Consider the following 57671-nt stretch of genomic DNA (forward strand, 5'->3'; position numbering starts at 1 on the left):
CGCCGAGTACGACGAGGGCGCCAAGGAGTGGAAGGCCTCCCTGTCCTCGCCCGAGGCGCAGAAGGGCATCCAGCACTTCATCGACCTGGTCAAGAAGTACAACAAGGCCGACCAGACCAAGGACGAGCAGGATCACGCCAATGTGATGGCCAACGAGAAGGCGGCCCTTCTCTACGGCAACGGCTGGGAGTCCGGCTCCGTCATCGACGGCAAGAACAACGGCAACCCGAAGCTCGAGGGCAAGATCCTCACGGCCGGCATGCCCGGCCCGAACGGCAAGGCGCTGCCGTCCTTCATCGGTGGTTCCGACCTGGCCGTGGTCAGCAAGTCGAAGGTCACGGACCTCGGCGAAGAGTGGATCTCGATGTTCACCAGCGAGAAGTCGCAGACGGTCCTCGCCTCCAAGAACATCCTCCCGAACAACACCAAGCAGCTGGAGCCGCTGAAGGCCAAGCCGGAGACCGCGCCGATCGCCAACGCGGTGCCGGACGCGTGGTTCACCCCGATCGCCCCGGGCTGGACCTCGATCGAGAAGGAGGAGGTCCTGGAGAACATGCTCCTGGCCATCCTCAAGGGTGACTCCGTGGAGAAGGCCGCCAAGGCGGCCGACGAGAAGATCAACGAGCTGATCAACAAGGAGTCCTGAGCCCTTGGGCCTCCCAGCGCCCCGCCGGAGGCTCGCCAGGCTTGCCAGGCGGTGGCGGGGGCCCGCATCACGCGGCCCCCGCCCCGCCCTTTTCGGTGCAGAAGAACAAACGGAAGGTCAGCCACGTGACTGCCGCCGACACCAAGGCCGCCGGTCCGCCGGTACCCGTACCACGTGCCCCGGAAGGCACGGGCGACCGGCCCGTGCCTCGCAAGGGGGGCCCCGATTCCCGTCACCAGCAGCGGAAGAAGGGTGCGTTCCTTCCCTATCTGCTGGTCCTCCCCGCGATCGTCGCGATCGCCGCGGTCTACGCCTTCCCGTTGACGAAGACAGTGATCATGTCCTTCCAGGACATGGGCCGCAGAGAGCTCTGGACGGGCGAGTCGCCGCCGTGGGTCGGCTTCGACCAGTTCACCGGCATCCTCGGTGACAGCGAATTCTGGTCCGTCACCGGCCGCACCGTGGTGTTCATGGTCGTCTGCGTGGGCCTGACGATGGCTCTGGGCCTGCTGACAGCGCTGCTGATGGCGCGGCTGACGACCTGGGTGCGACTGGTCCTCACCGCGGCACTCGTCGCCGCGTGGTCGATGCCGCTTATGGTCGCCGCGTCCATCTTCCGCTGGCTTTCCGACTCCGACTACGGCCTCATCAACACCCTGATAGCCGAGGTCGTGGGCGAGGACTTCCTCGGGCACAACTGGTTCCTCGACCCGAAGCAGGGCTTCGCCATCATCGCCCTGCTCGTCATCTGGGGCGCCATCCCGTTCGTCGTGATCACGCTGTACGCCGCTCTCACGCAGGTGCCCAAGGAGCTTGAGGAGGCCGCGGCCCTCGACGGTGCGAGCGCGCCCGGCGTGTTCCGCTTCGTCACCTGGCCGGTCATCCGCCCCGTGTTCACCATGGTGGCCACGCTCTCGGTGATCTGGGACTTCAACGTCTTCGGCCAGATCTGGCTGCTGCGCGGCAACAAGCCGGAGCCGGACTACGAAACCCTCGGTCTCTACTCCTTCTCCAAGGCGTTCGAGTCCACGTCGTTCAGCCAGGGCACCGCCATTGCCCTGATCACCGTCGTCCTGCTGTCCGGTGTGGCCGTGTACTACCTGCGTCAGCTGATGAAGACAGGAGAGGTCGAATGAGCACCTCCACCGCTCCCTCGCCCGCCGGCTCGCGGCAGGTCCTGCGGCGGGACCGCAGAAGGACGCGCTGGCACTACGACGTTCTCGGCCTCGTGGTCGCCGTCGTCATGGCGTTCCCCGTCTACTGGCTCGTCGTCAGCGCCGTGCGGCCCAACCACGAGATCCGCTCGTACGACCAGACGCTGTGGCCCTCGTCGTTCACGTTCGACAACTTCGCGCGCGCCGTGAAGCAGGAGAACTTCGCCACGGCGATCCAGTCGAGTCTCATCGTCTCGATCACCGCCGTCCTCGGCGGCATGATCATCGCGACGCTGGCCGCCCTCGCCATCGGCCGGTTCCGCTTCTTCGGCCGCAAGGCGCTGCTGATGGTGCTGATCCTGGTCCAGATGCTGCCCCCGACGGCGATGCTCATCCCGATCTACGCGCAGCTCAACGCCATCGGCGGCCTCGACGAGTACTGGGGCCTGATCGTCGTCTACCTGGTGTCCACCCTGCCCTTCGCGGTCGTCATGATCCGCGGCTTCGTCGTGAACATCCCGGTGGAGCTGGAGGAGTCGGCGATGGTGGACGGCTGCACGCGGATGGCCGCCTTCCGCCGCGTCGTCTTCCCGCTGCTCGCGCCCGGTCTCGCGGCCGCCTCGATCTTTGCTCTGGTCAACGCCTGGAACGAATACCTCTTCGCGTACATCCTGATCAACGACAACTCCAAGTACACGCTCAACGTCTGGCTGATGACCTTCACCACCGAGCGCGGGACGGACTATGGCGCGCTGATGGCGGCCTCGACGCTCATCGCACTTCCCGTCGTCGTCTTCTTCATGATCATCCAGAAGAAGATGGCCGCGGGCCTCACCTCGGGCGCAGTGAAGGGATAACGCCGCCTCATGACGACTCTCGTACGGGGATCATCCGACACCCTCACCCGCGACGCCCTCACCGTCCTCCAGCCGGGCTTCATCGGCACCACCGCGCCGGACTGGCTGCTGCGGCAGATCGGCGAAGGGCTCTCCGCCGTAGGCCTCTTCGGCCGCAACATCGCCACGCCCGGCCAGCTCGCGGCGCTCACCGCACAGTTGCGAGCCGAGCGGGACGACGTCCTCGTCGCCATCGACGAGGAGGGCGGCGACGTCACCCGGCTCGAGGTGCGCGCCGGCTCCTCGTTCCCGGGCAACTACGCGCTCGGCTCGATCGACGACGTGGACCTCACCCGTGCGGTGGCCCATGAACTCGGTCGGCGGCTGGCCGCGTGCGGCGTGGACCTCAACTGGGCGCCGTCCGCGGACATCAACTCGAATCCGGACAACCCGGTCATCGGGGTGCGGTCCTTCGGTCCCGGCACACAGCTCGCCGCCCGGCACACGGTCGCCTACGTCGAGGGCATGCAGTCGGCCGGTGTCGCTGCCTGCACCAAGCACTTCCCCGGACACGGCGACACCAACGTCGACTCGCATCATGCGCTGCCCCGCATCGATGTGGATCTCGACACGTTGCACGCCCGTGAGCTGGTTCCTTTCCGCGCGGCCATCGCGGCGGGTTCCAAGGCGGTGATGAGTGCGCATATCCTGCTGCCCGCGCTCGACCCGAACCGTCCCGCGACCCTGAGCCCGCAGATCCTCACCGGCCTGCTGCGCGAAGAGCTGGGCTACCAGGGCCTGATCGTCACGGACGGCATGGAGATGCAGGCCATCTCGTCGACGTACGGCATCGAGCGCGGCTCGGTCCTCGCGATCGCCGCTGGAGCCGACGCGATCTGCGTCGGCGGCGGCCTCGCCGACGAGGAGACCGTACTGCGACTGCGCGACGCGCTCGTGAACGCGGTACGGGACGGCGACCTGCCCGAGGAGCGGCTGGCCGACGCAGCGGCGCGAGTGCGCGCCCTCGCCGACTGGACGCGACGGGCCAGGGGGGCTGCAGCAGAGCCGGGCGCGGCGTCGCAGGAGGGGACCGCGCCCGGCTCCGACATCGGCCTGGTCGCCGCCCGGCGCGCGGTCAGCGTCACGTCGGGGGAGCAGGTCCACGAACCGCTCACCGAGGCCGCTTACGTAGCCGCCCTCACTCCGGTCGCCAACATCGCCGTCGGGGACGAGACCCCGTGGGGCGTGGCCGCCGAACTGGCCGTGCTGCTGCCCGGCACCACCACCGGCACCTACACCGGCGAGAAGGCTCCGACGGCCGTGGCGGCAGACGTGCTGGCGGCTGCCGGGGACCGTAGGATCGTCGCTGTGGTGCGTGACGTCCACCGCCATCCCTGGATGGCGGCGGCCCTGGACGCCCTGCTCGTGACCCGTCCCGACGCGGTCGTGGTCGAGATGGGTGTCAACCGGGCCGAGCCGAGGGGCGCTCTGCACATCGCGACCCACGGCGCCGCCCGTGTCTGCGGACGCGCCGCCGCCGAGGTCATCGCCGGCAAAGGTGCCGGAGCCTGACCGACCGAAGCAGACCGTGCAGTGCCGGGTGAGCACCGGGAAGCCCCGTGCGCCCGGCACCTGGACCGCCCTCTGGGAGGCACCCGGCATGTCCGCCACGATTTCGGCCGAGCACGACGAGCACCCGGGCCGGATCATGTCCGGCGAGATGGCACAGCAGCCCGCTGTCCTGCGACGCATCCTCGAAGAGGGTGCGCCGCGGATCCGCGAGGTGGCCGCCGCGATCTCGGCCCGCGCACCGCGCTTCGTCCTGCTGACCGCGCGCGGCACCTCCGACAACGCGGCGCTGTACGCGAAGTACCTGCTGGAGATCCGGCTCGGCCTGCCGTGCGGGCTGACCTCGATGTCCACCACGACCGCGTACGGTGCCCGGCCCGACCTCACCGACGTGCTGGTCGTCACCGTCAGCCAGTCCGGGGGCTCACCGGACCTGGTGGCGTCGACCAAGGCGGCACGGGAGGCGGGCGCGATCACCCTCGCGGTGACCAACAACCCGGACTCGCCGCTGGCGGCGGTCTCCGAGTTCCACATCGACATCATGGCCGGCCCCGAGAAGGCGCTGCCCGCCACCAAGACGTACACCGCCTCCCTGCTGGCCCTCTACTTGCTGGTGGAGGGCCTGGGCGGGGGTGACGGCGCGGCGGCAAAGGCCCTGCCGGAGCTCGCCGCGCACATCCTGGGCCGTCAGGACGAGGTCCGCGCCCTGGCCTCCCGCTACCGCTTCGCCGAGCGGATGGTCATCACCTCGCGCGGCTACGGCTACCCCACGGCGAAGGAGGCGGCCCTGAAGCTCATGGAGACGAGCTACATCCCGGCCCTCGCGTACTCCGGCGCCGACCTGCTGCACGGTCCGCTCGCCATGGTGGACAACATCTCCCCGGTCATCGCGGTCGTCACCAGCGGCAAGGGCGGTGAGGCCCTGCAACCGGTGCTCGACCGGCTGCGCGGCAGGGGCGCCGATCTGTTCGTGGTGGGCCCGGCACCGCAGGTCGAGGCGGCGTCGGCGGGCTTCGTGCTGCCCACCGAGGGCGTCCCGGAGGAACTGCAGCCGATCCTGGAGATCCTGCCGCTCCAGCTGATGGCCTACGAGGTGACCATCGCGCGCGGGCAGGACCCGGACGCGCCGCGAGCGCTGGCAAAGGTGACCGAGACGCGCTGACCGTACGGCAGGGGCCGTGATCGCGACGGGCGGGTGATGATGAGGGGCCCGCCCGTCGTCACGCCCGCGCGCGTTCCTGTGCCGGACGGGACATCCGCGCGGCGGAAAACGGCCCCGGAACCACCCGCGGGCCGCGGCGCCGCGACGGGACCCTCAACCCGTCCGGCACCGCAGCCCGGAGTTCTCGGCCGAAGGGTGTGCGGTCCCGGTCGGCCGTGGGAGGCCTCGGCGCAGTCAGGGCAGAGAGCGCCGGGGGCCTCGTTCCACCCTCCTGTGCGGGGAGGGCGGAGGTTCTTCGGTTCGTGGCTTCATTGTGGACTAGACCATTCGTGGCTGTCCATGTATCTGCAGAGTTTAGTTCCCGCGCCATACTTAAGCACGGGTGATCGGACGACCGGGTTCAGCCCGCAGGTACCCTCGCACACGTGCCCTCCATGAACGAACTCGTCCGCCAGCACACCGCTCTGAGTGAATCCGACCTCGAGTGGCTCCATCTGCTGGTCTCGGAGTGGCAGCTGCTCTCCGACCTCTCCTTCGCCGACCTCGTCCTGTGGGTCCCGACCCGCGACGGCACACGCTACGTCTCCGTCGCCCAGATGCGCCCCAACACCGGCCCCACCTCCTACCAGGACGACATGGTGGGCCATCTCGTTCCCCGCGGCCGCCGCCCGCTTCTCGACGCGGCGCTCGACGAGGGCCGGATCGTGCGCGAGGGTGACCCGGAATGGCGCGAGGAGGTGCCCGTACGGGTCGAGTCCATCCCCGTACGCCGTGAGGGCCGGGTCCTCGGCGTCATCGCCCGCAACACCAATCTGCTCACCGTGCGCACGCCCTCCCGCCTGGAGCTCACCTACCTCCAGTCCGCCTCCGACCTCGCCCAGATGATCGCGGCCGGCTCCTTCCCCTACCCGGGCGAGCAGGTGGAGATGGACGCGTCCCCACGCGTCGGTGACGGCCTCATCCGGCTCGACGCGGACGGCATCGTCCAGTACGCGAGCCCCAACGGACTCTCCGCCTATCACCGCCTCGGCCTCGCCTCCGATCTCGTGGGTCACCACCTCGGCCAGACCACCGACGAACTCGCCCCCTCCCGCGGCCCGGTCGACGAGGCCCTGGTCAAACTGGCCAGCGGCTATGCGCCCCGGGAGTTCGAGGTCGAGGGCAACGGCGGTGTGATCCAGCTGCGCGCCATCCCGCTCAAGCCCAAGGGCGTGCGGATCGGATCCCTGGTCCTGCTGCGCGACGTCACGGAACTGCGGCGCCGCGAGCGGGAGTTGATCACCAAGGACGCGACCATCCGGGAGATCCACCACCGGGTGAAGAACAACCTCCAGACCGTGGCGGCCCTGTTGCGCCTCCAGGCCCGCCGGATGGACTCGACGCGGGGCCGTGAGGCGCTCAACGAGGCCGTCCGGCGCGTCGGTTCGATTGCGATCGTGCACGAGACGCTGTCCCAGAATCTGGACGAGCGCGTCGAGTTCGACGAGATCGCGGACCGGGTGATCGCGATGGTCGCCGAGATCTCACCGGGAAAGGTCGAATGCCGACGCACCGGCCGCTTCGGCATCCTCGACGCCGAGATCGCCACGCCGCTGTCCATGGTGCTCACCGAGGTGCTGCAGAACGCTCTGGAGCACGCCTTCGGGCCGGCCGAGCACGGCTCGGTCGAGGTGTCCGCAGTCCGGGGCGACTCCCGTGCGGAGAAGACCCCCCGGCTGCTCATCACCGTCCAGGACAACGGCCGCGGGCTGCCCGCGGGCTTCGACGCGCAGCGCGCGGGGAACCTGGGCCTGCAGATCGTGCGGACCCTGGTGGAGGGGGAACTGGGCGGAAGCTTCGACATGCTTCCCGCATCCGAACCGGACCGCGGCACCCGAGTCGTCCTCGACATCCCCGTCCCGGACAAGCGATAGGGTCTGTCCCCGACAAGCGAAAGGGCGCGGCCGGCGGATCGGGCCCAGCGGCCGTCCCGGCGCCGCGCACAGCGAAGAGCCCCGGACCGTATGAATCGGTCCAGGGCTCGAAGCTCGTTGCTCGCGTGTGCGATGCGCATCGGGGGTACTGCGCGCTGCGGCTCGAAGGCGGTGAGTGCGTGCTCGCTGCACGCGCCGCCGGCTGAGGCTCGTAGCAGGGGGCGTCAGGCGCTGGCGTTACGCGCCCGGTTGCGAGCGGCACGGCGCTTCATCGCGCGGCGCTCGTCCTCGCTGAGGCCACCCCAGACGCCGGAGTCCTGGCCGGACTCGAGCGCCCACTGCAGGCACTGCTCCATGACGGGGCAGCGACGGCAGACGGCCTTGGCTTCCTCGATCTGCAGCAGCGCAGGACCAGTGTTGCCGATGGGGAAGAAGAGCTCGGGGTCTTCCTCGCGGCAAACGGCGTTGTGACGCCAGTCCATGGCTGCTACCTCTCCTTGGTATTACATGCAGGTTGCTTGTGAATGTGAACGCTTTCACGAATCCCCCCGCAAGGGAAGGGCCGACTGCCAGTTGCCCGGCGTTGGGTCCTGGGATTCATTGAAGGGGTTCCGGCGGTCTGTGGGGCCGATGTTGCGGGCCGTCCCGATCGCCATGTAGAGATTCGCAAACCTCGGCGGCGGATACAACCCCTTCCGGAAAGTTTTTTTTGATTCCTCGGTGTCGACTAGGTCACAGCCGTACTTCTATGGGGTGGAGGCTGGCCCATACGTTCGAGATAAAGGACTTTCGGTCCTTCCGCTCACACAATCACACGCAGTGCACGGCGTACGCCTGTGAACGTCACGCTGGTGCGCAGCCCGAGGTGGTCACCGTCCATCTGGAAGGGCAGCGGGACCTTTGAATGCAAGGTGAAGTCGGTCTGGTCGTGCAGCGTGAGGGCGTGCTTGCCGTGCGGGCCGCGCTCGGGGCTGGAGGTGAGCAGCTGGGTCGCGTAGCGGGCCACCGCGGGGGTCGACAGCTTCGACAGTCCGAGCACGTCGAGCGCCGTGTCGAAGGACGCCTTCGGGGACGCGTACACCGGGCGATTGCCCAGGTAGGTCCAGGGGGAGGTGTTGCAGACTATGGACAGCACGAGGTCCTGCACAGGCTCCGCGCCGGGGTGCTCCAGGGTGATCGTGCCGTGCCGGCGGTGCGGCTCGTCCAGGAACTGGCGCATGACCTGGCGGATGTAGAGGGCGTGGGTGGAGCGCCTGCCCCGTTCGCGTTGCTGTTCGACACGGCCGACGACTCCGGCGTCGAATCCGAACCCCGCGCAGAACGTGAACCAGCGCTGCGGGACGCCCTCGTCCTCGGTGCCCGGCGTGCCCGCCGCGAGCCCCAGGCCGACCGTGCGCTCGGTTCGGTCGCGCAAGGCGTCCAGGATGGCGCCGGTCGCTTCGACGGCGTCGTTCGGGAGTCCGAGCGCCCGGGCGAACACGTTCGTGGAGCCGCCCGGGACGACCGCGAGGCGGGGGAGGCGCTCCGGATCGGGGCCGTTGTGGAGCAGTCCGTTGACGACCTCGTTGACGGTGCCGTCGCCGCCGAGGGCGACGATCAGGTCGATGTCGTCCGAGTCCGCGGCCCGGCGGCCGAGGTCGCGGGCGTGCCCGCGGTACTCGGTCGAGATCGCTTCCAGCTTCATCTCGCTGGCGAGTGCGTGAATCAATACGTCACGTGTACGGGCACTGGTGGTGGTTGCTGCCGGATTGACCACGAGAAGTGCGCGCATGCCATGCAGCGTACCTACCGGGGGGTACCTGGCCCAGCCCCGGGTTTCCCGTGACGGCTACCCTGCAGGGGTGAGCAGCGACGACCCCACCCCCCGCCCCACCCGCCTGACGGCCGCGGCCGCGGTCTGTGCCGCCGAGGGGCTGGCGCTTGTCGCGGGCGGTGTCTACATGTTCGTGATGGGCCTGCTGGGCAGGCCCGACAGCCCGTCGCAGTCGGTGACGGGCGGCGTGACCCTGCTGGCGCTCGGCGCGATCCCGCTGCTGGCCGCGCGCGGGCTGCTGCGCCGGCGTGCCTGGAGCCGCGGCCCGGCGATCATCACCCAGCTGATCGCGCTGATTCCGGCGTGGACGCTGTTGCGCGCGTCCGGAGCGCTGATTCCGGCCGGCATCGCGCTGGCGGCGGTGGCGGTCGCGGGCCTGGTGCTGCTGGTGAACGCGGCGACGGCACAAGCGCTGGGGATCGGCGCGGGCCGGGACACGTAGGTCCCGGCCGAGCCTCTTTGCACCCCGCCCTCCCTGCAGGCGCCGGGCCGAGCGGGAGAACGCGGTGCGGGTTACTCCTCGACCAGGAGCTTCTCGCGCAGCTGCGCGAGCGTGCGCGCCAGCAGCCGGGAGACGTGCATCTGCGAGATGCCGACCTCCTGCGCGATCTGCGACTGGGTCATGTTGCCGAAGAAGCGCAGCAGCAGGATCCGCTTCTCCCGCGGCGGGAGATCCTCCAGCAGCGGCTTCAGCGACTCGCGGTACTCGACGCCCTCCAGCGCCTCGTCCTCCGCGCCCAGGGTGTCCGCGACCGCCGGGGACTCGTCGTCCGTGTCGGGGACGTCCAGGGACAGCGTGGAGTACGCGTTCGCGGACTCCAGGCCCTCCAGGACCTCCTCCTCCGAGATGCTCAGGCGCTCGGCCAGCTCGTGCACCGTCGGTGAGCGGCCGTGCTGCTGGGAGAGCTCCGCGGTCGCCGTGGTCAGGGCGAGCCGCAGCTCCTGCAGCCGGCGCGGCACCCGGACCGCCCAGCCCTTGTCGCGGAAGTGGCGCTTGATCTCGCCCACCACGGTCGGCGTCGCGTACGTCGAGAACTCGACACCGCGCTCCGGGTCGAACCGGTCCACCGACTTGATCAGACCGATCGTCGCGACCTGGGTGAGGTCGTCCAGCGGCTCCCCGCGGTTGCGGAAGCGCCGCGCCAGATGCTCCACGAGCGGCAGATGCATACGGACGAGCTGATTACGCAGCTCTGCACGCTCGGGCGACTGCTCGGGCAGCTTGCGCAGCTCGATGAACATCGCCCGCGCCCCGCTGCGGTCATGAGGGTCGTGCTGATGCTGCTGCTCGCTCATACGGTCCGCCTGCTCTGCCCGCGCCTGCTCCGCCGTGGCCCTCCGGCCCTCGGGCTCGTCCACCACCGGGTGCGGCCGCGCCTGCTGCTCCGGGATGCCGGCCGACGCGCTCAGCACCCTGGGGCCACGCTCCTCGTCCTCCCGCATCGGACCATCCCCGTTTCCGTTGATCACGCCGGCCCGGGTCCCGCGCCGCGCTGTTTGTACAGGCTGATGGAGACAGTACGGTCGTCGGCGACCGAGGAGTCGACCTTTCCGGCCAGTGCGGAGAGCACCGTCCAGGCGAAGGTGTCGCGCTCCGGTGCGCGCCCGTCGGTCGTGGGCGCCGAGACCGTCACCTCGAGGGAGTCGTCCACGAGCCGGAACACGCAGCTCAGCACCGACCCGGGAACGGCCTGTTGGAGCAGGATCGCGCACGCCTCGTCGACCGCGATCCGCAGATCCTCGATCTCGTCGAGGGTGAAGTCCAAGCGCGCTGCGAGGCCGGCCGTGGCCGTACGCAACACGGACAGGTAGGCACCCGCAGCCGGCAGCCGGACTTCCACGAAGTCCTGAGTCCCGGGCTCGCCTGCGATCTGGGACACCCTCACCTCCAAGGTGGCACAAGCTCTTTCTGGGCCACGGGCGAACGACCCGCGGCCATACGGCACGTAGTCGATTACGTAGCCGGTACTGGCCTGGCGACGCTATCGCGATCCATGGTTCCGTGTCGCCGTGACCCCCGAGCCGATAACTGTCACTCATGGTAAGCCTACGAGTACTCACAGTGGCTAGAGGTCTGCGCCGACCAATTGCGCGGAACCGGGGGATGGTTGACGTACCCAGGGCTCAGACGATCGAACCGTCCACAAAGCACCACCGCCACACCTGACCCGGCTCGAAGCTGCGCATCACCGCATGGGCGGTGTCCTGGAAGTGGGTGCTGGCATGCTTCAGTGGCGACGAGTCGCAGCAGCCCACATGCCCGCACACCAGGCAGATGCGCAGCTGGACGGGGTGGCCGCCGACCGCCAGGCACTCCGTGCAGGTCTGGCTCAGCGGCACCGGCTCGGGGCGCGGCAGTTCTCCTACATGCGGGCACTCGCTCATGATTGCCAGGTTACGACGCAGGTGACGGACGCGAGGTCGGTGTGATGGAAGCATTGTCACTGGTGGGGCTCATTGCCGTGAGTGCGGCGGTCGCGGGCGCCGCCCGCCGGACGCCGGTCCCGGCGCCTCTGATGCTCGTCGCGGCCGGGCTGATCGCCTCCTATCTGCCGGGCGTGCCCGACTACCACCTGGATCCGCACATCGTGCTGCCGCTGATCCTGCCGCCGCTGCTGCACACCGCGGCCCTGGACGCTTCGTACCTCGATCTGCGCGCAAACATCCGCCCGGTCGCGCTGCTGTCCGTCGGTTACGTCCTGTTCGCCACCCTGGTCGTCGGCTATCTCGCCTTTCTCTTCGTGCCCGATCTGCCGCTCACCGCGGCGCTCGTGCTCGGCGCCGTCGTCGCGCCGCCGGACGCCGTCGCCGCGACGGCCATCGCGCGCAGGCTGGGTCTGCCGACTCGTATCACCACGATCCTCCAGGGTGAATCCCTGGTGAACGACGCGACGGCGATCACCGCGTACAAGGTGGCGCTGGCCGCCGCGATCGGCGAGGGCGCGAGCTGGAGCGGCGGCCTGTGGGAGTTCGCGCTGGCCTCGCTCGGCGGGATCGGGGTCGGGCTGGTCCTGATGATCCCCATCCACTGGCTGCGCACGCATCTGAAGGAAGCGCTCCTGCAGAACACGCTGTCGCTGCTGATCCCGTTCATCGCGTACGCGGCCGCCGAGGAGGTGCACGCTTCCGGCGTGCTCGCCGTGGTCGTCGTCGCGCTCTATCTGGGCCACCACTCCTCGCAGGTCGACTTCGCGACGCGGCTGCAGGAGGAGGCGGTCTGGAGAGTGGTCGCGTTCGTCCTGGAGTCCGCGGTGTTCGCCCTGATCGGACTCCAGCTGGCGATCGTGGTGGAGGGCCTCGGCGCGTACGGGGTCGGCGAGGCGCTCTGGTACGCGGTGGGAGTCTTCGTGACCGTCGTCGCCGTCCGGTTCCTGTGGGTCTATCCGGCGACCTTCCTGCCGCGCTTCCTGTCGAAGAGGATCAGGAAGCGGGAGCCGGACACCACCTGGAAGGCACCGCTGATCGTCGGCTGGGCCGGCATGCGGGGTGTGGTCTCGCTGGCGATCGCGTTCTCCATCCCGCTGACCATGTCCGACGGCGAGCCGTTCCCTGCCCGCAATCTGGTCCTCTTCCTCACGTTCACCACCGTCATCGGCACCCTGGTGGTCCAGGGGCTGTCGCTGCCCGCACTGATCCGTGTGCTGAAACTGCCCGGACGCGACGTGTACGCCGAGACGCTGGCGGAGGCGCAGGCGCAGAGCGAGGCGTCCACCGCGGCCGAACAGCGCCTGGAGGAGTTGCTCTCGGACGAGCGCAACGCCCTGCCGCAGCCGCTGGCGGACCGGCTCCGTACGGTGCTGGAGCGGCGGCGCAACGCGGTGTGGGAGCGGCTCGGCGCGGTGAACGAGATCACCGGGGAGTCCGCGGACGACACCTACCGGCGGCTGGCCAGGGAGATGATCTCCGCGGAGCGGGACGTCTTCGTCGAGCTGCGCAACCGCCGGCTGATCGACGACGAGATGATGCGCACGCTGCTGCGCCGCCTGGACCTCGAGGAGGCGGCCGCCTATCGCGAGGAGGCCTGAGCCGAGCCGCCCCTGCTGCCCGTGATCACGGCGACGACCGTGCTGCCACGGGGGAAGGCGCCCTCGGCGGTCAGCGTGGTCAGTCCGTGAAGCGCTTTGGCGACATAGAGACGTTCGACGGCGAGTCCGTGCCGGTCCTCGAAGTCCTCGGCGAACGCATCGAGTTCGGGGGTCGTACGGGCGTATCCGCCACAGTGGAAGCGGTCGTCCAGCGACCAGTTCCCGGCCGGGCCGCCGAATGCGGCCTCCTGCAGGGCGCGCACCGTCCCGCCCAGGAAACCACCGCGCAGGACCGGGAAGCCGAGGGCGCGCTGCCCCTCGGTGAGTCCGGCGGCCAGACCGGCCAGAGTGCCGCCGGTGCCGCAGGCGACCGCGACGACACCCGCCCGCCCGCGCAGCTCGCGGCCCAGCTCCGTGCAGCCGTGTACGGCCGATGCGTTGCTGCCGCCCTCGGGGACTGTGTACACCTCGCGGGTCCCGGCGTCCCGCAGGATCCGCGCGAGGACGTCGGGGTCGTCCTTGGCTCGGTAGGTCGTGCGGTCCACGAAGAGCAGCCGCATCCCGTCCGCGGCGCACCGGCTCAGCGACGGGTTCAGCGGGCGGGTGGCCAGTTCGTCGCCCCGTACGACACCGATCGTGGGGAAGCCCAGCAGCCGGCCGGCCGCGGCCGTGGCGCGCAGATGGTTGGAGTACGCGCCGCCGAAGGTCAGCACCGTCCGGCCGTCGGCGGCGCGCAGGTTCGGGACCAGCTTGCGCCATTTGTTGCCCGGCAGATCGGGGTGGATCAGGTCGTCCCGCTTGAGCAGCAGCCGTACGCCGTGCCGGGCGAAACGCTCGTCGTCGACCGGCTGCAGCGGCGACGGCAGCCGGGGCCGCAGCGCGCTGGTCAGGTCGAGCGTTTCCCGGGTCACCCCCTCATTGTCGCCGGGTGTGCGAACCGATCCGGCCGCTGCCCAATGACGCATGATCCAGTCACACTCATTTGTGTAATGGCGCGATGACGCACTGTACTGAAAGGCTTTCCCCTGCAGGTCAGATCCGTGATCGAGAGGGAGTCACATGACGGTCGGTTCGGTTGGTTCCGTCGGCGAGGACGTCCGGGAGCAGTCGCCCCAGCAGAGTCTCGGCACCGCCGCCGCGCGGAATCTCGCGACCACCACCAAGTCCGCCCCGCAGATGCAGGAGATCACCTCGCGGTGGCTGCTGCGGATGCTGCCGTGGGTGCAGGTGCAGGGCGGTACGTACCGCGTGAACCGCCGGCTGAGCTACTCGGTCGGCGACGGGCGGGTGACCTTCGTCCAGACCGGCAACCAGGTGGCGGTCATCCCCGCCGAGCTCGGTGAGCTGCCGGCGCTGCGCGACTTCGGCGACGAGTCGGCGCTCACGGAGCTGGCGCAGCGGTGCGAGCAGCGGGAGTTCGCGCCGGGGGAGGTTCTGGCGGTCGGCGGTGACGCGGCGGACCGCGTCTACCTGCTGGCGCACGGCAGGGTCGAGCAGATCGGCGAGGGCCCCTACGGGGACGAGGCGGTGGTCGAAGTCCTCGCCGACGGCGCCTACTTCGGGGACCAGTCGCTCACCGACCGGGAGGCCGTCTGGCAGTACACCGCGCGGGCGGCCACTGCCTGCACCGTGCTGGTGCTCACCCGGGACGACGTGGTCAACCTCGCCGACCGCGCGGAGTCGCTGCGCATCCACCTGGCGGGTCTTGCGGCCCTGCCCGAGCAGCGTACGAACAAGTACGGCGAAGCGGCGATCGACCTGTCGGCGGGTCATGTCGGCGAAGCCCTCGTCCCGCACACCTACGTCGACTACGACGGCGCGCCCCGCGAGTACGAACTGAGCGTCGCGCAGACCGTGCTGAAGGTGCACAGTCGGGTCGCCGACCTCTACAACCAGCCGATGAACCAGACCGAGCAGCAGTTGCGGCTGACCGTCGAGGCCCTGCGCGAGCGCCAGGAGCACGAGCTGGTCAACAACCGCGAGTTCGGTCTGCTCAACAACTGCGACTACGGCCAGCGGCTGCAGCCCCACGACGGGGTGCCGAGCCCCGACGACATGGACGAACTGCTCTCGCGGCGCCGCGGGTCGAAGCTGTTCCTCGCCCATCCGCGGGCAATCTCCGCCTTCGGGCGCGAGTGCAACAAACGCGGTCTGGTGCCCGACAGCGTGGAGATCGGCAGCCATCACGTGCCGGCCTGGCGCGGTGTGCCGATCCTCCCGTGCAACAAGATCCCGATCTCGGACGCCCGGACGACATCCATCATCTGTATGCGTACGGGCGAGGCCGACCAGGGGGTGATCGGACTGCATCAGACCGGCATCCCGGACGAGATCGAGCCGAGTCTCTCGGTGCGCTTCATGGGCATCGACGAGCAGGCGATCATCTCGTACCTGGTCACCGCGTACTACTCCGCCGCCGTGCTGGTCCCCGACGCCCTCGGCGTCCTAGAGAACGTGGAGGTGAGCCGCTGGCGCTGATGGGAGGTGCGGGGGTGTGTCCTTCCTACGTCCCCGCACCGCGCTGCCCACCGTCCCCCGGGAAAGGACCGCCAGTTGACCATGCCGGAAACGGTCGAGGGCCGAGAGGCCGTCGTCCTGCTGGAGCGCTCCCGCGGCGCGGTCCAGCCGCATCTCCGTGCCGCGATCGACACTCTGCCCGGGGCGATGCGCCGGGTGGCGAGATACCACTTCGGCTGGGAGCAGGCCGACGGCAGCCGGCTGCCGGGGCGGGCGGAAAGGCCATCCGGCCCGCGCTCGTCCTGGCGGCGTGCGCGGCGCTTGGCGGCGACCCCCGCCGGGCGGTGCACGCCGCGACAGCCGTGGAGCTGGCGCACAACTTCACGCTGCTGCACGACGACGTCATCGACGAGGCCGCCACCCGCAGGCACCGGCCCACCGCATGGACGGTGTTCGGCACGGCGGACGCCATCGTCGTGGGTGACGCCATGTTCGCCCTGGCGCTGCGCCTGCTCGCCGAGGATCAGGATCCGTCCTCGGTCGCCGCCTCGGCACGGCTCACCGCCTGTGTCATCGAACTGTGCGCGGGGCAGCAGACGGACTGCGCCTTCGAGGAGCGCGCACCGGACGAGGTCACGCTGGAGGAGTGCCTCGGGATGGCGACGGCCAAGACGGGTGCGCTGCTGGGCTGCGCCTGTGCGCTGGGCGCGCTGTACGCCGGTGCCGACGACGAGGCGGTGGGTGCGATGGACGCGTTCGGGCGGGAGGCGGGCCTGGCGTTCCAGCTCATCGACGATCTGATCGGCATCTGGGGGGACCCGGAGCGTACGGGCAAGCCGGCCGGGGCCGATCTGGCCGCGCACAAGAAGTCCCTCCCGGTGGTGGCCGCGCTGGCGTCCGGCACTCCGGCCGGTGAGGAGCTGGCCGGGCTCTACCGGCGGCCGATGAGCCCCGCGGCGGTGGCGCGGGCAGCGTCGGCGGTCGACCGCGCCGGCGGGCGCGACTGGGCGCAGTTGCAGGCGGCGGACCGGATGTCGCGGGCGGTGGGGGAACTGTCCCGGGCGGTTCCGGATCTGGCGGCGGCCGGCGATCTGCTGGCACTGGCGGAGTTCGTCACACGACGGACGCGCTGACGTCCGGCGCCCGAGAGGCAGGCGGCAGCCAGAGCGCGGAATCTCTGCTTCCGTATCCCGGAGCAGAGAAGCCTTGCGTAACCACTACAGGTGAAGCACTATAGGCGGAGTGGTCGAGGGTCGGGTGAGGATGTGCCCGGCCGTCACTGCCGCCCTACTCCCCTGCAGAAGGATCAGGTTTGCGCAAGCTCGGCTACTTCATCGCCGCCTCCATCGACGGGTTCATCGGAGCCCCTGGCGGCGAGGCGGACTTCTTCACCCGGTTCGTGACCGGCGACTACCTCGCGTACATGCGCGACGAGGCGGCGGACACCCTGCCGACGGCTGCCCGCCGGGCCTTCGGTGTCGACGAAGCCCCCAACACCGAGTTCGACACGATCATCCAGGGCCGCGCCAGCTACGACCTGGCGCTGAAGTTCGGCATCACCAGTCCGTATGCGCACCTGCGCGAGTACGTGGCGTCGCGCAGCATCGCCACGTCGCCCGACCCGAATGTGCGGATCGTCTCCGGCGACGTCGCGGCCACCGTCCGCGACCTGAAACAGGAGGACGGTCTCGGTATCTACCTGTGCGGCGGCGCACAGCTCGCCGGCCAGCTGCTGGACGAGGTCGACGAGCTCGTCATCAAGACCTACCCGGTGGTGCTCGGCTCGGGCATGCCGATGTTCGCCGCCCCCTTCCGGATCTCCGAGTTCACGCTGCAGTCCATGCGGTCCTTCGACAACGGAGTGGTCGTGCGGACGTACGCCCGGACGAGCTGACCGCGTCGGCTCGCCTGTCCGGGCCGCCCATAGCGGCATATTCTGGCCACATGGGCAGCAAAGGAAATGAACGGCACGGCGCCGCCCGCCGTCCGCAGGAGGGTGCGTGTCCCGCTTGCGGTCGGCCCGTCGGCACGGTCATCAAGCGCCACAAGACATTGGGGGCGTTCGTCCCCACCTGGCACCCGGGGCCGTGCGACAACCCCGACTGCTCGCGGAGCGCCGGCACCGCAGGCGTCGAGGACAGCGCCACCGCGACGGCGAAGAGCGGTGCCGCGACTGCGAGGAGCGATGCCGACGAAGCCGCCAGGTCCGTCGCCGAGGGAGGCGACGCATCGGGCGAAGGGGTCAGCAGGGCATGAGACGCCCACAGCGCACTCCCGACAGCCCGTTGCAACGGCACCTGTTGCACGGCGGAGGCAGGGGTACCGCTACAGTCCGCGCATGTCATCGGAGTCGACTGAGGTCTGGGCGGGCTGGTTCCGCGACCGGACGGGCGCGGAAGCGGTCACCATAGCCGCGGCCGGCGGCCAATTGCGCACGCGCATCAGAGGTGTTGAGTACGGGGGTGCGACGTTCGCCGCCCTGCGGGCCGAGGCCGCCGGGGACGTGCTCTCCTCCTGCGTACTGGAATGGGACATGCCGCTGCCCGTCCGGGTGGACGGTGCAGTGCAGCGGGCGACGCTCAGCTGTCTTCTGACGCTGGGGGAGTCCGCGCAGAACGGTGCGGGCGTCGATCGCGCGGACCTCAATCTGACGCTGCACTGCGGTGGCACCGCGTACGAGGCGGGCGTCGGGGACGGCGATTTCGACGCGGCACTCGGCAGAATCCGCGGTCAGCTGCCCGACGGAGCCGAACTCGGGTACCGGGAACCGGCGGGGACCTGAGTCACCTCCGCAGTCCCGAGGTCAGCGCAGTCCGTCCCAGCCCCAGCGGGGGGTGGGACCCGGATCCCCGAGATCCGTACCGGCCGGATCGGCCGAGACGGCACGGGCGATCTTCGTCCCCCAGTCGAAGTACTCCACCACCCGGCGGCGCAGCAGTTCGTCGTCGGGCAGCTCCTTCGCCACCGCTTCCGTCATCAGCTCCATCCAGCGCAACCGCTGCTCCTCGGTGATACGCAGTCCGAGGTGGGCGCGGAGCAGGGACTGATGTCCGCCCAGTTCGTCGGTGAACCGGGCGGGTCCGTCGAAGATCTCGGCCAGCCATACGGCCACGTGCTCGATGTGCGTCGGGGTGAAATCGGCGAAGACCGGGGCGAGCAGCGGATCGGCCAGTACGCCCTCGTAGAAGGTGTTGCTCAGTCGTCGCAGCGCGTCGAGGCCGCCCACGGCCTCGTACAGAGTGCCGGAAGGCAAGTCCGGCCGGTTGCCCGTGTCGTTGCTCATGACCGCCAGCATGGCGCGGGCGGCTGCGGCGGGCCGGGATTTCCGCTCCTGGCGCAGGTAGCGGAGGGCGAAGGTCCGCCCCCTGGATGCGCGGGGGCGCCCCGCCGTGCACGGCGGGGCGCCCGATTCACCGCGGACCATGGGGGCGACCGCGGATCGTGCGGTCACTCGTGAGCTCAGGAGATGCGCGCCAGGGCGGCCGCGAGCCCGTTGGCCCACAGCTGGTTCACCCGGGAACGCTCCTGTGCGTCCGGGTACGCGTTCTGGCACGACGTGCCGGGGCCGCCGCCCGACATCAGCTCGCTGCACGGCCCGGAGTAGTGGTCCGGCAGACCGAGCACATGACCGGTCTCGTGGGCCGTGACGCGGGTCGAGTTGTACTGCTGGTTCTGCCGGTAGTCGAGGAAGATGTAGCCGCGTCCGTGGCCGTCGGTGCTCGCGTACGAGCCGCGCGGATCGTTGCCCTCGTGGTACGTGAAGTCGGCGCCCGAGCCCTCCACCAGTTGCACGTTGGAGACCGAGCCGTTCCAGATCTGGGTGCTGCTGGCTATCTGGCTGCGGAAGGACGGGGCGTTGCTCGCGTTGTAGACGACGGTCACGGCCTGGGCGCCGGGGTTGGCGGCACGCTTCTCCGTGACCGACTTCACCACCGCGTCGAAGAAGGCCTTGGTCGCCTTCGCGTCCTCGGCGGAGCCTTCGTAGGCGGCGTACGACGACGTGGCTGCTGCGGCCGCAGGGGAGTTGGCCGGGGAGGTGGCAGCTGCGGTCGCGGGAACGGCCAGCGCGGCGGCGAGGCCGAGGCCGATTGCGGCGGAGAGTAACGTTCTGGGATGACGCATGGGGGGCTCCTGCTCGTCCGGTTGACGAAATGCGGTAGGCCGAGTGTCGAGGAGCCCGCGCCCCGCCGGGATGATGTCAGGCGGCGATAGCGCGAGTGCATCACCCGGCCCGCGCGGACTGTCCCGATCCGCCCGGCGTGCACCGACTCGGGTGCCTGGTGTGACAGTTGGGGCGGCTCTACGCTCGAAGCCATGGAGCTCGAGGTGAGGCACCTGCGTGCGCTGTGCGCCATCGCCGACACCGGCAGCCTGCACAAAGCCGCCCGGCAGCTCGGCGTGAGCCAGCCCTCCCTGACCACGCAGCTGCGCCGTATCGAGAACTTCCTCGGCGCGCAGCTGTTCTCGCGCGAGCGCACCGGCTGTCGGCCCACCCCGCTTGGCCGTTCCGTGCTCAGCCGTGCCCGGCCGCTCGTCAACGGACTCGCCGTGCTCGTCGCCGAGACGAAGGCGGCCGCGGCCCGGGAGGGCGGCCCGCAGCTGCGCATCGGGTCGACGGCGAGCCGGGCCCTCCCCGGATGGCTGCGCAGGCTGCGGCAGCGGCTGCCGGGCACCGACCTCTCGCTCCATATGGATGTCTCGGCCAACGCGCTGCTGCGGATGGTCGCTTCCGGGCTGCTCGACGTCGCGTTCGTGCACGAGGTGGAGGGGTGTCCGTTACAGGTGCCCGAGGGCCTCGACAGGCGCGTACTCGTCGAGCGGGAGCCGCAGTTCGTCTCGATGGCACGCGACCATCCGGCGGCTGCCGCGCCCGTCGTCGAGCTGGCCGATCTCGCCGGTGACCGCTGGATGGTCGATCCGACGGTCGACGGTGAATGGGACGCGCTGCGCCGGGTGCTGGACGCGGCGGGCCTCAACCCGCCGGTGTTGCACGGTGATTACCACACGGCCGCGTCCCTGATAGCGGTCGGCGAGGCCGTGGCGCCCTGCCAGCCCACCTCCGGCCCTCGTGACGACATGGCGATCCGGCCCTTGCGCGGCGACCCCCTCGCCGTGCGACTGCTGCTGTTCTCTGGACACGGCCCGCGCGAGTTCCACGACGCGGTGTACGCGGACCTGGCGGCGGCCTACCGTGAGGCGGCGCTGCGGGCGGCGGCATACCGGCAGTGGCTGCTGCGCCACAAGAGCCCGCTGCTGCACGCGACCGGCCCGGCACCCGTCCCGGCGGCGTAGTCGACCACCACGGCACCGGCCGCCGCAGTGCGCGTCGCGGCGCAGTGCCGGGCATCCGGCGCATGAACGATCATGCGCCCATGGCGTGTTGAGAGTGCGCGGCGGGGTGGGGGCGCACAAGGGGCGCAGAGAGAGCCTGTTCCTGACGGCGTACAAGGAGGGCAGCTTCCACTACCTGCTCGGCGTGTCCGACCGCGTCTGACGCGTGGGGACCGCGCCCGGTGCGGGCCGGGCCGCGGTCCGGCCCCGTCAGGAGCCGTCCGTCAGACGGCCGGCCAGCCAGTCGGCGGTGGCGGGCAGCCAGTCCGCGCGGGCGTTGCCGAGCAGATGGTCGCCGTGCGGGACGACCACGTATTCACCGCGGGGCGCGTCCACGGCCAACTGCTCGCCGGCCGTCACTCCGGGCGTGATGTCGTCACCGCCGTCGACGACGCGCAGGGGACAGGCGATACGCCCGGCCACCCCGCGCAGATCGATCCCGCGGACGAACTCCCGCGCCGCCGCCGCATCGCCGCACCGCTGGGTGAGCGTCTCCACGACGAAGAGCGGCAGCTCCTCCCATTCCAGCCGGTACGGGCAGCTGACTGCCGCGGCGGCCCGGACGCGCGGCTCGTGCGCGGCACCGACCGCGGCGTAGTAGCCGCCGAGACTGAGGCCGAGTACGCCGAGCCTTCCGCCGTCGACGTCGTCCCTGGCCGCCAGCGCGTCGGCCGCCTCGGTGACCACGTGCTGAAAGTCCGCCCGGGGAGCCTGCTTCGCCGCCAGGACGCCCTGGCCGGGCCCGTCCACCGCGAGGACCGCCACCCCGCGTCGTAGCAGAGCCTCGGCCACCTCGTGGAACTCCTCCTTCCCGGAGTTCAGTCCGGGTACCAGCAGGACGACCGGCGGCCGGCCGCCTCCCTCGTCGCGCGGCCGGCCGTCGTCCCCGTCGCGCGGCCGGCGCAGCCAGCCCGCGAAGCCCGATCCCTCCATCCGCACGGCCCGCGGATCGAGATGGGCGAGCGCGCGCCGCATCATGTCGTCGCAGGCGGCCGCGATCCGCGCGGCCGACTCCCGGTCGGGGTGCGGCAGCAGCACCGCGAAGTGGAACCAGCGGGCCGCCAGCCGGTACGCCTCACCGGCCGAGACCGTGTGTCCCCCGGCCTCGTACGCCTCGGCAGCGACCCGATGCGCCAGCCCCGTCGCGTGGAACGCGGCGGGCCACTCGTGGAGAGAGACGAGGGTCGCAGTGACCCGGTCGTACTCGTACGGATCGAGACCTGCGGCCACGGCGCGCGAACGGTTGCCCGCGGTGAACTGGGCCGGTACATCGGGCAGATCGAGGAACGACGTCATGCACCCAGCAGACCGCCCCGCGGCCCGCCGGTCCAACAACCTCCGGCCCAAGGTGACAACCAATGGTTGTCACCTATGGTGAGACGCATGGATCTGGACCTGGCGCAGGTTCGCGCCTTCACCGCGGTCGCGGACCGGCTCCACTTCGGCAGCGCAGCCGCCTCGCTCGGGATCAGCCAGCAGGCACTGTCCAAACGCGTAGCGGGTCTCGAGTCCGCCCTCGGGGCACGGCTGCTGGACCGCGGCAAGGGCGTGCGGGGCGTGCGGCTCACCGGGGCGGGTGAACGGTTCCTCGCCCCCGCCCGCCGTGCACTCGCCGCGGGTGACGACGCCGTCAATGCCGTCCGCGGCGGTCGGCGACGCCTGCGGATCGATGTCTGGGGCCATCTGTTCGGGCCGCTGCGTACGCTGGCCGACGTACTTGCCGACCATCCGTGGATCGACGTCGAACCCGGCACCGGCCGGGACTTCTCCGCCGTGGCCGAGGCGGTGCGGCGCGGTGAGGTGAGCGCGGGCCTCGGCAGGCTGCCCACCTTCCGGCAGGGCACGGCACCGGTCGGCCGCCCGGTCAGACTCGAACCCGTCGACGCGGTCGTCAGCGCACGCCACCCGCTGGCCGATGCCCGGCAGCTACGCCCGGCGGATCTGCGCGACAGCGTGCTGCGTTGCCCGGCGGAGCCCGAACGTCTGGACTTCCTGTCCCATTTCGCCGCGCACTTCGGGATCATCCGCCGTGTCGGGGGGCCCAATCTGGGCCTGGACGCGTTTCTGACGGCGATCGGCGCGGACGCCGGTTCGTTCTCGCTATTCCCCGCGGACGCGGTGACGACCGCCGACGCCGGCCGCCGGGACATCCGCTTCGTCCCCCTGACGGCGCCGACCCCGCTGTACGCCTGGTCCCTGATCACCGCCGGCCCGCCCGAGACGTCCGAACTCGCCGAACTCGTCGCGGCGTTCGCGCGCACCGCAGCGCAGCGCAGGTGGCTGGACCACGATCCGGCAAGGGACTGGCTGCCGGGCGCGGACGGCCACGCCGTGGGCTGATCCGCCACACGGGCAGGGTGATCCAGTGCAGAAGGCCCGGCCGGATCCCGGCCGGGCCTCCTGTCGACACCTGGGTGTCAGGCCTTCTTGGTCTCCCAGAAGATCTTGTCGATCTGGGCGATGTAGTCCAGAGCCTTCTGGCCCGTCGCCGGGTCCGTCGAACCCTTGGCGGCCGACAGCGCCTTCAGCGTGTCGTTCACCAGCTGGTGCAGCTCCGGGTACTTCTCGAAGTGCGGCGGCTTGAAGTAGTCGCTCCAGAGCACCGAGATGTGGTGCTTGGCGAGCTCAGCGCGCTCCTCCTTGATGGTGGTGGCGCGGGCCCGGAAGTGCGGGTCCTCGTTGGCCTGGTACTTCTCCTGGACGGCCTTGACCGACTCCGCCTCGATGCGGGCCTGGGCCGGGTCGTAGACACCGCAAGGCAGGTCGCAGTGGGCGCTGACCTTCACCTTGGGGGCAAACAGGCGGGAGAGCATGGAGCTGTCCTTCCTCGTGATCGTCTTCTCAGGTGGGACATTACTCCGTGACAGTCGGGTTTTCGCGGGTGCCCCCGGGGGCTTAGGACAAAAGTCCGGGGTCACCATGGGACCGGTGGCGGAACATACGGTGGGAGCCGGAGGTGGCCGATGAGTGAGCAGGGGCGTCGGGCGGGAGCGCCGTTCGGGCTCGCCGAGGTGACCGGGCGTTCGATGTATCCGACGCTTCGGCACGGTGACCAACTGCTCGTGCACAACGGCGCCGACATGCGGCCGGGTGACGTGGCCGTGCTGCGCCATCCGCTGCAGCAGGATCTGCTCATCGTGAAGCGGCTGGTGGAACGGCGGGACGGCGGCTGGTGGGTGCTGGGGGACAACCCGGACGACGAGGTCGTGGACAGTCGGGCGTTCGGCCCGGTCCCCGACGACCTGGTGCTCGCGCGTGTGCGCGCCCGCTACCGGCCGATGCTGCCGGGGCGCAGGCGCACACCGTTCTACGTGGCGTCCTGGGTGCTCTCCGCGCTTCGGCCCGTGCTGGCCGACCGGTCGGTCTCCAGGCGCTTGCGGGCGCGGTAGGCGGCGACGTTGGCCCGGGTGGCGCAGCGGTCGGAGCAGTAGCGGCGGGACCGGTTGGTCGAGGTGTCGAGATAGGCGTTGCGGCAGGGGGCGGCCTGGCACAGGCCGAGCCGGTCGACGCCGTACTCCGTCAGATGGAAGGCGAGGCCCATCGCGGCGATGGCCGCGTATCCCGCTGTCGCGTTCGAGGGGTGGTCGGCGAGGTGCATGTGCCACTTGGGGCGGCCGTCCTCGTCGCGGAAGTCGTGCCCGGAGATCTGGGGGCTGACGGGGAACTCCAGCAGCAGTGAGTTGAGCAGGTCGACCGCCTGGGTCTCGTCGCCGGCGTCCGCGGCGGTGAAGACCGCGCGCAGGCGCCCGCGTACGGAGCGGAAGCGGGTGACGTCCGAGTCGTTGGCACGGCGCGCGGCCTGGGACGACGCGCCGAAGAGCTCACGGACGGCCTCGACGGAGGTGAGCGCGTCCTTGTTGCGGGCCGGCTCCTCGGTGTTGACCAGGCGCACGGCGTAGTCCGAGTAATAGGCCAGTTCCACTTGTAGTCCTTACCGCGACGGTCTAATGTCGGCGTAACAGCTGCTATTGCTTCGAGGGTATTACGGACGGGAGGGTTCCGGTGGTGGAGACGAGGACGGGGACGGACACGGGTACCGCAGCCGACTGGCAGGCCTGGCAGGAGAGCTGGGACCGTCAGCAGGAGTGGTACATGCCCGACCGCGAGGAGCGTTTCCGGGTGATGCTGGACATGGTCGAGGCCACGGTGGGTCCCGAACCGAGGGTGCTGGATCTCGCCTGCGGTACGGGAAGTATCACGGACCGGCTGCTCAAGCGGTTCCCGAAGGCCACGAGTACGGGGGTCGATCTCGATCCCGCGCTGTTGACCATCGCCCGCGGGTACTTCGCCGACGACGACCGGGTCACCTTCGTCACGGCCGACCTGAAGGACCCGGAGTGGACGGCGGCCCTGCCGCACCCCGCGTACGACGCGGTCCTGACGGCGACCGCGCTGCACTGGCTGCACAGTGAGCCGCTCGCGACCCTCTACGGGCAGCTCGGCGGGCTCGTCCGTGACGGCGGCGTGTTCATGAACGCCGACCACATGATCGACCGCACCACCCCCCGCATCAACGCCGCCGAGCGCGCCCACCGGCACGCCGGCATGGACCGCGCCCGCGCGGCGGGGGTGCTCGACTGGGCCGAGTGGTGGGACCTGGCCGCGAAGGACCCGGTTCTGGCCGAGCCGACCGCCGAACGGTTCCGCATCTACGGCGAGCACGCGGACGGCGACACCCCGTCCGCCGACTGGCACGCGCGCACGCTGCGCGAGGCGGGCTTCGGCGAGGCGCGGGCGGTGTGGGCCTCGCCGTCCGACGCGCTGGTGCTCGCGCTGAAGTAGCGGCGGCCGACAGCGGAAGGGGCGGTACGGATCCGAGATCCGTACCGCCCCTTCACGTACCTGCTGCTACAGCACCTTGGACAGGAACGCCTTCGTCCGCTCGTGCTGCGGGTTCCCCAGGACGTCGCGCGGGTGGCCCGACTCGACCACCACGCCGTCGTCCATGAACACCAGCGCGTCGCCTACCTCGCGGGCGAAGCCCATCTCGTGCGTGACGACGATCATCGTCATGCCGTCCTCGGCCAGGCCGCGCATGACGTCCAGGACGTCACCCACCAGCTCCGGGTCGAGGGCCGACGTCGGCTCGTCGAAGAGCATCAGCTTCGGCTCCATCGCCAGCGCACGGGCGATGGCGACACGCTGCTGCTGGCCTCCGGAGAGCTGGGACGGGTAGTTCTTGGCCTTGTCGGCCAGGCCCACCCGGTCCAGCAGCCGCTCGGCGCGCTCCCGCGCGACGGCCTTCGACTCGCCCTTGACCTGGATCGGCGCCTCCATGACGTTGGCCAGGGCCGTCATGTGCGGGAACAGGTTGAAGCGCTGGAAGACCATGCCGATGTCCCGGCGCTGGGACGCGACCTCGCTGTCCTTCAGCTCGTAGAGCTTGTCGCCCTTCTGCCGGTAGCCGACCAGGTGACCGTCGACGGACAGCCGTCCGGCATTGATCTGCTCCAGGTGGTTGATGCACCGCAGGAACGTCGACTTGCCCGACCCGGACGGGCCGACCAGGCAGAACACCTCACGCGGGGCGACCTCGAGGTCGATGCCCTTGAGAATGTGCGCCGCACCGTAGGACTTGTGGACGCCCTCGGCCTTCACCATGGCGGTCATGCCGAAACACCTCCCCGGGGGCTCGAGAGAGCCGTCATCTTCGTCTTGACCTTCTGCCAGGGCGTGGGCGGCAGCTGCCGCAGCGAACCGCGGGCGTAGTAGCGCTCGATGTAGTACTGGCCGACCGTGAACACGCTGGTCATGGCCAGGTACCAGATCGAGGCCACCAGCAGCGTCTCCATGATGGCGAAGGACGTGGAGCCGATGTTCTGCGCGGAACGCAGCAGCTCGGTGTACTGCACCACGGAGACCAGGGAGGAGGTCTTGAGCAGGTTGATGAACTCGTTCCCGGACGGCGGCACGATCACGCGCATCGCCTGCGGGAGAACGACGCGCCGCATGGTCTTGCCGTTGGACATGCCCAGCGCGTGCGACGCCTCGGTCTGGCCTTCGTCGACCGACTGGATGCCGCCCCGGACGATCTCGGCCATGTAGGCGCCCTCGTTCAGGCCGAGACCCAGCAGGGCGACCACGAACGGGGTCATCACGTCGACCATCTCGTCCTTGTAGAACCCGAGGTTCAGGACCGGGAAGATCAGCGCGAGGTTGAACCACAGCAGCAGCTGGACGTAGACCGGGGTGCCGCGGAAGAACCAGATGTACAGCCAGGCCACGGCGCCCGTCACCGGGTTCTTCGACAGTCGCATGACCGCGAAGACGATGCCGAGGACCAGGCCGATCAGCATCGACAGGACGCTGATCACCACGGTGTTGAGCGTGCCGCGGAGGATCCGGTCGTCGAAGACCAGGTTGCCGACGACCTGCCAGTTGACGTCGCCCTGGGAGAACGAGTAGATCAGCGTGGCCAGCAGGACCACGACCACGACACCGCTGACCCAGCGGCCGTAGTGGCGGACCGGGATGGCCTTGATCTGCTCGGGGTGAGCGACCGTCTTGACGACCGCCGGATCGGGTGTTCCGTCGGCGGGTGGCTTGTCGAACTTGTCAGTCACAGTGACTGCCCTTCACTGAACGCTTGAGGCGGGAACGCCGCTTACTTGCCGGCGTTGATGGTCGCCTCGGTCACCGCGCTGTCCGTGACGTCCCACTTCTCCAGGACCTTCTCGTACTCGCCGTTCTCGATGATCGCGTCCAGCGCGCCCTTGAGAGCGTCGCGCAGCTCGGTGTTGTCCTTGTCGACGGCGATGCCGAACGGGCCCGCGTCGGTCTGGTCGCCGACGACCTCGAAGTCGTTGCCGCCGCCCGCGGTCTTCGCGATGTGCGCGGCGACCGGGTAGTCGTTGAGGTCGGCCACGGCGCCGCCGGACTTCACTCGGGTCTGGGCCTCGGCGTCGGTGTCGAACGCCTCGATCGTCAGCGTGCCCTTGCCGTCCTTCTGACACTTGGCGGCCTGGGCCTTGAAGGTGTCGTGGTACGTCGTGCCGCGCTGGACGGCCACCTTCTTGCCGCAGAGGTCGTCGAGCGACTTGATGCCCTCGGGGTTGCCCTTCTTCACGAGGAGCGAGACGCCGGAGTTGAAGTAGTCGACGAAGTCGACGCCGTCACCGGTCTTCTTGCCCTTGTCGTCCAGACCCTCCTGGCGGGCCTTCGTGTCGCTCATGGCAGACATGACAATGTCCTGCCGGCCGGTGTTGAGCGAGGAGATGAGGCCGTCGAACGTGCCGCTGGTGAACTCGAACTTGACGCCGAGCTCCTTGCCGAGGGCCGCGGCGATGTCGGGGTCGATACCGACGATCTTGCCACCCTCCTCGAACTCCATCGGGGCGTAGGCGGCGTCCGTGCCGACCTTGATCACGCCGGCGTCCTGGTACTTCTTCGGCAGCGTGTCGAACAGCGGGGCGGAGGTCGACTTCGTGCCCTCGGTCTCCGTCGAGCCCGAGCCTGTCTGGTCACCACAGGCGGTGAGCAGCAGCGATCCGGCGACCGCGATGGCGCCGACCGCGGCGATCCGGGACCTGGCGGCAGTCGTGCGACGGGTGGTGCTTGCGGTCATGATCGGGGTCCTCCGGCGTGTGTAGAGGGGTTTACCAAGGTCTGTGCACTCATCTTCGAGTGTCGCGACCTTGTGTGTTTTCGGCATCTTGCCATTCGGACTCGCCCATTCAGGGGGCCGCGCATGTCAAAATCGGGTAACGGGACACCCCCGATCACCAGCGGGCCGGTACATCAAGGCCGGACCATTCGCTGGAACGCCTTCTTCCGGCCGGAAAATCTCCTGCCGTCTCGCGGTCTGGGCCGGTTCGCGGCACCTGGCGTGGTTGTCCTGGTTTTCGGATATGAACCGCGTCACCGCGCCGATACCGACTCGTCTGCGGTGTGGTCCGTCGGGTAAGAAGGATCCTTACACCCCTCATCCGGGGCTCAGGGCGCGTGTGCGGCGCGCCCGCGCGTGCGTATCACCCCTGCCGGGGCGGGCCAACCGGCCGGTGCAGGGAACGGACGCGGTGCCCGCCCACCCCTCCTCAACCAGGAGTGGCCACCCTCAACTGATGAAGACTTAAGGGGTCAATCACATGGCAGCGGAGATCGTCAATCCTCGCAGCGACAACGCCACCACGGAGAGTGCCGACGAGCCCTTCGATCCGGCCTTCGCGCTGCACCGCGGCGGCAAGATGGCCGTGCAGGCCACCGTGCCCGTCCGGGACAAGGACGACCTGTCACTCGCGTACACACCCGGCGTCGCCAAGGTGTGCACCGCTATCGCCGAGCGGCCCGAGCTCGTTCACGACTACACCTGGAAGTCGCAGGTCGTCGCCGTCGTGACCGACGGGACCGCGGTGCTCGGCCTCGGCGACATCGGACCGGAGGCATCCCTCCCGGTCATGGAGGGGAAAGCGATCCTCTTCAAGCAGTTCGGCGGCGTGGACGCGGTCCCGATCGCGCTCGCCACCACCGACGCCGACGAGATCGTCGAGACCGTCGTGCGTCTCGCTCCCTCCTTCGGCGGCGTGAACCTCGAGGACATCTCGGCACCGCGGTGCTTCGAGATCGAGCGCAAGCTCCAGGAGCGCCTCGACATCCCCGTCTTCCACGACGACCAGCACGGCACCGCGGTGGTCACCCTCGCGGCCCTGCGCAACGCCGCGAAGCTGACCGGCCGCGGGCTCGACGAGCTGCGCGCCGTCATCTCCGGCGCGGGCGCGGCCGGTGTGGCGATCGCGAAGTTCCTGCTGGAGGCCGGTCTCGGCGACGTGGCGGTCGCCGACCGCAAGGGCATCGTCAGCCGTGACCGCGAGGACCTGACCCCGGTCAAGCGGGAGCTCGCGGAGATCACCAACCGGGCGGGACTGTCCGGCTCGCTGGAGACCGCGCTGGCCGGTGCGGACGTCTTCATCGGCGTCTCCGGCGGCACGGTGCCGGAGGAGGCCGTCGCGTCGATGGCGCCGGGCGCGTTCGTCTTCGCCATGGCCAACCCGAACCCGGAGGTCCACCCGGACGTCGCGCACAAGTACGCGGCGGTCGTGGCGACGGGCCGCTCCGACTACCCGAACCAGATCAACAACGTCCTGGCCTTCCCCGGCATCTTCGCAGGCGCTCTGCAGGTGCGGGCCTCCCGCATCACGGAGGGCATGAAGATCGCTGCGGCGAACGCGCTGGCGGACGTGGTCGGTGACGCGCTGTCGGCCGACTACGTGATCCCGTCGCCGTTCGACGAGCGGGTGGCCCCGGCGGTCACCGCGGCTGTGGCCGCGGCGGCGCGTGCGGAGGGTGTTGCGCGACGCTGACGTCGCGCCGCGCCTGCTTCTCTTGACGGGCCGGTCGCACCCCGTGCGGGGGTGCGGGCCGGCCCGTCGGCGTCTGTTGCGCCTTCCGGGTGGCTTTCCCTTCCCCGCCCTTTCCCGCGGCCGGACCGCGTCCCCCCGGTACCGCCCTCCGGTCCCGGCGGGGCTGGGTTCGCGGAGCGGGATCAGCCCGTCCGGGTTGCCCCACGGCCGCCATGCCGAAGGGGCGGCGAGGGGAACACCTCGCGAAGCGTGGTGCGGGGGCCGGGGCTTGCCCCGGGACAGGCCCGCCGCAGCCGCACCTGCCCCGTCACGCCGAAAAGCGGGCCGTGTCACACCGGTGCGTGGTTCCGCCACGCACCCGCCGGCCCTACTCTCAAGGTCATGTTCGCCGCCTACGCCGCCCGTATCGACCGCGACCAGCCGCTGAACGGTCTCGAACTGGGCGAACGCCCGGCTCCCGAGGCGCGTCCCGGCTGGACGACCGTGAATGTCAAGGCAGCATCGCTCAACCACCACGACCTGTGGTCGCTGCGTGGCGTCGGTCTCGCCGAGGACAAGCTGCCGATGATCCTCGGCTGCGACGCCGCCGGTGTCGACCAGGACGGGAACGAGGTGGTGCTCCACTCCGTCATCGGCCAGAGCGGCCACGGCGTCGGACCCGACGAGCCCCGCTCCATCCTCACCGAGCGCTATCAGGGCACCTTCGCCGAGCAGGTCACCGTCCCCTCCTGGAACGTCCTTCCCAAGCCGAAGGAGCTCACCTTCGAGCAGGCCGCCTGCCTGCCGACCGCATGGCTGACGGCGTACCGGATGCTGTTCACCAACGCCGGGGTGCGCCCGGGCGATTCGGTGCTCGTGCAGGGCGCGGGCGGAGGCGTCGCCACCGCCGCGATCGCGCTCGGCAAGGCGGCCGGGCTGCGCGTGTACGCCACCAGCCGCGACGAGGCCAAGCGCAAGCGGGCGATCGAGCTGGGCGCCGAGGAGGCGTACGAGCCGGGTGCGCGGCTGCCGCGCCGGGTGGACGCCGTCATCGAGACCGTCGGCGCTGCCACCTGGTCGCACTCGGTCAAGTCGCTGCGGCCCGGCGGCACGCTGGTGATCTCCGGCGCGACGAGCGGCGACCGGCCCTCGCACGCCGAGCTGACCCGGATCTTCTTCCTGGAACTGAAGGTCGTCGGCTCGACGATGGGGTCGAAGGACGAGCTGGAGGACCTGCTCTCGTTCTGCGCGGCCACGGGCTTGCGACCGGTGATCGACGAGGTGCTGCCGCTGGACCGGGCCCGTGAGGGCTTCGAGAAGATCGCCTCCGGCGATCTGTTCGGCAAGATCGTGCTGACCAATCCCTGACGCACTCTTGATGGAACGTCAGATCTGCTGATGGGATCTCCGGCACTGTCGAACGACTGTGCCGGAGGTTCTCCATGTACCGCCGCCTGCTCGCCGTCCTCGTCTGCGCCGCCCTGCTCTGTGCCGGGCCGGCCCATGCGGAGAACGACACCACCCCGGACATCCCCCGGCTGACCGACGACCGCGGGCGGGTCCTGACCCTGCGCGGCTGGAACATCGAGGACAAGACCCATCGCGGCGAGGACGCCCTGTCCGCCGTCACCGAACGGCACTTGTCGGACATGCGCGCCCAGGGCTTCAACTTCGCCCGGCTGCTGGTCTTCTGGGACGACCTGGAGCCCGAGCGCGGCCGCTACAGCACGGCGTACCTGCGCAAGATAGAACGGATCCTGGACTGGGCGCGCAAGCACCGCATCCATGTCCTGATCGATGCCCACCAGGACGTCTTCGGGCCCGCGTTCGGGCACCGCGGCATTCCGGAGTGGGCGACCCGGACCGACGGGCTGCCCTTCACACCGCACCCCGACGACTGGTTCGCCGAGTACTTCGAGCCGGCCGTACAGCGCGCGTTCACACACCTCTACGAGGACCCGGACCTGCGGCGCGCGCAGGCGCGGATGTGGCGGGTGCTGGCCGACCGTTTCGCGGAGCACCCGGCCGTCATCGGATACGACCTGATCAACGAGCCGATGGGGGAGATCGCGCCGGGCGAGGACCTGCCGGCGGCGGCCCGCCGCATCGAGGCGGAGCAACTCACGCCGATGTACCACCGGATCGCGGACGCGATCCGTTCCGTGGACCGGGACACCTGGCTCTTCGTCGAGCCGACGCCGATCGTCGGCGAGGGCGTGCCCACCGGACTCGGCAGGATCGAGGATCCGAAGGTCGTCTACGCCCCGCACTTCTACAACGCGGCGATGGAGGCGGGTGCCGACTACGACCCGGCGGCCGGCTGGATCGAGGCGTACGAATCCGCCGTGACCGCCTACCCCGCGCAGCACGGCGTGCCGGTGGTGGTGGGGGAGTGGGGCCCGCTCAACAACTCCCTGCCGAACATGGGCCGTTTCTACCGCGAGGCCCTGGCCTCCCTGAACCGCTACAGCTCCGGCTGGGCGGGCTATGTCTGGTGCTACGGAGGCGGGTACTGCGCCGTCGACGCGGAGGGCCGCTTCCGTACGAACAAGGAGCAGACCGCGGCGCCCTACGCGGCGGCCGTGGCGGGCCGCGTCCTGGCCGACGCGTACGACCCGCAGCGATCGGCATACCGCCTGGAGTACCGGGCGGAGTCGGGGACGACGGAGGTCTCCGTGCCGCCGCGGGCGGGCGGCTGGTGCGTCGAGGTGACCGGACGGGCCTGGACGAGGGCGCGCACGGTCCCGTCCGGCCGGGCGGAGACGGTGCGGGTGGACGCCCGTCCCGGAGCACACGTCACCGTGCGGGTCATTCCGGGTAGACCACGATGAAGTCCCCGGCCGGCCCCTCGCGGCGGTCGAGGGCGTCCCGCAGCCGGCGCAGGTGGCCGGTGGTGAGCTGGAGCGGCGGCTCGTCCGGCTGGTACGTCGTTCCGCGCGGATAGTCCTCGTCGGGCGTCCGGGTCATCTCGATGTGACAGCCGAGGACATGGGTGACCGGATGCGTCTCGCAGAAGGCGAGAAGCCGGTCGACGGTGGCCGAGAACGCGGCGACGTCCTGGACGTACAGCCTGCCGGGGTAGAGCGAGTCGCCGGTCAGCAGCACACCCGTATGCCGGTCGTGGACGACGACCGCGGCTTCCTGGTGACCCGGTCCGGGCAGCAGGTCGAGTACGCGCCCGCCGAGGTCCAGCTCCGTGGGCACCAGCGGCCACCGCTCGAACCCGAAGTACTCGGTCACCGCGTCGAGCGAAGGCCCGACGACCTCCGTGTGCGGGCGGTCCGCGAACTGCGCGTCACCCGCGATGTGGTCGCCGTGCCCGTGCGTGTGTGCCACCACCAGGCCGTAGCCGGTGCGCGGATGCCGCTCCAGCCAGGCGTCGATCAGCGCGTCGACGGTGGCGCGCAGCGGCAGATGGGCGGGGTCGGGGCTGGCGCCCGTGTCGAGCAGCAACGCCCGCTCGTTCCCGAACAGCAGGAAGAGGAAGGGGGCTTCGAAGTGCACGGACTTGTTCTGCCGCAGTATCAGGGTGTGTTCGGAATAGGGGTGCACCTGGATCTCGGATGCCGGATCGTGCTTGGGGGACGGCCAGCCGGCGTGCCAGGCGACGTCCAGACTGCCGGGGACGGGCGCACCCGCAGAGAAGTCGATCACCAGGTCACCGTAGCCCAGCGCGGGTAAGAGCGAGGCAGCCGTCGGCCGGCGACGGTTGCGCGCCACCGCGGTTGGGCACGAGGTCTGACGTTCGGTACGACGCACGAGACAGAAGGGGGACAGGTGTCCACGGGGGAGCAACAGGGGCGTATTCCGCCCTATCCGGGCGTCGAACGGTTCGTCGACGCGTTCGACAAGCTGGTGGTGCAGCCGCGCCGCAGCCGCACTCGCGTACCGGTGGTGCTGCTGAGCGAGCCGGGGGACGGCAGGGCGGGGCGCCGGATCGCCGCCGGCCTGCGGCACCGGTTACGCGGCCGCGAGGGCAGGCTGGCGCCGCACGCGTATCTGACCGAGGACGTCGCCGATCCGGCGGCCCCGCCCCTCGACCTGTTCGAGCAGATCGCCTTCCAGCTGGACGCGACCATGCCCCCGGGCAGCGGGCGGCTGCGGCTGCCCTCGTACCGGCTGCTGCGGGCCGCCGTCACCGCACCGGCCGCCGGCGGTCTGATGGAGCGCCGTCCCTCCGAGCTGCGCGACCACTGCTACGCCGAGCACCGGGAGGTGTCGGCGCTCGCCCGCGGCCTGTGGTGGCTGGGGGGCCGGGACCAGGCCAACGGCGGCACCCTGCTCGAACTGCTGTGGAACTTCGTCGCGGGCCCGCTGTTCCAGCGGCTGCCCCGCGCGCTGTACGGCCGTCGGGCCAACCGCCGCATGCTGGGCCGTGGACGCTCCGGCACGCGCCGCTGGTACGCGGAGTGGGTCCGGCAGCAGCAGGGCACGCCGCCGGCCGACTTCTTCCGCTCGGCCCTGGACCTCGTCGGCGGCGGCCCGGACGGCGACCCGGAACAGCTCGACCGCATCCTGGTCCACGCCCTGCTCGCCGACCTCGAGGCCGCCAGCCGCAAGCGGCTGTTCGACCCGTGGCGCCGCCGCAGGGTCAGCCGCTTCGTGGTCCTGGTCGAGGAGGCGGGGGCGGCCGAGTCGCGCGTCCAGCGCTTCCTGCGCGAACTGCGCTCCGCCATGGAGGACTTGCGGTGCACCTCGGTCGTCTCGGTGGCGGCGGGAGTACGCACGCTCGCCAGCCGCATCCCCGACATCGAGGTGGCCGGGCTCTCCGCCGCGGGTGCCGACCTCGCCAACATCGCCCAGCGCGGCACCCCGACCGGCAGCCCCTCGGGCATGGTCGTCCCGGTGGCCGAGGGTCCCGAGGACGACCAGGCGGCCACGTACTGGCTCGGCCGGTGGCCCACGCTCGCCCCGCCGTCGCACCGTTGGGGGCCGGGAGTCGAGATAGCCGGTGCCCTGTGCGCGTGCGTGGTCGCGGTCGCGCTGGTGCTCGGGCTGGTGGCCGGTGTCCCGTTCTCCCGTACCGGCCCCGATCCCTGCCTCGGCTCGACGTTCCTCGGCACCGACGGGCAGTGCGTCGGCGTCGCCGAGGGCGCGGCGTCCTTCGGTGCCGACCCCGGTGAACGGGCGGTCCGCGAGGTGCTGCAGCGCATCGAGCAGCAGAACAAGGACGTGGAGAAGGAGCTGGCCGGACGGGCGGACGGCGATCCGAGGCCGGACGCCCGTACCGTGGTCTTCTTCGGCCCGCTCAGCGGCGGCAAGGACGCCGAGGACCCCGTACGCGGCGGCACCCTCGCCGAACTGCGCGGGCTGGCCCTGGCCCAGGACTACGTCAACGCCCAGGCGCTGCGCTCGGGCGAGCGGGTGCCGCTGCGGGTCCTCGCCGCGAACGCGGGCGACCGGTTCAAGGACGCCCCGGCCGTCGCCCGCCGGATCGTTCAGCTCGCGGACAGGGACGACTCCATCGTCGGCGTCGTCGGCTTCGGCCAGAGCCGCCGGCGGACCTACGAGGCGATGCGCGTCTTCGACGAGGCCGGACTGCCGATGGTCGGCACCTCGGGCACCGCAGACGAACTGCTGCGCCAGGGCGGGCACTACTACCAGACCGCGCCGACCGACACCCGTGCCGGGCAGGTCATGGCGGCCTTCGCCCGGCACGCCCCGATGGTCGGCGGCAAGCCCGCGTCACGGGTGCAGCTGATCGCCGACCCGGCCGACGCCTACAGCGCGTCACTGGCGGCCGCCTTCCGGGCCGCGTACGGCGAAGGCCGCACCGACGTGCTGCTGTACACGCCCACGGACGCGCCCGAGCCCTCCCCGGTACCGGGATCGCCGTCCGGCGCCACGGCGGACACCGTCGCCGACCTGGCCCGCGAGGTGTGCCAGGCCGTCGCCGAGGATCCGCGCAAGGCGGTGGTGTGGGCAGGACGCGGCAGCCACTTCCAGCTCTTCCTCGGCGAACTGAGCCGGGACGCACGCGACTGTCCGAAAGTGAGCGTGCTCGGCGGCGACGACGTGACGAACGCCCTCACCGAGGAACGCCGTCCGTGGGAGCTCTTCGCCGGGCTGAGCCTCTACTACGTCTCGCACGGCCGGGCGCCGGCACTGGCCAGTTCCAGCGGCGAGGCGGCCGCCTTCCTGTCCGCGTACGACCGCACCTACGCACAGGACCACGGAACCCGCACCGGGGCGATGCGGCAGGACGCCCATGTGGCGCTCGCATGGGACGCGATGCGCTACCTCGCCGAGGGTGTCGACCAGGCGTGGCGGGGCACCGGCGGACGCGACGAGCGCCTGGACCGTCGGCTGCTCCAGGCGGTTCTCTACCAGGGGCTCGGTGGCGGAGGCTTCGACGGCGCGACCGGACGCATCGACGCCCACGGCGCGGCGGGCGGCGGACAGGTGACGGAGGAGAAGCTGATAGCGGTCGAGCGCGGCGGCGCCGGGGGATCGCAGACGGTGCTGCTGTGCGGGACCGTGGCGCGAGGCGACGTGCGGAACATCTGGGGAGCCGGGCGTCACCCCTGCCCGTGAGGCGCCGGGCCCGCGCCAAGGTGGCGCGGGCCCGTAGGGCACCCCTCGGCCTACGGCTTGTCCTTCCCCTCCTGCGGGGTGCGCAGCAGGGCCACGATGTGCGCGGCTGCCGTCGACAGGTGCCGCCGCGCCTCGGCCAGCTGCTCGCGCGTCACGCCGTGGTCGCGCGCCGCGTCCCGTACGTCGTCGCGGAAGCGGTCGAGCAGGCGCTCCAGATCACGTGCGGGATCGGCGGACTCGTTCGCGTCGTCCACGGTGTCCCGGGCCCAGCCGGGGTCGGTGTCCGCGGCGTCCGGCTTCACGTACGGCGGCCATGCCGTGCCGCGGGCCAGTCCGCCGAGCTGGGTCGTCAGCTCCGACAGGCCCTCGCGCACGCCCGTCGGCCAGTCGCCACGGGCGAAGTGGCCCTGGACCTGGTCCTGCACCTGCTTGGCGATGCGCTGCATCTCGGCGCGGGCGGTCTCGGTCGCCTCCTGCGCCTGGCGGCGGGCCTGCTTGGCGTCCTCACGCGCCCGGCGCGACTCGTCCTTCGCGCGCCGCGCCTGCTCCTTCCACTCCTGCTTGGCGCGCCGCAGCTCCTCCTTCGCCGCCCGCCAGGACTCCTTGTCCGTGCCGAAGTCGCCGAAGTCGCCGAAGTCCGGGAAGTCCCCGGCGCCGGAGGGCCGGGAGGTGCGGGTCTCGTTCGCCGCCGCGCGCATCTCGCTGCGCAGCTTGCCGGCCGCGCCGCGCACGTCGTCGCGGATCTCCGCGGCCAGTTCCGAGACGGACTCGCGGATCTCCAGCTCCAGATCGGCGAGTTCGCCGCTGCGGCCCGCCAGCTCGGCGCGGCCCGCGTCGGTGATCGAGTAGACCTTGCGGCCTCCCTCGGTGGCGTGCGTGACGAGCCCCTCGGCCTCCAGCTTGGCCAGCCGGGGGTAGACGGTGCCCGCGCTCGGTGCGTACAGGCCCTGGAAGCGCTCCTCGAGAAGGCGGATCACCTCGTAGCCGTGGCGGGGGGCCTCGTCGAGCAGCTTCAGCAGATAGAGCCGGAGCCGTCCGTGGGCGAATACGGGGGGCATGTCAGAGAACCTTCCCGGTCGGGGCCTCGGCCTGGGCCTCGTCCTCCTCGGCGGCCGGCCTGCGCAGCAGCGCGATGGAGCCGGAAACGGTCGTCGCTTTGAGGGTGCCGGTCCCCGCACCGAGGGTGCCGGTGATCTTCTTGGCACCCCACTGCCCGCTGACCCTCAGATCGTCGAAGGCGTTGGAGAGTCTGCCGCCCGCGGTGTTCGCCTCGACGCGGGCGTCCGCCGGGTGCGGCAGCCGGATCGCGACCTCGCCCGAGACGGTGGTCAGCCGGATGTCGGTGGGGCCGCCGGCGGGGTCGACGTCGATGACCATGTCGCCGCTGACCGACTCGGCCTTCACGGAATGGCCGGAGCCGTCGATGACGGTGAGGTCGCCGGAGACGGAGTTGTAGCGCAGGTCGCCGGTGACCGACTGGGCCTCCAGGTTGCCGGAGACCGTCTCGGCGAGGACGGAGCCGGTCAGCCCGACGAGCGTGGTGTCGCCGCTGACGCCGCGCACGGCGGTGGTACCGCGGATGCCGGAGATGACGGCCCCGGCGCCGACCACGCCGACCTCGACAGCGGCGCCGGCCGGGACGACGAGGGTGACGACGGCGCTGCGGTGCCAGCCCTTGCGGTCGAGCCACTTGAGGAAGCCCTTCCAGGGCAGGTCCTCGTACGCGACGGTGAGCGACGAACCGTGCCGGGTGACGACGAGGGGCGGGCCCTCCACCTCGGAGATCTCGAGACGGGCGGAACCTTCGTCGGTGCCCACGACGTTGACCGTTCCGTTGACGATGCGCACGTTGAGCCTCGCCACCGGGTCGTCGAAGGTGAGCTTCTTGGGCTCAGCGACTTCCCATGTCGTTTCTGCCATGGTGCTGACCTCCCGAGGCCGGCCACGACGCAACATATCGCGTCTCGTACGGAACACGATATATCGCGGATCGGGGATGTCAAGGTGATCGTCGCGCCCGATGCGGCGGTGGCCGCCCACAAAGCCTGCCTTCCATGCCATTCCGGGCGAACTGCCCTAGCGTGGGGCCATGAACGCGACATCCGTCGGAGCCCTGCTGCTGTGCCGCGCCGAGGTCGCGGCCGTACGGCAACCGCTCCATCTGCTGCGCGAACGGATGCTTCTCGTCCCCGCCGGCGGGTGGAGCGTCGCGGTCCCCGAGGGCAAACCCTGGCTCGACGGGGGCGAACACGTCGATGCGGTCCTGTCCGGCTGGGCCGCTGCCCTCGCCATCGGCGCGGACTGGCCCGTGCTCGCCCTGTGGTGGGACGCCGACCGGGCCGGCTTCACGCTCGCGTCCGGATTCCGCCGCCCGGTGGGCTACATCTGGCTCGCGGACGGCACACCGGTCGGTGAAGACGAGGCGATGCGCACCTTCACGGCGCGTCTCGGGCTCGACCCGGTCCTGGATCTGCAGGCCCTGGAGCCGCTGACCCTCCCCGATCCGGAAGCGGACGCGCGGGCGCGGCTGCTGGGCCTCACCGCCGTGCTGGCCCGCACCGGCCTCGCCCTCCCCACGGGCCTCGGCCCGGGCGACCCGGCGGACCGCCAGCGCGCGGCGGCACACGAACAGGGCGCCGAGACGGTCCAGTGGTCGGGCTGGCGCGACGCCGTCGAGGAAGGCGCCCTGGACCCGTGGCTGCACGGCCCCGGCGCACGCATCCTGGGGTCGGCGCAACTGGCGGCCGGCCTCCCGCTCACCGCCTGGGGCATCCGCCGCCGCAGCTCCGGCTGGGCGGCGGCGGGTGCGCTGCTGCTGGCGCACGGGATGCTGACCCTGGCGTACGAACGCCTTCGCCACGCCTGAGACGCCAGGGGCCAGGCCCCCGGACAGGACCTACTCGTCGTCCTCGTCGTCCAAGCGCGCCAGCCACGTGGCCAGCCGCTCGACGGGGACCTCGAAGTCCGGGTTGAGGTCGACGAACGTCCGCAGCTGCTCGGCGAGCCACTCGAAGGTGACCTCCTCCTCGCCGCGCCGCTTCTCCAGTTCCTCGATGCCGCGGTCGGTGAAGTACAACGGTGCTCCGTATGCATGAACTCGTGATGGACGCGGGAAACGCGCTTCCCCGCCAGGATAGGCATCGTTGTCTGTCGCTCGTCCCCGGCACGGGGTTAGCCTTCTTCCTCATCGCCATGGGGGAACGGGGATCGCTGTGACGGATGGGATCGCTCGCGTACGGCTCGACGACGGCACGGTCGTCTGGGCCAGGATCAACCAGGCTCACGAACTCGGATCCGGCGGTGGCTACCAGGACACCGGGGCCGGTGACCGCGTCATCGCCATGGCCGGCGGCCTGTCCGATGTCGTCGGCGGCGTCGTGCGCTCCCTGCGCGCCGGTCTCGATCCCACCGGCCCCGTCGAGGTCGGGGTGTCCTTCGGCATCGAACTGACCGCGCAGTCCGGCAAGATCGTCAGCGCCCTTGCCGACGCGGGCGGGCGGGCGTCGGTGTCCGTACAGCTGACCTGGACCGAGCCGGGGCCCGCGGACGGCGCACCGGACCGGGCCGCCCTGCCCGGTGCCCGAACCGACCCCGGAGCGTCTGCCCCCGGCGTCGAATGAGCGCCCTCCAGGAGGTCGTGCGCCCCTGTCTCGCACGCATTTTCGCCGCCGGTGACGGGTATGACCCGCACGGCGACCGGTACTGGGGCAGCGGGTTCTTCATCGCCCCCGGCTGGCTGCTGACCTGCGCCCACGTGGTGGGGAAGGGAGGGGCTGCCGTGTGGAGGAACGAGCGCGCCGTCGGCGTCACCTGGGACGGCGGCACCACTGCCGGTGAGGTCGTGCTCGCCAAGCCCCGGCCCGAACACCCCGAAGAGGACCGGCCGCGCTGGGAGTTCCCGGACATCGCGCTCATCCACGTCCCCGACGCGACCGACGCCCCGTGCGTGTGGATCAGTGACCGGCCGCCGTCCATCCCGGCACCCGTCAGCCTGCACGGCTGGTCGCACCGGACCGGTGACCTCGGCAGGCGGCACGGGCTGGCGGAGGCCGCGGCGTTCGACGGCAAGGCGCTGCTGCTCTCCGGCAGTCTGCCCGTCGAAGGCGTCTCCGGCGGCCCGGTCGTCGACCGGCGGCACGGCGCGGTGATCGGCATGAACAAAGGACGCGCTCCCGACGAGGGCGCCGCCGTCCCGATCACGGCGCTGCGCGAGCTGTACGACCTCCGGGGCGGCCGGGTCATGCACACGGTCATGCGCGAACACGACCGGTACCACCTGCGGCGCTTCCGTGCCACGGCAGGTGCTCCCGACTGGACCAGGACCCAGACCCTGTTGCGCGCCCCGGGCGCGGCCGGCATCACCCCGGCGCTGCGGGTGCATCTGTACGGCAGACTCGCCGAACTGCCGCCGCCCAGCGGTCCCGGAGAGGTCATGGACCTCGTCCACGAGGTCAAGTGCAGGGTGCTGCAGGACGAGTTCCGCTCACCCATCGAGCACGACCCGCGCACCTGGCGCGAGGGCGCCGGACTTCTGCACGATCTCCGCGACCTGCACGGCCGCGAGACCAGCCCGGCACTCGACCTCGACGCGGTCCTCCTGTACGCGGCAAAGGTCGTGCGCCACACCTTCGTGACGGACGCGGGCCGTGCCCCGGCCGCCGCGGCCGATCCCGCGGCCCTGCGTGACCTCGCCGACTGGGTCACCGTCCAGGCGGAGAACGCGCGCGAGCCGATCCGCGCGGAGATCACCCGAGTCCTGCAGCTCGACGAGGCGGGACGCCCCGCCGCCGCTCCGGCATCCGTCTCCCTGCACGAACGCACCACCCCAGGAGCCCGTGCCGACGTCCTCGTCGAGATAGGCGACCCCGTCTACGGCGACCGCTACCCCTGGAGCGTCAAGCTCCTCTTCGACGGCCGGGACGTCAGCCCCCTGCACGGCGACGACAGGGGAGTGCCCCGGTCGCGGCTGCGCGAGTCCCTGCGCGAGCCGCTCGCCGACGCGCTTCGCCGCGGTGACAGGGGAGAGCATCTCGCGGCCGTCGAGGCGCTGCTGCCACGGCAGTTGTTCGACGAGCCGCTCGACTCCTGGCGGCTCGCGCCGGACGGCGACGACGAACTCGACTTCTTCGACGACCACGCCATGCCCCTCGGACTGCGCCGGATCGTCGTCGTACGCGACCGCAGGCGCAACACCCGCGAGGCCAGCCCGGAATGGCGCACGCTGTGGAAGGCGGCGGCGCGGGGCCCCCTCAGCGCGGTGCCGTTGCGGGGGGAGACCGAGACATCGGGACACGCGGCATCGGTGCGTCGCGAGAGCATGCGGGCCACCTACGGCCGGCTCCTGCGCGCCGACGACGGAGCCGTACCCGTCTACTGCGGACACGTGGGCAGCGGTGACGGCTTCCATGCAATGGCCGCCGCGCTCGCCGCCGGTCACCCGCTCGTCCTGTGGCGGCGCGGCGGTCAGGACCACGACGACTGCCGGGATTTCCTGCGACGGGCGGGCCGGCTCCTCGAACGGGCCGGGAGCGCCGACGGACTGCACCGGCACATTCGTGATCTGCGCATTCACGCCACGGACCCCGACGCCGCGCCCGAGACCGCCGCCGAGGCGGGCTGGGCCGGAAGCATCGCCGTTCTCTTCGATCCGCCCGACCGCCCGCCCTACGGAAGAGAGGCCGTGGGACCGCCGCCGACAGCCGACCCCGCCGTCTGACGGGGCGCCGCGCCCCGTGCGCGCCGATGTCGGACGGCGGCCGAACCATGAGTGATGGATCGTCAAAATCCTTGAATCGTCCGATAGTCGGGGTCGGCACGCAAGCCGGTGAGGGGTAACGTCGACCGCCGTACGCGCTGTACCCGCTGCACGGCCTCACCAGAGCCGGGAGGAGCCCAAGGTGAACGATTGGCGGATCTACCGCGGTGTCGGTGACCCGCACGACGGCGTGCAGCGGTTACCCGCACCGCCCCCGTGGCGCGACTTCGCCTCCGTGGCGCAGGACACCGACCCGGGCGCGGACCCCAGCACGGCCCGTCGGCTCGGCGTCCGCCGCCGGCTCGTCGAGAACTACGCCCCACGGCCCGCCGAGGTCGACGCCGTCAACGCCGCGCTCTATCTGCGCCGTCCGCTGCTGGTGACGGGCAATCCGGGCACCGGCAAGTCGACCCTCGCCTACGCGGTCGCCCATGAACTGGGCCTCGGCCGGGTGCTGCGCTGGCCCATCGTCAGCCGGTCCTCCCTCCAGGACGGCCTCTACCGCTACGACGCCATCGGCCGCCTCCAGGACGTGCAGCTGGAGCGTGCCCAGGGCGGCTCCGCAGCGGCCGCCGCCCCCCTCGGCATCGGCTCGTACATCCGTCTCGGACCGCTCGGCACCGCGCTGCTCCCCTCCGCACTGCCGCGCGTCGTGCTCATCGACGAACTCGACAAGAGCGATCTGGACCTGCCGAACGACCTCCTGAACGCCCTGGAGGAGGGCGAGTTCGCCCTGTCCGAACTGGAGCGCATCGCCGACCGGGAGCCGGACGTCGAGGTCGTCAGCGACGACGGGGAGCGGGTCCGCGTCCACGGCGGCCGGGTCGCCTGCACCACCTTCCCGTTCATCGTCCTCACCTCCAACGGGGAACGCGACTTCCCGGCCCCGCTGCTGCGCCGCTGCATCCAGCTGGAACTCAAGCCGCCGGGAGCCGATCAGCTCACCGGCATGGTCGAGGCCCACCTCGGGGGCGAGAGCGCCGCCGACGGCCGGGACCTGATCGACCGCTATCTGAACCGGGACCCGGGCGAGATCATCGCCACCGATCAGCTGCTCAACGCCCTGTTCCTCACCCAGCACGCCCAGCACGCCGAGCGGCTGACCCGGGACCGAATCGCAGCCATGCTCATGCAGCCGCTCGACCGTTCGAGGTGATGGCGGATGCATCGGGGAGAACTGATCGCGCGACTGCGCGGCGGTGGCCTCGACCCGATCGCCGAGGACATCGCGGACGCGGTCTGGCTCGCCCAGTGGCTCCCCGACGGGCGGCTCCCCGGCCCGGCCGGTGATGCCGCCGCCCCGCCCGACCTCGGTGCGGGCGATCCGCCCGCGCGTCACGACACGGAGCCCGTGGGAGGACCGGACGACGATCCCTGCGCCACCGGCGACCCCCTCTCCGGTCTGCCCGCGCCGACAGCCTCGTCCGCCTCGATCGGCCTCCATCTGCCCGGCGAGCCGGGCAGCGCGGCCGGGCCTGGCGGGACCGTATTCCCCGTCCGTGCGCCCGCCGCGACCGCGCTGCCCGGACTGCTCGGCCTCCAGCGGGCGTTGCGGCCCCTGCGTCACTACAACGCCTCGCCCGCCCACCCCGCGGACGCGCGGCTCGACGAGGAAGCCACCGCCGACCGCAGCGCCCGGACCGGCACTCTCACCCCGGTCTGGCGGCCCGCCCGGCACCGCCGCGTCGACATCCAGCTGCTGATGGACACAGGCCCTGCCATGATCGTCTGGGAGCGCATGGTCGAGGAGCTCCGCCAGGCCTGCCAGCAGTCCGGCGTCTTCCGCGACGTCCAGGTCCACCAGCTCTACGACACCGGGGACGGGCCGCCGCTCGTCGGCACCACCAGCGGCCCCGGACAGCGCACCAGACTGCGTTCCGCGGATCAGTTCCACGACCCCGTGGGGCGGCGGCTCACCCTCGTCGTCAGCGACTGCGTCGGGCCGCTGTGGCAGCGCGGAGCGGCCCAGGAGCTCCTGCACTCCTGGCCCCGCAACTCGCCGCTCGCCGTCGTCCAGCCGCTGCCGCCCCGCCTGTGGGGCCGCACCGCGCTGCCGGTCGAACCGGGCGTGCTGGTGCGCGCGCCGGAACCGGGCGGCCGCCTGCGTTTCCACCCCGACGACGAGCCGTGGGACACCGCCGACGACATACCGCGGCCCGTTCCCGTCCCGGTACTGCAGCCCACACCCGAGGCGTTCGAGGCATGGGCCCGGCTGCTGTCCGGCCACGGCGGTGCAGGAGTGCGCGCCTGGGCCGCCTGGGCCGGACCCGTCGGCCCCGGTTCCGCCGCGGCGCCCGCCCCACCGGTGGGCCGCACCGACGAAGAGCTGCTGCGGGCGTTCCGGGCGAGCGCCTCGACCGGCGCGGTCCGGCTGGCCGTGTACTTCGCGGCCGCGCCCCTGGTCCTGCCCGTCATGCAGCTCGTCCAGCGGGCCATGCTCCCCGACACCGGGCCGATGGAACTCGCCGAAGTGCTCCTCGGCGGGCTGCTCAGGCAACTGCCCGGCACCGATGAACGACCGTGCTTCGTCTACCCCGGCCGGGTGCAGGAACTGCTGCTCGGTTCGCTGGACCGGGACACCGCATCGCTCGTGCTGAAGCACTGCTCCGCCTACGTGGAACGGCACTTCGGCCGGGGCACCCGCAACTTCGCCGCGCTCGCGGCCGCACGCCTCGCCGGGCAGGAGACGCAGCCGGCGCCCGCCGACCACGACGACGCCGTGGACGAGACGGCAGCCGGGGTCGAAGCCGAGCTCTTCGCGCGCATCCCCGCCCGGGTGCTGCGCCACTACCAGCCCGACCTGGTGACCCCGGTGCCGCTCGCCGAGGCGGAGCGCCTGTTCGGCCAGTGGCGCAGCCAGGCCGACCCGACACTGCTGCGGCGCGCCAGGGACCGGGCCGAAGAGGCCCTGCGGGCCCCCGGGGCCGATCCGTCGGCCCCCGCCGAACTTTTCGACTCCGTCGATTCCTCCGAAGGCGGCATCCGGGCGCGCATCGTCCTCGGCCGCATCCTGCGCGCCGAGTCGGGCACCGCGTCCGTCAGGGACACCGGCCGCCACACCGACCTGCTCCGGCAGGCCGCGGCGGCACTCGGCGCCGCCATGGCCGCGGCACCGCACCACAGCGAGCTGCGGATCGACGCCGGACTCGAACTCGCCGTCGTCCATTACGACCTGTGGCGTGCCACAGGCGTGCACGCCGAGCTGGAGACCGCGCTCGCCGCCCTCGCAGGCGAGATCGCCGACATCCCGCGCACCCGCCGCCGGTCGTTGCTCCTGCGGCGCGGCAGGCTGCTCCTCGCGCTCGGCCGGGCGGCCGAGGCCGCCGGGGAACTGCGCGACGCCTGCACGTCGCTGGATGCGGAGGGCGCACCCGACTCCGTGCGGTGTGCCGCCCTGCTCGATCTCGCCGACGCGCTGGGCGCTGCCGGGGCCGATCCGGACGAGACCCGGGCCGCGTTGGCCCGCGCAAAGGAGGCCGCGACCGACGACGCCGGCCTGCTGCTGCGCTGTCACATCGCGCAGGCCCGTCACCTGGAGAGCACCGGCGACCATCTCTCCGCCGACGGTGCCTACGAAGCGGCAGCCCGGCTCAGCCCCGACGACGGCGGCCGGCGCTTCGAACTCCTCGCCGACTGGGGCCAGTCGCTGCTGAGGCGCGCCGCCACGGAGGACGGTGCAGCCGCGGTCGACCGTGCCGAGAACGTGCTGCGCGAGGCCCTCACCGCCGTACCGGCGCGCTCCGTGGAACGGGCAAGGCTCCAGGCCCTGGTGGGCAGCGCCCTGGCCCACCGCTTCCGGCATCTCGGCTTCCTGCCCGATCTCTTCGAGAGCCGCCATCTGCTCTGGCAGGCCGTACGAGCGGCCCCGGACGAACACATCCGGGCCGAGAGCTGGCTCCAACTGGGCAGGGTCCGGCTCGAACTGCGGCGCAGGGCAGGCGCCCCCGGCTTCTCCGAAGCCCTCCAGGCGTATCGCAATGCCGAGCAGGACGCCCGCGCGGCCGCGCAGGGAGGCGAGAACGGCTCGGTGACCGCCGCCCGTGCCCTGCACGGTCAGGGCGCGGTGCTCGAACTCATGGGCCGCACCGCAGCCGCCCGCGGCGCCTACCGCTCGGCGGCGGCGGAATGGCGGCGCCTGACCGGCTCACTGCGCGAAGTCGACTGGCGGGAAGTCGAATCGACCCGGGGCAGCGCTGCCCGCCTCGACGCCCAGGAGCAGACCGCGGTGACCGGCGCCCCGCTGTCCGACGACGACTGGGACCGGCTGTCCCCGCCGTGGCCGCCGTGGCAGGAGGCCCGCCCGGCCTGACGCGCCGGAGCATGGCCGGAGTTGAGTCGAACATGTTTCTGTTTCTCCGGCCTCGGGAAGAACTGTGCAGCTACGGCGGCCGTACGGGACGGTCATGGTGGGAGAGGAGCCGATGGTGGTGGAGCAGAGTATGTGGGTGTCCGGTTCCGGACGGACCCCGCTCTTGCCCGACCTCACCGACGTCGACCTGCGGACACTGCGTGCCATGGAGGATCCGGAGCTGGCCGAGGCGGTCGACCATGTGCTCCGCAGCAGTTCGGAATTGGCCGAGTCCTGGTATTCCGGCGAGGGTGGCGCGGTGTGAAGTCGCCGCGGAAGCGAATGATTCAGGCCGGATGCGGCGAGGCCCCGCGGGATGCCGTACCGGACGGGGAACGGGCAGGATGAGGCTTGCCCCGGTACCGTCCGACGTCTTCGCGGCACTGGCCAGGACCCGCCCCGCCCCCTCGGGGACAGATGCACTGCGTGCCGGGCTGCACGCCCGTCGGCTTCTCCTGCTCAAGTCGCTGCTGGCCCGCGTGGACCGGCAGCGCGCACGGCTGGATCCCTCCGTCGTGGCCCGCTTCGATCACGACTGGGAACTGCTGGAGCGGGCCGAGCAGTCCGCTCCCGGCGCCGTCCGTGACGTGATCGACTACCCGTTGACCGGCGCCTGGCTGGCCGAGGTGCTCGCCGCCCCCGAGGGTGCCGAGTTCGACCGGCATCTCACCCATCTCGGAGGCATCGCGGCGGCAGCCGCCCTACGCGCCGGGTGCCGGTTCGCCACCACCCTCCAGGCACCCACCGGCCTGCTCACCCTTCCCGGACTCGGTGTGCTGAGCTGCCCGGGCGGCAGCGCCCGAGTGCACGGTCGCGCAGGGCTGCTGCTCCTCGCCGGTGCGGGCTGGCGCACCGGCGCCGTGCTGTTCCCGGCGGCTCGCGCCGGCGGTCGCGGGCCGACGGCAGCCGGGCCCGGCTGGAAGGGCGTACGGACACTGCAAGGTGGCACCACGGCACTGGACGACCTCGACCCCTACCGGGTTCCCCGCAGCGGCGTCGGTGCCGCCGCGCGCCGTGCGGCCGGGCACCGGCCCGCCGACCACCGTGCCTGGGCGCAGTGCTGGTCCGGCGCCCACCGGTTGCTGGCCGCGACCGACCCGGGCCGAAAGGCCGAGATCAACGCCCTCCTGCGCACGGTGGTACCCATCGCGCCGGGCGATCCAGGCGAGGCGGCGATGAGCGCCACGCTGCGCGCCGCGCCCGGGGCGGTGCTGACGTCGCTGCCCGACGGTCCGCAGGAGATGGCCGAAATACTCGTCCACGAGACGCACCACACGAAGCTCGCCGCACTCCACGAACGGGTGCCGTTGCACCGGGCCGGGGACGGAGCGCGGCACCGTGTCGGATGGCGCCCCGATCCGCGCCCGATCCCCGGCATCCTCCAAGGCGCCTACGCCCATCTCGCCCTCACGGATCTCTGGCGACGGGCCGTCGCCGGACCAGGTCTGCCACGGCCGTGGCGGCAGCGCGCGGCAGCGCAGTTCGACACGTACCGCGAACAGGTCGGAGAAGCCTTGTCCCTTCTGCTCGAATCCGATGAACTGACCATCGAGGGCAGGGAGTTCACGGAGGAAATGGGAAGGCACCATGCGCGTCTCGGCAATGCGGTCCGGATCCTTGGGTGACACTGTGCAGACTGCCGGTTGCGCTGTGTGCGCCCGAGTGTGACGAATAGGGAGACGTGCGGATGGTGGAACAACGGCGGTCGGGCGGAGGCACTGCGGAGCCCGAGCACTTTCTGGTGGTCTTCCCCGGCTACCACCGGCCCTGGGCCGCCTGGATCGCGCAGCGCCTGGAGAACCACGGCCACAGGGCGACGCTGCAGCGCTGGGACCCGCCGCGCGACGTCCCCCTCGAGGACTCGCTGGGAGACCTGCTGCTCGCCAGGGGACGCGTGCTCCTCGTGCTCAACGACTGGTTCTTCGAGCTGGGACCACGGCCCGCCGACGAATGGAACAGCGTCCTGCGCGGCTTCGTCGCCGCCCATGCCGAGCGCTTCGCCGCGGTGAACCTGACCAACCGGTCCCTGCTGCCGGCCACCGCCGTTCTCGAACCGGCGAACCTGTGGGGGCTGGGGGAGGAGGAGGCGGAGGACCGCCTGCTGATCCGCCTCGGGCTCGAACCCCGGCGAACCGCCGCCCGCCGCCCCGCGCAGTCCGTGGGATCCCGCTACCCGGACACGCCTCCGGAGATCTGGGGCGAGGTCCCACGCCGCAACCCCCGCTTCACGGGTCGGGACGATCTGCTCACCGAACTGCATCAGCGCCTGACCGACGCCGAACGCGGCAACGCCGCCTGCACCCTGCTCGGCATGTCCGGCATCGGCAAGACCCAGATCGCCGCCGAGTACGCCAACCGCTTCAGCCCCGACTACGACGTCGTGTGGTGGGTCAACTCCGACGACCGCAACATCCAGCGCGACAGACTGGGCGAACTGGCCGTCGAGCTCGGCCTGCGCAGCGGTAACGAACCCGGCGAACGCATCCGTGCCGTTCGCGACGCGCTGCGCCGGGGCGAGCCGCACTCCCGCTGGCTCGTCATCTTCGACGGCTGGGACGACACGGACGGTGCGAACGTCCTGCTGCCCCAAGGGGCGGGCCATGTCCTGATCACCTCCCGCAACCGCGGCTGGGGCGAACACACCGACGTCGTCGAGGTGCCCAGCTTCGACCGCGCCGAATCGACCGGGTACCTGATGCGCCGCGCGCCGCATGTGACGGCGGAGCAGGCCGACGAGGTGGCCGCGGAGTTCGGCGACGTACCCCTGCCGCTGGTCCAGGCGGCCGCCTGGCTGGGCGAGTCCGGGATGGAGGTGCCCGAGTATCTCCGCATGGTGCGGGAGCGCCGGCTGTCCACCATCGACGAGCCCGCGGCCGGTGACGGATTCCCGACGTCCTCCCTGACCTCCTGGTCGATACTGATCAACCGGCTGCGCCGCGCCCAGCCCCAGGCCGTCGAAGTGCTCAGCCTGTGCACGTCGTTCGCGCCCGGCAGGATCCCCCTCGGCCTGATCCGTGCCTATCCGCACGCCGATCTGCCCGAGGACCTGCGGTGGATGGCCACCGACCTGCCCGCATGGACCAGGGCGCTGGACACACTGGTCAACTACTCGGTCCTCACCCGGGACACGCGCGGGCCGGCCAACGCGGACATGGGACCGCATCAGGAGTCGGTGCACATGCACCGGCTCGTCCACGACATCGTCTCCAAGCTGACCCGGGACGAGAACAGCGGCATGCACCGGAAGGCCGTGCGGACCCTGCTCGCGGAGGCCGACCCGGGCAACCCGATGGACAGCAGGCACTGGCCCCGTTACGCGGAACTGCTGCCGCACCTCGAACCGTCCGGCGCCCTCACCAGCACCGGCCCGCGCATCCAGGAAGCCGTGCTGAACTGCCTTCGCTACTGCTTCCGCAGCGGCGAGTTCAAAGCAGGAACGCGCCTCGCCGAGCGCATCCGCACGAGCTGGTCCGGCTTCATGGACCCGCTGGCCCAGCCGATGCTCGACCTGACCACGCAGGAGAGCAACATCCTGCGCGCCAGCGGCCGCTTCCGCACCGCTTACGAACTCGACCACTCCCTGCGCGAGAAGCTGCGCGCAGCCTCACCGCGGAACCAGGTGGGCGAACTCAACAGCAGCGGCGCACTGGCGGCCGGATTCCGCCACCTCGGGCAGTACAAGGAAGCGCACGCGCTTCAGGAGGCCGTCCTCGAAGGGACCGAGGAGCTGCTCGGCGCCGACGATTTCGCGACTCTCCTCGCACGCCACAACCTCGGTGTCTGCCTCAGACTCCTCGGCCGCTACCGTGACGCGTACGACCTCGACACGGAAACCCTGGCCCGGCGGGAGAGCGTGCTGCGGGCACGCCACATCACCACCCTCAACTCCGGCAGCGCCTGCTCCCACGACCTGCGTCTGCTCGGCCGCTACCGCGACGCCCTCGCCCGCCAGGAGTCCGTCCTGCGGCTCCATGTACAGGTGCTCGGGCCGCAGCATCCGCAGACCCTGTCCGCCCGCGCCCAGCTGACCCAGTGCCGCCGGCGCGAGGGCGGCTCCTCGCAGGACATCGGCGCGATGATGGCCAGCCTGCTCGAACAGATGGAGCAGGTGCACGGCCGAGCCCACTACCGCACGCTGGCATTCGTCACCGACTACGGCAACTACCTGCGGGAGCACGGGGACCTCAACCACGCCCGCGAGCTGATCGCCGAGGCCGAGTCCGGGTACCGGTCACTGCTCGGCCCGGCGCACCCGGTGGCGACCGGCATGCTCGCCAACACCGGACTCGTCATGCAGGCGTGCGGCGAACGGGCCGAGGCGATGGCCATGTTCGAGGCATCGCTCGCGGGGCTGACAGCCACGCTCGGTCCCGACCACCCGTGGGTGCTGGGCTGTGCGCTCAACGCTGCCGGCGCCCGCAACCTCAACGGCCGTACCGAGGAAGCGGCGGAGCTCAGCCGTGAGACCCTGCGACGCACCCGGCATGCCCTGGGCGACCAGCATCCCCTCACGCTCTCCTGCCAGGTCGCGCTCGCCGCCGACCTTCGCGGGCTGCGGGAGCGGGAGGAGGCCGGAAAGCTGGAGGAGGACGCCCTGCTCGCGCTCACCCGCACGCTGGGGGCGCAGCATCCGCACACGCTGTCGGCCCGGCAGCGGAACCGCCCGTACTGGGACTTCGAGGCGTATCTGGGCTGAGCCCCACGAACGCCGAGGGCCCGGCATCCCTCTCGGGATGCCGGGCCCTCGCGGTCGTTCGGGGTCAGGCGTCGAAGACCTCGTTGACCAGCTGCTCCTGCTCCTGCTCGTGGCGCTTCTTCGAGCCCACCGCCGGCGACGAGCCGTGCGGCCGCGAGATGCGGCGCAGACGCTCGCCGTGCGGGATGTCCGCGCCGACGGCCAGGTCCAGGTGGTCGATCAGGTTGAGCGCGATGAACGGCCAGGCACCCTGGTTCGCCGGCTCCTCCTGGGCCCACAGGTACTTCTCGGCGTTCGGGAACTTGGCGATCTCGGCCTGCAGCTCCGCACCCGGCAGCGGGTACAGACGCTCGAGGCGGATGATCGCCGTGTCCGTCGAGCCGCGCTTCTTACGCTCGGCGTCGAGGTCGTAGTAGAACTTGCCGGACGTGAAGACGACCTTGCGCACCGCGGCGGGGTCGACCGACTCGTCGCCGATCACCGGACGGAAGCCGCCGGTGGTGAACTCCTCCGCCTTCGACGCCGCGGCCTTCAGACGCAGCATCGACTTCGGCGTGAAGACGATGAGCGGCTTGTGGTGCGGGTTGTGGACCTGCCAGCGCAGCAGGTGGAAGTAGTTCGACGGCAGGGTCGGCATCGCGACCGTCATGTTGTCCTGCGCGCACATCTGCAGGAAGCGCTCGGGGCGTGCGGAGCTGTGGTCCGGGCCCTGGCCCTCGTAGCCGTGCGGCAGCAGCAGCGTGACGCCGGAGTGCTGGCCCCACTTCTGCTCGGCGGAGGAGATGAACTCGTCGACGACGGTCTGCGCGCCGTTGACGAAGTCACCGAACTGGGCCTCCCACATGACCAGCGCGTCCGGGCGGGCCAGCGAGTAGCCGTACTCGAAGCCCATCGCGGCGTACTCGCTGAGCAGCGAGTCGTACACGTTGTAGCGGGCCTGGTCCTCCGTCAGGTAGAGCAGTGGGGTGTAGTCCTCGCCGGTCTCCTGGTCCACCAGCACCGCGTGGCGCTGGCCGAACGTGCCGCGGCGGGTGTCCTGGCCGGACAGCCGGACCGGGGTGCCCTCCATCAGCAGCGAGCCGATGGCGAGCGTCTCGCCCATGCCCCAGTCGATCGTGCCGTCCTCGACGGACGCCGCGCGGCGCTGCATCTGCGGCATCAGACGCGGGTGCACCTTGATGTGGTCCGGGATGTTGACCTGCGACTCGGCGATCCGCTTGACGACCTCCTGGGAGACCGCCGTGCCGACCGCCACCGGGAACTCGGCCTCGACGTCCGGGACATGCGCCGGGGCCGGGTTGCTGGTCGCCTCGCGGACCTCCGCGAAGACCTTCTCCAGCTGGCCCTGGAAGTCCTGGAGCGCCTGCTCGGCCTCTTCCAGCGTGATGTCGCCACGACCGATCAGCGATTCGGTGTACAGCTTGCGCACCGAGCGCTTCTTGTCGATCAGGTTGTACATCTGCGGGTTGGTGAACTGCGGGTTGTCGCCCTCGTTGTGACCGCGGCGGCGGTAGCAGATGAGGTCGATCACGACGTCCTTGTTGAACGCCTGGCGGAACTCGAAGGCGAGCCGCGCGACGCGGACCACGGCCTCCGGGTCGTCGCCGTTCACGTGGAAGATCGGCGCCTCGATCATGCGGGCCACGTCGGTGGCGTACATCGACGAACGTGACGACTCCGGGGCGGCGGTGAAGCCGACCTGGTTGTTGATGACGACGTGGACCGTGCCGCCGGTGCGGTAGCCGCGCAGCTGCGACATGTTCAGCGTCTCGGCGACGACACCCTGGCCGGCGAAGGCCGCGTCACCGTGCAGGGCGACCGGCAGGACGGTGAAGTCCGTGCCGCCCTTGTTGATGACGTCCTGCTTGGCGCGGGAGACGCCCTCCAGGACCGGGTCGACCGCCTCCAGGTGGGAGGGGTTGGCGACCAGCGAGACCTTGATCTGCTCGCCGTCCAGTCCGGTGAACGTGCCCTCGGCGCCCAGGTGGTACTTCACGTCGCCGGAGCCGTGCATCGACTTCGGGTCGAGGTTGCCCTCGAACTCACGGAAGATCTGCGCGTACGACTTGCCGACGATGTTCGCCAGCACGTTCAGCCGGCCGCGGTGGGCCATGCCGATGACGACCTCGTCCAGGCGCGACTCGGCGGCCGAGTCGATGACCGCGTCGAGCAGCGGGATGACGGACTCGCCGCCCTCCAGCGAGAAGCGCTTCTGGCCGACGTACTTGGTCTGCAGGAAGGTCTCGAACGCCTCGGCCGCGTTCAGACGGCGCAGGATGCGCAGCTGCTCCTCGCGCTCCGGCTTGGTGGTCGCGCGCTCGACCCGGTCCTGCAGCCACTTGCGCTGCTTCGGGTCCTGGATGTGCATGAACTCGATGCCGGTGGTGCGGCAGTACGACTCACGCAGCACGCCGAGGATGTCGCGCAGCTTCATCATCGACTTGCCGGCGAAGCCGCCGACGGCGAACTCGCGCTCCAGGTCCCAGAGCGTGAGGCCGTGTTCGGTGATGTCCAGGTCGGGGTGCTTGCGCTGGCGGTACTCCAGCGGGTCGGTGTCGGCCATGACGTGGCCGCGGACCCGGTAGGAGTGGATCAGCTCGAAGACCCGCGCGGCCTTGGTGACGTCGTCGTCGTGCGAGGCGTCGATGTCCTTGAGCCAGCGGACCGGCTCGTAGGGGATGCGCAGCGACTCGAAGATCTCGTCGTAGAAGTTCTCCTCGCCGAGGAGGAAGTTGGCGACGATCCGTAGGAACTCGCCGGACGCGGCGCCCTGGATGACCCGGTGGTCGTACGTCGAGGTGAGGGTCATCACCTTGGAGATGCCCAGCTTGTTCAGGGTGTCCTGCGACGTGCCCTGGAACTCGGCCGGGTAGTCCATGGATCCGACGCCCATGATGACCGACTGTCCGGGCATCAGACGCGGCACGGAGTGCACGGTGCCGAGGCCACCGGGGTTGGTCAGCGAGACGGTGACGCCGGTGAAGTCGTCCATCGTCAGCTTGTTGTTGCGGGCGCGGCGGACGATGTCCTCGTACGCCTGCCAGAACTCGAAGAAGTTGAGCGTCTCGGCCTTCTTGATGCCCGCGACGACCAGCTGGCGGTCGCCGTTCGGCTTCACCAGGTCGATGGCCAGACCGAAGTTGACGTGCTCCGGCTTGACGAGCGTCGGCTTGCCGTCCTTCTCCGCGAAGGAGTGGTTCATCGACGGCATGGCCTTGATGGCCTGCACCATCGCGTACCCGATGAGGTGCGTGAAGGAGATCTTCCCGCCACGGGCGCGCTTGAGGTGGTTGTTGATGACGATGCGGTTGTCGAAGAGCAGCTTCACCGGGACGGCGCGCACGGACGTGGCCGTGGGCAGCTCCAGCGAGGCGTTCATGTTCTTCGCGACCGCGGCGGCGGGGCCGCGCAGCGTCACGAACTCGGGGCCGCCGGGAGCCTCGGCGCCGGCGGCCGGCTTGGCCGGTGCGGGCTTGGCGGCCGCCGGCTGCGTGGCCGCGGGCTTCGCCGGGGCGGCAGGCGCCCGGGCCGCGGGCGCGGCCGGTGCGGCCGGAGCCGGGGCCGACGGGGCGGCCTGCGCGGGTGCGGTGGGGGCGGCGGGCTGAGCCGGGGCGGCGGCGGTCACCGCAGCCCCCGCGGCTGCGGCACCGGCCGCGGGCTTGTCCGCCGTGCCGGCTGCTCCCGGCTTGTAGTCGGCGAAGAAGTCCCACCAGGCGCGGTCGACCGAATTCGGGTCCTGGAGGTACTGCTGGTAGATCTCGTCGACGAGCCATTCGTTGGCTCCGAACGCGGCGGCAGGGTTCTGACCCTGCCCGCCTTGGTCGGTCGAGAGACTCGAGTTACTGGGGGACTGAGACGACACGGCGAGAACCGCCCTCTTCCGCTTCGCAAGGTGATGGACAGCGGAAATAAAGGCTACGCCTCCCTGGCCGGGAGGTGCAGGCCGGGCGGGTCATCGTCGCGCAAGTCACACCGAAAGGCGGGTTTCGGCGATGTAAATGGCGGGAAACAAGTCGGGTTCCGGTTGTGTGAGGGTACGCCGGAGCCGCGGCTGTGGCCCGCCGGCCTGCAGCCTTTTCCGCGTTCTGACCGATTGCACGGTGAACGGCGGCTTCCGGTTCGAACCCTACGTCAACCTCGTTGCGCCGGGATGCCCGGAAGGGTGACCCGGATCCGGCAGCCGCGTGCGGATTCGGCCACACCGATACGGCCACCGTGCAGGTCCACCGCCCAGCGCGCGATCGCCAGCCCCAGCCCCGTACCACCGTCGCTGCCCGGACCGTGCGGCGAGGCGACCTGGCCGCGGTTGAAACGCTCGAAGACCCGGTGCCGCTCCTGCTCCGGAATGCCCGGACCCTCGTCGAGCACCTCCAGGTCCAGCGACTCTCGGCCGAAGCCGCGCCGGGCCCGCACGGTCACCCGGCCATGCGGCGGCGAGTGCTTCACCGCGTTGTCGATGAGATTCGCCACCACCTGGTGCAGCCGCTCGGCGTCCGCGTGCGCGGTCAGCTCCGGCGGCGAGACATCCAGGTGCAGATGGACGTCGGTGCGGGTGTGGTGGCCGGAGCCCGAGGCCAGGCCGCGCTGGGCGGACGCCAGGTTGGCCTCCTTCAGCACACCCGACAGATACGGCCACACCTCGAAACGGCGGGCCCGCAGCGGCAGCACGCCGTTGTCCAGGCGGGACAGGTCCAGCAGCGTCTCGACCAGCCGGCCGAGCCGCTCGGTCTGCTTCAGCGCCGTGCGCATCGTCTCCGGATCGGCGGCGGAGACTCCGTCGACGACGTTCTCCAGCACGGCGCGCAGCGCGGCGATCGGGGTGCGCAGCTCGTGCGAGACGTTGGCGACCAGTTCCTTGCGGTTCTGGTCCACGGCCTCCAGGTCGTCGGCCATGCGATTGATGGTGGAGGCCAGGTCGCCGAGTTCGTCGCGGCGGTCGGCGCCGCGTACGCGGCGCGTGTAGTCGCCGTGCGATATGCCCTTGGCGACCGTGTTCATCTCGTCCAGCGGTGCGGTCAGACCGTGCGCCACGAACTGGGTGATCAGCAGCGTCGCGATGATCGTGAAGACCGTGATGAAGCGCACCTCGGTCTTGCTGTGGAACGCCATCAGCATCAGACCGGTCGTGATCAGGACCGAGACGACGACGAGCGTGCTCAGCTTCGTCTTGATCGAGATCGTGAGGGAACCGATGCCCAGTCGTTTCCGCAGCCGGCCGCGGGGACGCCGGCTCATGGTGCCGGCGTCTCCAACGCGTAGCCGACGCCGTGCACGGTACGGATCCGCTCTGCACCGATCTTCCGGCGCAGCGCCTTGATGTGGCTGTCGACGGTGCGGGTGCCGGAGGCGTCCGCCCAGTCCCAGACCTCTGCGAGCAGCTGCTCACGGGAGAGGACCGCACGCGGGGTGTTCGCCAGGCACACCAGCAGATCGAATTCGGTGGGCGTCAGATGTACGTCCTCGGCCCGTACCCGTACCCGGCGCTGCGCGTGGTCGATCTCCAGTTCGCCCAGCCGCAGGATGCCGCTGCGCGGCGTCACGGCGGCGAGCGCGGCGCGCTCCACCCGGCGCAGCAGCACATGCACCCTGGCGGCGAGCTCGCGCATCGAGAACGGCTTGGTCATGTAGTCGTCCGCGCCGACACCGAGACCGACCAGCATGTCCGTCTCGTCGTCACGGGCCGTGAGCATCAGCACCGGAACCGGCCGCTGCGCCTGCACCCGACGGCAGACCTCCAGACCGTCGAAGCCCGGCAGCATCACGTCGAGCACCATCAGATCGGGCTGCCACGCCTCCGCCGCGTCCACGGCGGCCGGTCCGTCGAGGGCCGTCTGGACCAGGAAGCCCTCGGCCCGCAGCCGCGCCGCGATGGCGTCGACGATCGTGGCGTCGTCCTCGACGACCAGCACCCGGCGCTGGGCTCCTGGCGTAGCCGCGACGCCGTTGTGCGTGGTGTGTGTCTGCTCCATCGCCCCGCCCCTGTACCTGTTTCACTGCGAGCTGCACGTGGATCCGGATCGAGGTAGATCCCGTGTGTGTCCCAGCAGCGTAAGGGCATCGAAGGCGTCCCGGCTACGCAGGACGAAGTGCGAGGTGGACCACGTCCGGTACGCCTCGGGCAAGGTGGATCTCTTCGGTTCTTACCCCGCTGAATCCG

General features: G+C 70.9%; 50 protein-coding genes and 1 pseudogene (2 of these 51 only partly in view). 29 read left to right on the forward strand and 22 right to left on the reverse strand.

The genetic code is table 11. The annotated features are described in order from the left end of the window. From AC067Z_RS22545 to AC067Z_RS22570, 6 genes are all read left to right on the forward strand, one after another. Positions 1–646, forward strand: partial view of a sugar ABC transporter substrate-binding protein gene (locus AC067Z_RS22545; RefSeq protein WP_478791367.1) — the final stretch only. The gene continues 659 nt to the left of window position 1, outside the view; only the last 646 of its 1305 coding nucleotides appear in the window; its start codon lies off the left edge, out of view; it ends in the stop codon at positions 644–646. Between the two features lie 125 nt (positions 647–771). Further along, the gene (locus AC067Z_RS22550) at positions 772–1782 is read left to right on the forward strand and encodes a carbohydrate ABC transporter permease (RefSeq protein WP_478791368.1); all 1011 of its coding nucleotides are present in this window, start codon (positions 772–774) and stop codon (positions 1780–1782) included. Next, positions 1779–2657: a carbohydrate ABC transporter permease gene (locus AC067Z_RS22555; protein ID WP_478791369.1), complete on the forward strand. Its 879-nt coding sequence runs from the start codon at positions 1779–1781 to the stop codon at positions 2655–2657. The genes AC067Z_RS22550 and AC067Z_RS22555 overlap by 4 nt, the downstream gene beginning before the upstream one ends. 9 nt (positions 2658–2666) lie before the next feature. Next, positions 2667–4208, forward strand: coding sequence for a glycoside hydrolase family 3 protein (locus AC067Z_RS22560; RefSeq protein ID WP_478791370.1), 1542 nt, complete (start codon positions 2667–2669; stop codon positions 4206–4208). A gap of 88 nt (positions 4209–4296) precedes the next feature. After that, complete coding sequence (locus AC067Z_RS22565) at positions 4297–5367, forward strand: SIS domain-containing protein (protein WP_478791371.1); 1071 nt, start codon at positions 4297–4299, stop codon at positions 5365–5367. Between the two features lie 425 nt (positions 5368–5792). Further along, complete coding sequence (locus tag AC067Z_RS22570; RefSeq protein WP_478791372.1) at positions 5793–7280, forward strand: histidine kinase N-terminal domain-containing protein; 1488 nt, start codon at positions 5793–5795, stop codon at positions 7278–7280. A gap of 224 nt (positions 7281–7504) precedes the next feature. Here the strand turns inward: AC067Z_RS22570 and AC067Z_RS22575 are convergent, their stop codons facing one another. Next, entirely contained in the window at positions 7505–7762 is a 258-nt protein-coding gene (locus AC067Z_RS22575; RefSeq protein ID WP_003953983.1) for a WhiB family transcriptional regulator, read from the reverse strand. 320 nt (positions 7763–8082) lie between these two features. Beyond that, positions 8083–9051, reverse strand: coding sequence for a diacylglycerol/lipid kinase family protein (locus AC067Z_RS22580; protein ID WP_478791373.1), 969 nt, complete (start codon positions 9049–9051; stop codon positions 8083–8085). 70 nt (positions 9052–9121) lie between these two features. Between AC067Z_RS22580 and AC067Z_RS22585 the strand changes: the two genes are divergently transcribed. Next, positions 9122–9535 carry a hypothetical protein gene (locus tag AC067Z_RS22585; protein WP_478791374.1) on the forward strand — a complete coding sequence of 138 codons (414 nt, stop codon included), beginning with the start codon at positions 9122–9124 and terminating at the stop codon, positions 9533–9535. A gap of 71 nt (positions 9536–9606) precedes the next feature. On the opposite strand, the gene AC067Z_RS22590 is transcribed toward AC067Z_RS22585, so the two are convergent. The 3 genes from AC067Z_RS22590 to AC067Z_RS22600 all read right to left on the reverse strand — a co-directional run bounded on the left by AC067Z_RS22590 (position 9607) and on the right by AC067Z_RS22600 (position 11478). Beyond that, positions 9607–10563, reverse strand: a complete 957-nt coding sequence (locus AC067Z_RS22590; protein WP_478791375.1) for an RNA polymerase sigma factor SigF — start codon at positions 10561–10563, stop codon at positions 9607–9609. Beyond that, a complete protein-coding gene (locus tag AC067Z_RS22595; protein ID WP_018845530.1) occupies positions 10560–10973 on the reverse strand; it encodes an ATP-binding protein in 414 nt (137 codons plus the stop codon). The genes AC067Z_RS22590 and AC067Z_RS22595 overlap by 4 nt, the downstream gene beginning before the upstream one ends. A 244-nt stretch (positions 10974–11217) precedes the next feature. Next, the gene (locus AC067Z_RS22600; protein ID WP_478791376.1) at positions 11218–11478 is read right to left on the reverse strand and encodes a UBP-type zinc finger domain-containing protein; all 261 of its coding nucleotides are present in this window, start codon (positions 11476–11478) and stop codon (positions 11218–11220) included. Between the two features lie 44 nt (positions 11479–11522). Between AC067Z_RS22600 and AC067Z_RS22605 the strand changes: the two genes are divergently transcribed. After that, a complete protein-coding gene (locus tag AC067Z_RS22605; RefSeq protein WP_478791377.1) occupies positions 11523–13118 on the forward strand; it encodes a Na+/H+ antiporter in 1596 nt (531 codons plus the stop codon). Here AC067Z_RS22605 and AC067Z_RS22610 read toward each other — a convergent pair. After that, positions 13100–14029, reverse strand: a complete 930-nt coding sequence (locus tag AC067Z_RS22610; protein ID WP_478791378.1) for a 1-aminocyclopropane-1-carboxylate deaminase/D-cysteine desulfhydrase — start codon at positions 14027–14029, stop codon at positions 13100–13102. The two genes, AC067Z_RS22605 and AC067Z_RS22610, sit on opposite strands and share 19 nt — an antisense overlap. Before the next feature lie 148 nt (positions 14030–14177). Between AC067Z_RS22610 and AC067Z_RS22615 the strand changes: the two genes are divergently transcribed. The 5 genes and pseudogenes from AC067Z_RS22615 to AC067Z_RS22635 all read left to right on the forward strand — a co-directional run bounded on the left by AC067Z_RS22615 (position 14178) and on the right by AC067Z_RS22635 (position 18357). Further along, the gene (locus AC067Z_RS22615) at positions 14178–15596 is read left to right on the forward strand and encodes a family 2B encapsulin nanocompartment shell protein (protein WP_478791379.1); all 1419 of its coding nucleotides are present in this window, start codon (positions 14178–14180) and stop codon (positions 15594–15596) included. Positions 15597–15677: 81 nt separating this feature from the next. Continuing rightward, a pseudogene (locus tag AC067Z_RS22620) lies at positions 15678–16708 on the forward strand (family 2 encapsulin nanocompartment cargo protein polyprenyl transferase). A 179-nt stretch (positions 16709–16887) separates the two neighbouring features. After that, positions 16888–17469, forward strand: coding sequence for a dihydrofolate reductase family protein (locus AC067Z_RS22625; protein ID WP_478791380.1), 582 nt, complete (start codon positions 16888–16890; stop codon positions 17467–17469). 50 nt (positions 17470–17519) lie between these two features. Further along, positions 17520–17831 (forward strand): hypothetical protein, encoded by a 312-nt coding sequence (locus AC067Z_RS22630; protein ID WP_478791381.1) that lies wholly within the window; start codon positions 17520–17522, stop codon positions 17829–17831. Positions 17832–17913: 82 nt separating this feature from the next. Continuing rightward, a complete protein-coding gene (locus AC067Z_RS22635) occupies positions 17914–18357 on the forward strand; it encodes a DUF6304 family protein (protein ID WP_478791382.1) in 444 nt (147 codons plus the stop codon). Positions 18358–18378: 21 nt separating this feature from the next. Here AC067Z_RS22635 and AC067Z_RS22640 read toward each other — a convergent pair whose 3' ends face one another. After that, positions 18379–18858, reverse strand: coding sequence for a group II truncated hemoglobin (locus AC067Z_RS22640; protein ID WP_478791383.1), 480 nt, complete (start codon positions 18856–18858; stop codon positions 18379–18381). 176 nt (positions 18859–19034) lie between these two features. After that, positions 19035–19697 carry a snapalysin gene (gene snpA / locus AC067Z_RS22645; RefSeq protein ID WP_478791384.1) on the reverse strand — a complete coding sequence of 221 codons (663 nt, stop codon included), beginning with the start codon at positions 19695–19697 and terminating at the stop codon, positions 19035–19037. Positions 19698–19889: 192 nt separating this feature from the next. Between snpA and AC067Z_RS22650 the strand changes: the two genes are divergently transcribed. Next, positions 19890–20867 (forward strand): LysR family transcriptional regulator, encoded by a 978-nt coding sequence (locus AC067Z_RS22650; protein WP_478791385.1) that lies wholly within the window; start codon positions 19890–19892, stop codon positions 20865–20867. Positions 20868–21116: 249 nt separating this feature from the next. Here the strand turns inward: AC067Z_RS22650 and AC067Z_RS22655 are convergent, their stop codons facing one another. Next, positions 21117–22202, reverse strand: coding sequence for an alpha/beta hydrolase (locus AC067Z_RS22655; protein ID WP_478791386.1), 1086 nt, complete (start codon positions 22200–22202; stop codon positions 21117–21119). A gap of 87 nt (positions 22203–22289) precedes the next feature. On the opposite strand from AC067Z_RS22655, the gene AC067Z_RS22660 reads away from it, so the two are divergent. Continuing rightward, positions 22290–23246, forward strand: coding sequence for a LysR family transcriptional regulator (locus AC067Z_RS22660; protein ID WP_478791387.1), 957 nt, complete (start codon positions 22290–22292; stop codon positions 23244–23246). A 77-nt stretch (positions 23247–23323) separates the two neighbouring features. On the opposite strand, the gene sodN is transcribed toward AC067Z_RS22660, so the two are convergent. Continuing rightward, positions 23324–23719, reverse strand: coding sequence for a superoxide dismutase, Ni (sodN, locus tag AC067Z_RS22665; protein ID WP_478791388.1), 396 nt, complete (start codon positions 23717–23719; stop codon positions 23324–23326). A 150-nt stretch (positions 23720–23869) separates the two neighbouring features. Here sodN and sodX point away from each other — a divergent pair, with 150 nt between their 5' ends. After that, the gene (sodX, locus tag AC067Z_RS22670) at positions 23870–24295 is read left to right on the forward strand and encodes a nickel-type superoxide dismutase maturation protease (RefSeq protein WP_478791389.1); all 426 of its coding nucleotides are present in this window, start codon (positions 23870–23872) and stop codon (positions 24293–24295) included. Here the strand turns inward: sodX and AC067Z_RS22675 are convergent. Then, on the reverse strand, positions 24214–24828 hold the full coding sequence (locus AC067Z_RS22675) for a CGNR zinc finger domain-containing protein (RefSeq protein WP_478791390.1): 615 nt from the start codon (positions 24826–24828) through the stop codon (positions 24214–24216). The two genes, sodX and AC067Z_RS22675, sit on opposite strands and share 82 nt — an antisense overlap. Positions 24829–24908: 80 nt before the next feature. On the opposite strand from AC067Z_RS22675, the gene AC067Z_RS22680 reads away from it, so the two are divergent. After that, entirely contained in the window at positions 24909–25688 is a 780-nt protein-coding gene (locus tag AC067Z_RS22680; protein WP_478791391.1) for a class I SAM-dependent methyltransferase, read from the forward strand. A 66-nt stretch (positions 25689–25754) separates the two neighbouring features. Here the strand turns inward: AC067Z_RS22680 and AC067Z_RS22685 are convergent, their stop codons facing one another. Genes AC067Z_RS22685 through AC067Z_RS22695 form a run of 3 tightly spaced genes read right to left on the reverse strand, consistent with a single transcriptional unit; the run spans position 25755 to position 28470 of the window. Continuing rightward, positions 25755–26507 carry an amino acid ABC transporter ATP-binding protein gene (locus AC067Z_RS22685; protein ID WP_478791459.1) on the reverse strand — a complete coding sequence of 251 codons (753 nt, stop codon included), beginning with the start codon at positions 26505–26507 and terminating at the stop codon, positions 25755–25757. Positions 26508–26512: 5 nt separating this feature from the next. Continuing rightward, positions 26513–27469 (reverse strand): amino acid ABC transporter permease, encoded by a 957-nt coding sequence (locus tag AC067Z_RS22690; RefSeq protein WP_478791392.1) that lies wholly within the window; start codon positions 27467–27469, stop codon positions 26513–26515. A 41-nt stretch (positions 27470–27510) separates the two neighbouring features. Continuing rightward, complete coding sequence (locus tag AC067Z_RS22695) at positions 27511–28470, reverse strand: ABC transporter substrate-binding protein (protein WP_478791393.1); 960 nt, start codon at positions 28468–28470, stop codon at positions 27511–27513. Between the two features lie 520 nt (positions 28471–28990). Between AC067Z_RS22695 and AC067Z_RS22700 the strand changes: the two genes are divergently transcribed. From AC067Z_RS22700 to AC067Z_RS22710, 3 genes are all read left to right on the forward strand, one after another. Next, positions 28991–30202 (forward strand): NAD(P)-dependent malic enzyme, encoded by a 1212-nt coding sequence (locus AC067Z_RS22700; RefSeq protein WP_478791394.1) that lies wholly within the window; start codon positions 28991–28993, stop codon positions 30200–30202. A gap of 381 nt (positions 30203–30583) precedes the next feature. Then, on the forward strand, positions 30584–31549 hold the full coding sequence (locus AC067Z_RS22705; protein ID WP_478791395.1) for a zinc-binding dehydrogenase: 966 nt from the start codon (positions 30584–30586) through the stop codon (positions 31547–31549). A gap of 74 nt (positions 31550–31623) precedes the next feature. After that, positions 31624–33012: a glycoside hydrolase family 5 protein gene (locus tag AC067Z_RS22710; RefSeq protein ID WP_478791396.1), complete on the forward strand. Its 1389-nt coding sequence runs from the start codon at positions 31624–31626 to the stop codon at positions 33010–33012. Here the strand turns inward: AC067Z_RS22710 and AC067Z_RS22715 are convergent. After that, positions 32990–33835 (reverse strand): MBL fold metallo-hydrolase, encoded by an 846-nt coding sequence (locus AC067Z_RS22715; protein ID WP_478791397.1) that lies wholly within the window; start codon positions 33833–33835, stop codon positions 32990–32992. The two genes, AC067Z_RS22710 and AC067Z_RS22715, sit on opposite strands and share 23 nt — an antisense overlap. A gap of 123 nt (positions 33836–33958) precedes the next feature. Here AC067Z_RS22715 and AC067Z_RS22720 point away from each other — a divergent pair, with 123 nt between their 5' ends. Continuing rightward, positions 33959–36715, forward strand: coding sequence for a type 1 periplasmic-binding domain-containing protein (locus AC067Z_RS22720; protein ID WP_478791398.1), 2757 nt, complete (start codon positions 33959–33961; stop codon positions 36713–36715). A gap of 50 nt (positions 36716–36765) precedes the next feature. Here AC067Z_RS22720 and AC067Z_RS22725 read toward each other — a convergent pair whose 3' ends face one another. Both AC067Z_RS22725 and AC067Z_RS22730 read right to left on the reverse strand, forming a co-directional pair. Then, complete coding sequence (locus tag AC067Z_RS22725) at positions 36766–37773, reverse strand: PadR family transcriptional regulator (RefSeq protein WP_478791399.1); 1008 nt, start codon at positions 37771–37773, stop codon at positions 36766–36768. A 1-nt stretch (position 37774) separates the two neighbouring features. Further along, positions 37775–38635: a DUF4097 family beta strand repeat-containing protein gene (locus AC067Z_RS22730; RefSeq protein ID WP_478791400.1), complete on the reverse strand. Its 861-nt coding sequence runs from the start codon at positions 38633–38635 to the stop codon at positions 37775–37777. A gap of 169 nt (positions 38636–38804) precedes the next feature. On the opposite strand from AC067Z_RS22730, the gene AC067Z_RS22735 reads away from it, so the two are divergent. Next, complete coding sequence (locus tag AC067Z_RS22735) at positions 38805–39581, forward strand: hypothetical protein (protein WP_478791401.1); 777 nt, start codon at positions 38805–38807, stop codon at positions 39579–39581. Positions 39582–39611: 30 nt separating this feature from the next. On the opposite strand, the gene AC067Z_RS22740 is transcribed toward AC067Z_RS22735, so the two are convergent. Further along, entirely contained in the window at positions 39612–39791 is a 180-nt protein-coding gene (locus AC067Z_RS22740) for a DUF6104 family protein (RefSeq protein ID WP_003992906.1), read from the reverse strand. 136 nt (positions 39792–39927) lie between these two features. Between AC067Z_RS22740 and AC067Z_RS22745 the strand changes: the two genes are divergently transcribed. The 7 genes from AC067Z_RS22745 to fxsT all read left to right on the forward strand — a co-directional run bounded on the left by AC067Z_RS22745 (position 39928) and on the right by fxsT (position 51514). Further along, positions 39928–40335 (forward strand): CU044_2847 family protein, encoded by a 408-nt coding sequence (locus AC067Z_RS22745; RefSeq protein ID WP_478791402.1) that lies wholly within the window; start codon positions 39928–39930, stop codon positions 40333–40335. Beyond that, the gene (locus tag AC067Z_RS22750) at positions 40332–42431 is read left to right on the forward strand and encodes a VMAP-C domain-containing protein (protein WP_478791403.1); all 2100 of its coding nucleotides are present in this window, start codon (positions 40332–40334) and stop codon (positions 42429–42431) included. Before AC067Z_RS22745 ends, AC067Z_RS22750 begins: the two co-directional genes overlap by 4 nt. A gap of 181 nt (positions 42432–42612) precedes the next feature. After that, a complete protein-coding gene (locus AC067Z_RS22755; protein ID WP_478791404.1) occupies positions 42613–43626 on the forward strand; it encodes an AAA family ATPase in 1014 nt (337 codons plus the stop codon). A gap of 6 nt (positions 43627–43632) precedes the next feature. After that, positions 43633–46779, forward strand: coding sequence for an SAV_2336 N-terminal domain-related protein (locus tag AC067Z_RS22760; RefSeq protein ID WP_478791405.1), 3147 nt, complete (start codon positions 43633–43635; stop codon positions 46777–46779). Between the two features lie 118 nt (positions 46780–46897). After that, a complete protein-coding gene (locus tag AC067Z_RS22765; RefSeq protein WP_478791406.1) occupies positions 46898–47083 on the forward strand; it encodes a hypothetical protein in 186 nt (61 codons plus the stop codon). 79 nt (positions 47084–47162) lie between these two features. Continuing rightward, positions 47163–48443 (forward strand): aKG-HExxH-type peptide beta-hydroxylase, encoded by a 1281-nt coding sequence (locus AC067Z_RS22770; RefSeq protein WP_478791407.1) that lies wholly within the window; start codon positions 47163–47165, stop codon positions 48441–48443. A 62-nt stretch (positions 48444–48505) separates the two neighbouring features. After that, a complete protein-coding gene (gene fxsT, locus AC067Z_RS22775; RefSeq protein ID WP_478791408.1) occupies positions 48506–51514 on the forward strand; it encodes an FxSxx-COOH system tetratricopeptide repeat protein in 3009 nt (1002 codons plus the stop codon). A gap of 64 nt (positions 51515–51578) precedes the next feature. Here fxsT and AC067Z_RS22780 read toward each other — a convergent pair whose 3' ends face one another. The 4 genes from AC067Z_RS22780 to AC067Z_RS22795 form a co-directional block, all read right to left on the reverse strand. Continuing rightward, on the reverse strand, positions 51579–55376 hold the full coding sequence (locus AC067Z_RS22780; protein WP_478791409.1) for a multifunctional oxoglutarate decarboxylase/oxoglutarate dehydrogenase thiamine pyrophosphate-binding subunit/dihydrolipoyllysine-residue succinyltransferase subunit: 3798 nt from the start codon (positions 55374–55376) through the stop codon (positions 51579–51581). A gap of 269 nt (positions 55377–55645) precedes the next feature. Further along, positions 55646–56749 carry a HAMP domain-containing sensor histidine kinase gene (locus AC067Z_RS22785; RefSeq protein ID WP_478791410.1) on the reverse strand — a complete coding sequence of 368 codons (1104 nt, stop codon included), beginning with the start codon at positions 56747–56749 and terminating at the stop codon, positions 55646–55648. Further along, the gene (locus AC067Z_RS22790) at positions 56746–57483 is read right to left on the reverse strand and encodes a response regulator transcription factor (RefSeq protein WP_147988102.1); all 738 of its coding nucleotides are present in this window, start codon (positions 57481–57483) and stop codon (positions 56746–56748) included. Before AC067Z_RS22790 ends, AC067Z_RS22785 begins: the two co-directional genes overlap by 4 nt. 103 nt (positions 57484–57586) lie before the next feature. Next, positions 57587–57671, reverse strand: partial view of a spermine/spermidine synthase domain-containing protein gene (locus AC067Z_RS22795; protein ID WP_478791411.1) — the end only. It continues 611 nt past the right edge of the window; the window shows 85 of its 696 coding nt (coding positions 612–696); the start codon falls outside the window, past its right edge; it ends in the stop codon at positions 57587–57589.

The organism is Streptomyces sp. NPDC043812, assembly GCF_056436245.1.

Bases quoted from the DNA above. Each gene is read 5' to 3' on its own strand.
- AC067Z_RS22555 (WP_478791369.1), top strand. From the start codon at position 1,779: ATGAGCACCTCCACCGCTCCCTCGCCCGCCGGCTCGCGGCAGGTCCTG.
- AC067Z_RS22560 (WP_478791370.1), top strand. From the start codon at position 2,667: ATGACGACTCTCGTACGGGGATCATCCGACACCCTCACCCGCGACGCC.
- AC067Z_RS22565 (WP_478791371.1), top strand. From the start codon at position 4,297: ATGTCCGCCACGATTTCGGCCGAGCACGACGAGCACCCGGGCCGGATC.
- AC067Z_RS22575 (WP_003953983.1), bottom strand. From the start codon at position 7,762: ATGGACTGGCGTCACAACGCCGTTTGCCGCGAGGAAGACCCCGAGCTC.
- AC067Z_RS22580 (WP_478791373.1), bottom strand. From the start codon at position 9,051: ATGCGCGCACTTCTCGTGGTCAATCCGGCAGCAACCACCACCAGTGCC.
- AC067Z_RS22600 (WP_478791376.1), bottom strand. From the start codon at position 11,478: ATGAGCGAGTGCCCGCATGTAGGAGAACTGCCGCGCCCCGAGCCGGTG.
- AC067Z_RS22605 (WP_478791377.1), top strand. From the start codon at position 11,523: ATGGAAGCATTGTCACTGGTGGGGCTCATTGCCGTGAGTGCGGCGGTC.
- AC067Z_RS22615 (WP_478791379.1), top strand. From the start codon at position 14,178: ATGACGGTCGGTTCGGTTGGTTCCGTCGGCGAGGACGTCCGGGAGCAG.
- AC067Z_RS22630 (WP_478791381.1), top strand. From the start codon at position 17,520: ATGGGCAGCAAAGGAAATGAACGGCACGGCGCCGCCCGCCGTCCGCAG.
- AC067Z_RS22635 (WP_478791382.1), top strand. From the start codon at position 17,914: ATGTCATCGGAGTCGACTGAGGTCTGGGCGGGCTGGTTCCGCGACCGG.
- AC067Z_RS22640 (WP_478791383.1), bottom strand. From the start codon at position 18,858: ATGAGCAACGACACGGGCAACCGGCCGGACTTGCCTTCCGGCACTCTG.
- snpA (WP_478791384.1), bottom strand. From the start codon at position 19,697: ATGCGTCATCCCAGAACGTTACTCTCCGCCGCAATCGGCCTCGGCCTC.
- AC067Z_RS22650 (WP_478791385.1), top strand. From the start codon at position 19,890: ATGGAGCTCGAGGTGAGGCACCTGCGTGCGCTGTGCGCCATCGCCGAC.
- AC067Z_RS22655 (WP_478791386.1), bottom strand. From the start codon at position 22,202: ATGACGTCGTTCCTCGATCTGCCCGATGTACCGGCCCAGTTCACCGCG.
- AC067Z_RS22660 (WP_478791387.1), top strand. From the start codon at position 22,290: ATGGATCTGGACCTGGCGCAGGTTCGCGCCTTCACCGCGGTCGCGGAC.
- sodN (WP_478791388.1), bottom strand. From the start codon at position 23,719: ATGCTCTCCCGCCTGTTTGCCCCCAAGGTGAAGGTCAGCGCCCACTGC.
- sodX (WP_478791389.1), top strand. From the start codon at position 23,870: ATGAGTGAGCAGGGGCGTCGGGCGGGAGCGCCGTTCGGGCTCGCCGAG.
- AC067Z_RS22685 (WP_478791459.1), bottom strand. From the start codon at position 26,507: ATGGTGAAGGCCGAGGGCGTCCACAAGTCCTACGGTGCGGCGCACATT.
- AC067Z_RS22695 (WP_478791393.1), bottom strand. From the start codon at position 28,470: ATGACCGCAAGCACCACCCGTCGCACGACTGCCGCCAGGTCCCGGATC.
- AC067Z_RS22700 (WP_478791394.1), top strand. From the start codon at position 28,991: ATGGCAGCGGAGATCGTCAATCCTCGCAGCGACAACGCCACCACGGAG.
- AC067Z_RS22705 (WP_478791395.1), top strand. From the start codon at position 30,584: ATGTTCGCCGCCTACGCCGCCCGTATCGACCGCGACCAGCCGCTGAAC.
- AC067Z_RS22710 (WP_478791396.1), top strand. From the start codon at position 31,624: ATGTACCGCCGCCTGCTCGCCGTCCTCGTCTGCGCCGCCCTGCTCTGT.
- AC067Z_RS22725 (WP_478791399.1), bottom strand. From the start codon at position 37,773: ATGCCCCCCGTATTCGCCCACGGACGGCTCCGGCTCTATCTGCTGAAG.
- AC067Z_RS22730 (WP_478791400.1), bottom strand. From the start codon at position 38,635: ATGGCAGAAACGACATGGGAAGTCGCTGAGCCCAAGAAGCTCACCTTC.
- AC067Z_RS22735 (WP_478791401.1), top strand. From the start codon at position 38,805: ATGAACGCGACATCCGTCGGAGCCCTGCTGCTGTGCCGCGCCGAGGTC.
- AC067Z_RS22750 (WP_478791403.1), top strand. From the start codon at position 40,332: ATGAGCGCCCTCCAGGAGGTCGTGCGCCCCTGTCTCGCACGCATTTTC.
- AC067Z_RS22760 (WP_478791405.1), top strand. From the start codon at position 43,633: ATGCATCGGGGAGAACTGATCGCGCGACTGCGCGGCGGTGGCCTCGAC.
- AC067Z_RS22770 (WP_478791407.1), top strand. From the start codon at position 47,163: ATGAGGCTTGCCCCGGTACCGTCCGACGTCTTCGCGGCACTGGCCAGG.
- fxsT (WP_478791408.1), top strand. From the start codon at position 48,506: ATGGTGGAACAACGGCGGTCGGGCGGAGGCACTGCGGAGCCCGAGCAC.
- AC067Z_RS22785 (WP_478791410.1), bottom strand. From the start codon at position 56,749: ATGAGCCGGCGTCCCCGCGGCCGGCTGCGGAAACGACTGGGCATCGGT.
- AC067Z_RS22790 (WP_147988102.1), bottom strand. From the start codon at position 57,483: ATGGAGCAGACACACACCACGCACAACGGCGTCGCGGCTACGCCAGGA.